This is a genomic window from Bacillus kwashiorkori (assembly GCF_001375515.1).
Classification (GTDB): domain Bacteria; phylum Bacillota; class Bacilli; order Bacillales; family Caldibacillaceae; genus Bacillus_BK; species Bacillus_BK kwashiorkori.
The window spans coordinates 1-57,671 of the sequence record NZ_CTDX01000009.1 but is presented as its reverse complement, the minus strand read 5'-3'; the positions used below and the strand labels follow the sequence as shown (position 1 = coordinate 57,671).

38 protein-coding genes (1 of these 38 running past the window's edge) are annotated in these 57,671 nt (G+C 36.0%); 11 read left to right on the top strand and 27 right to left on the bottom strand.

Annotated elements, in window-relative coordinates; translation table 11 throughout:
- From BN1242_RS02195 to BN1242_RS02160, 8 genes are all read right to left on the bottom strand, one after another.
- Positions 1-865, bottom strand: the 5' portion of a protein-coding gene (locus BN1242_RS02195) for an extracellular solute-binding protein (RefSeq protein WP_062350686.1). It extends 176 nt beyond the left edge of the window; only the first 865 of its 1,041 coding nucleotides appear in the window; it begins with the start codon at positions 863-865; the stop codon falls past the left edge of the window.
- Positions 866-1,712: 847 nt separating this feature from the next.
- Positions 1,713-3,368, bottom strand: coding sequence for a glycerol-3-phosphate dehydrogenase/oxidase (locus tag BN1242_RS02190; protein WP_062350900.1), 1,656 nt, complete (start codon positions 3,366-3,368; stop codon positions 1,713-1,715).
- A 402-nt stretch (positions 3,369-3,770) separates the two neighbouring features.
- Positions 3,771-4,868 carry a hypothetical protein gene (locus BN1242_RS02185; protein WP_062350683.1) on the bottom strand — a complete coding sequence of 366 codons (1,098 nt, stop codon included), beginning with the start codon at positions 4,866-4,868 and terminating at the stop codon, positions 3,771-3,773.
- Between the two features lie 418 nt (positions 4,869-5,286).
- Positions 5,287-5,628 (bottom strand): zinc ribbon domain-containing protein YjdM, encoded by a 342-nt coding sequence (locus tag BN1242_RS02180; RefSeq protein WP_062350680.1) that lies wholly within the window; start codon positions 5,626-5,628, stop codon positions 5,287-5,289.
- Positions 5,629-5,973: 345 nt separating this feature from the next.
- Positions 5,974-10,902, bottom strand: coding sequence for a S8 family serine peptidase (locus BN1242_RS02175; RefSeq protein ID WP_062350677.1), 4,929 nt, complete (start codon positions 10,900-10,902; stop codon positions 5,974-5,976).
- Between the two features lie 363 nt (positions 10,903-11,265).
- Positions 11,266-12,252, bottom strand: coding sequence for a hypothetical protein (locus BN1242_RS02170; RefSeq protein WP_062350675.1), 987 nt, complete (start codon positions 12,250-12,252; stop codon positions 11,266-11,268).
- 829 nt (positions 12,253-13,081) lie between these two features.
- Positions 13,082-15,070, bottom strand: coding sequence for an FAD-dependent oxidoreductase (locus BN1242_RS13745; RefSeq protein ID WP_062350672.1), 1,989 nt, complete (start codon positions 15,068-15,070; stop codon positions 13,082-13,084).
- Between the two features lie 64 nt (positions 15,071-15,134).
- Positions 15,135-15,575 (bottom strand): OsmC family protein, encoded by a 441-nt coding sequence (locus tag BN1242_RS02160; protein ID WP_062350669.1) that lies wholly within the window; start codon positions 15,573-15,575, stop codon positions 15,135-15,137.
- Positions 15,576-15,721: 146 nt separating this feature from the next.
- Between BN1242_RS02160 and BN1242_RS02155 the strand changes: the two genes are divergently transcribed.
- Entirely contained in the window at positions 15,722-15,964 is a 243-nt protein-coding gene (locus tag BN1242_RS02155; RefSeq protein ID WP_062350666.1) for a hypothetical protein, read from the top strand.
- A gap of 356 nt (positions 15,965-16,320) precedes the next feature.
- Here BN1242_RS02155 and BN1242_RS02150 read toward each other — a convergent pair whose 3' ends face one another.
- The 12 genes from BN1242_RS02150 to BN1242_RS02085 form a co-directional block, all read right to left on the bottom strand.
- Positions 16,321-17,043: an EAL domain-containing protein gene (locus BN1242_RS02150; RefSeq protein WP_062350663.1), complete on the bottom strand. Its 723-nt coding sequence runs from the start codon at positions 17,041-17,043 to the stop codon at positions 16,321-16,323.
- A 932-nt stretch (positions 17,044-17,975) separates the two neighbouring features.
- Positions 17,976-19,484, bottom strand: a complete 1,509-nt coding sequence (locus BN1242_RS02140) for a zinc ribbon domain-containing protein (protein WP_062350658.1) — start codon at positions 19,482-19,484, stop codon at positions 17,976-17,978.
- Positions 19,485-20,314: 830 nt separating this feature from the next.
- Positions 20,315-21,109, bottom strand: coding sequence for a zinc ribbon domain-containing protein (locus BN1242_RS02135; protein WP_062350655.1), 795 nt, complete (start codon positions 21,107-21,109; stop codon positions 20,315-20,317).
- Positions 21,110-21,487: 378 nt separating this feature from the next.
- Positions 21,488-21,934: a DinB family protein gene (locus BN1242_RS02130; protein WP_062350652.1), complete on the bottom strand. Its 447-nt coding sequence runs from the start codon at positions 21,932-21,934 to the stop codon at positions 21,488-21,490.
- Between the two features lie 570 nt (positions 21,935-22,504).
- Positions 22,505-25,291, bottom strand: a complete 2,787-nt coding sequence (locus tag BN1242_RS02120; RefSeq protein ID WP_062350646.1) for a glycoside hydrolase family 3 protein — start codon at positions 25,289-25,291, stop codon at positions 22,505-22,507.
- A gap of 77 nt (positions 25,292-25,368) precedes the next feature.
- Complete coding sequence (locus BN1242_RS02115) at positions 25,369-28,374, bottom strand: chitobiase/beta-hexosaminidase C-terminal domain-containing protein (RefSeq protein WP_062350643.1); 3,006 nt, start codon at positions 28,372-28,374, stop codon at positions 25,369-25,371.
- A gap of 202 nt (positions 28,375-28,576) precedes the next feature.
- A complete protein-coding gene (locus BN1242_RS02110) occupies positions 28,577-30,913 on the bottom strand; it encodes a glycoside hydrolase family 2 protein (protein WP_071435403.1) in 2,337 nt (778 codons plus the stop codon).
- A 240-nt stretch (positions 30,914-31,153) separates the two neighbouring features.
- On the bottom strand, positions 31,154-32,791 hold the full coding sequence (locus BN1242_RS02105) for a type 2 periplasmic-binding domain-containing protein (RefSeq protein WP_062350640.1): 1,638 nt from the start codon (positions 32,789-32,791) through the stop codon (positions 31,154-31,156).
- 145 nt (positions 32,792-32,936) lie between these two features.
- Complete coding sequence (locus tag BN1242_RS02100; RefSeq protein ID WP_087941715.1) at positions 32,937-33,800, bottom strand: carbohydrate ABC transporter permease; 864 nt, start codon at positions 33,798-33,800, stop codon at positions 32,937-32,939.
- Positions 33,801-33,873: 73 nt separating this feature from the next.
- Positions 33,874-34,815, bottom strand: a complete 942-nt coding sequence (locus tag BN1242_RS02095) for an ABC transporter permease (protein WP_062350636.1) — start codon at positions 34,813-34,815, stop codon at positions 33,874-33,876.
- 136 nt (positions 34,816-34,951) lie between these two features.
- Positions 34,952-35,944 (bottom strand): LacI family DNA-binding transcriptional regulator, encoded by a 993-nt coding sequence (locus tag BN1242_RS02090; protein WP_275259438.1) that lies wholly within the window; start codon positions 35,942-35,944, stop codon positions 34,952-34,954.
- 211 nt (positions 35,945-36,155) lie between these two features.
- On the bottom strand, positions 36,156-37,496 hold the full coding sequence (locus BN1242_RS02085; RefSeq protein WP_062350630.1) for a glycoside hydrolase family 30 protein: 1,341 nt from the start codon (positions 37,494-37,496) through the stop codon (positions 36,156-36,158).
- Positions 37,497-37,858: 362 nt separating this feature from the next.
- On the opposite strand from BN1242_RS02085, the gene BN1242_RS02080 reads away from it, so the two are divergent.
- Positions 37,859-38,557, top strand: a complete 699-nt coding sequence (locus BN1242_RS02080) for a YesL family protein (protein ID WP_062350628.1) — start codon at positions 37,859-37,861, stop codon at positions 38,555-38,557.
- A 94-nt stretch (positions 38,558-38,651) separates the two neighbouring features.
- Here BN1242_RS02080 and BN1242_RS02075 read toward each other — a convergent pair whose 3' ends face one another.
- Together BN1242_RS02075 and BN1242_RS02070 are read right to left on the bottom strand one after the other, a co-directional pair.
- Positions 38,652-40,406: a methyl-accepting chemotaxis protein gene (locus tag BN1242_RS02075; RefSeq protein WP_062350625.1), complete on the bottom strand. Its 1,755-nt coding sequence runs from the start codon at positions 40,404-40,406 to the stop codon at positions 38,652-38,654.
- Between the two features lie 206 nt (positions 40,407-40,612).
- On the bottom strand, positions 40,613-41,212 hold the full coding sequence (locus tag BN1242_RS02070; RefSeq protein ID WP_062350622.1) for a TetR/AcrR family transcriptional regulator: 600 nt from the start codon (positions 41,210-41,212) through the stop codon (positions 40,613-40,615).
- A gap of 101 nt (positions 41,213-41,313) precedes the next feature.
- Between BN1242_RS02070 and BN1242_RS02065 the strand changes: the two genes are divergently transcribed.
- Positions 41,314-41,862, top strand: coding sequence for a hypothetical protein (locus tag BN1242_RS02065; RefSeq protein WP_062350617.1), 549 nt, complete (start codon positions 41,314-41,316; stop codon positions 41,860-41,862).
- Positions 41,863-42,222: 360 nt separating this feature from the next.
- On the top strand, positions 42,223-43,200 hold the full coding sequence (locus tag BN1242_RS02060; RefSeq protein ID WP_158661037.1) for a DUF4003 family protein: 978 nt from the start codon (positions 42,223-42,225) through the stop codon (positions 43,198-43,200).
- A gap of 148 nt (positions 43,201-43,348) precedes the next feature.
- On the opposite strand, the gene BN1242_RS02055 is transcribed toward BN1242_RS02060, so the two are convergent.
- A complete protein-coding gene (locus BN1242_RS02055) occupies positions 43,349-43,993 on the bottom strand; it encodes a DUF6518 family protein (protein WP_062350614.1) in 645 nt (214 codons plus the stop codon).
- A gap of 775 nt (positions 43,994-44,768) precedes the next feature.
- Between BN1242_RS02055 and BN1242_RS02050 the strand changes: the two genes are divergently transcribed.
- The gene (locus tag BN1242_RS02050; protein WP_062350611.1) at positions 44,769-45,005 is read left to right on the top strand and encodes a hypothetical protein; all 237 of its coding nucleotides are present in this window, start codon (positions 44,769-44,771) and stop codon (positions 45,003-45,005) included.
- Positions 45,006-45,111: 106 nt separating this feature from the next.
- On the opposite strand, the gene BN1242_RS02045 is transcribed toward BN1242_RS02050, so the two are convergent.
- Both BN1242_RS02045 and BN1242_RS02040 read right to left on the bottom strand, forming a co-directional pair.
- Positions 45,112-45,705 carry a hypothetical protein gene (locus tag BN1242_RS02045; protein WP_062350607.1) on the bottom strand — a complete coding sequence of 198 codons (594 nt, stop codon included), beginning with the start codon at positions 45,703-45,705 and terminating at the stop codon, positions 45,112-45,114.
- On the bottom strand, positions 45,692-46,510 hold the full coding sequence (locus BN1242_RS02040) for a hypothetical protein (RefSeq protein WP_062350604.1): 819 nt from the start codon (positions 46,508-46,510) through the stop codon (positions 45,692-45,694). Before BN1242_RS02040 ends, BN1242_RS02045 begins: the two co-directional genes overlap by 14 nt.
- 369 nt (positions 46,511-46,879) lie before the next feature.
- Between BN1242_RS02040 and BN1242_RS02035 the strand changes: the two genes are divergently transcribed.
- On the top strand, positions 46,880-48,013 hold the full coding sequence (locus BN1242_RS02035; RefSeq protein ID WP_238985069.1) for a Fic family protein: 1,134 nt from the start codon (positions 46,880-46,882) through the stop codon (positions 48,011-48,013).
- A gap of 1,124 nt (positions 48,014-49,137) precedes the next feature.
- Here the strand turns inward: BN1242_RS02035 and BN1242_RS02030 are convergent.
- A complete protein-coding gene (locus BN1242_RS02030) occupies positions 49,138-49,791 on the bottom strand; it encodes an HAD family hydrolase (protein WP_062350597.1) in 654 nt (217 codons plus the stop codon).
- Between the two features lie 799 nt (positions 49,792-50,590).
- Here BN1242_RS02030 and BN1242_RS02025 point away from each other — a divergent pair.
- The 5 genes from BN1242_RS02025 (at position 50,591) to BN1242_RS02005 (ending at position 57,219) form a co-directional block, all read left to right on the top strand.
- Complete coding sequence (locus BN1242_RS02025; RefSeq protein WP_062350594.1) at positions 50,591-51,034, top strand: PTS sugar transporter subunit IIA; 444 nt, start codon at positions 50,591-50,593, stop codon at positions 51,032-51,034.
- Between the two features lie 13 nt (positions 51,035-51,047).
- Complete coding sequence (locus BN1242_RS02020) at positions 51,048-51,377, top strand: PTS fructose transporter subunit IIB (RefSeq protein ID WP_062350592.1); 330 nt, start codon at positions 51,048-51,050, stop codon at positions 51,375-51,377.
- A gap of 23 nt (positions 51,378-51,400) precedes the next feature.
- The gene (locus BN1242_RS02015; RefSeq protein ID WP_062350588.1) at positions 51,401-52,513 is read left to right on the top strand and encodes a PTS fructose transporter subunit IIC; all 1,113 of its coding nucleotides are present in this window, start codon (positions 51,401-51,403) and stop codon (positions 52,511-52,513) included.
- 26 nt (positions 52,514-52,539) lie between these two features.
- Positions 52,540-55,176 carry a mannosylglycerate hydrolase gene (mngB, locus tag BN1242_RS02010; RefSeq protein ID WP_062350585.1) on the top strand — a complete coding sequence of 879 codons (2,637 nt, stop codon included), beginning with the start codon at positions 52,540-52,542 and terminating at the stop codon, positions 55,174-55,176.
- 117 nt (positions 55,177-55,293) lie between these two features.
- The gene (locus BN1242_RS02005) at positions 55,294-57,219 is read left to right on the top strand and encodes a BglG family transcription antiterminator (protein ID WP_062350583.1); all 1,926 of its coding nucleotides are present in this window, start codon (positions 55,294-55,296) and stop codon (positions 57,217-57,219) included.
- 208 nt (positions 57,220-57,427) lie between these two features.
- Here BN1242_RS02005 and BN1242_RS02000 read toward each other — a convergent pair.
- On the bottom strand, positions 57,428-57,671 hold a 244-nt coding region (locus tag BN1242_RS02000), incomplete at its 5' end, for a transposase domain-containing protein (RefSeq protein ID WP_162491219.1).

The following is a 57,671-nucleotide window of genomic DNA, read 5'->3' as shown; positions in this document are numbered from 1 at the left end:
TCGATAGTAAAAAATCAATTAATTTTTTACCACCTTCAGGATTTGGACCGTCTTTTACAAGTGCAACTGGATTTACTAGAATTGGTGTTTTATCTGGTACTACGAAGTCAACTGTTTCACCTTTTGCCTTCGCTTCATAAGCCATAAAGTCAAAACCTACGCCAATATGGGCTTCACCCATTGCAACTGCTTTTGTTGGTGCACTGCCAGAATCTGGTAGGGCATTTACTTGGTCCATTAACTTTTCGAAGTATTCCCAACCACCGTCTTCCCCACGCATCATCATTTGACTCAAAACGAGAAGAGTGGATGTCCCTGATGCTGCTGGGTTGGAAAATTGTATCTTCCCTTTCCATTTTGGATCTAACAAGTCATCCCACGTTTTTGGCGCTTCTTCTGGAGATACGAGTTCTGTGTTATAGACAAAACCTAATACAAACAGTTCTACACCAGTGTACATACCGTCTTGGTGTTTCACTTTAATCCCGTTTTCCACTACATCCCAATCTTTGGCAAAATCAGGTACATATGCAGCAATTATTCCTTGTTCTACGGCGTTTTCAAAAGGTAGTATTCCACCACCGCCGTACCATACATCTCCTTGTGGGTTATCAATTTCTGCTAACATTCGGTTAACCAGTACGTTTGTTCCAGCATATTGTACGTTCACTTTTCCGCCAATTTTTTCTTCAAACGCTTGGGCAAGCTCTTTCGTGAAGTCAGGTGTTTCTGGAGAATAGAAGCTTATTGTTCCAATATCTCCGCCTCCCCCTGTTTTGCTTTTATCTCCCCCAGCACAAGCTGCTAACGCAATAAAACTAATAAAAATTAAAACTGTTAAAATCAATTTACTAACCCGTTTCATTTCTCTTTCCCCCTCAGTTCGAATGAATAATAATTATGGAAGTGGATGAATTGGAGAGGTATGATGTGAGCAACATTTCCTCTTGTAATGGTCATTTGTTTTATGTACGTTTTGAATATTAATGATGTTATTTTTATACTTAATTGATAATAAAGGTAAGGTTTTTTCATTCCTTTAATGTGAATAATGTTTAGGATTTTTCGTCCCTTGAATGTGAATCTTGTTTCAGATTTTTCGTACTTGATTAGTAATAAAGGTAAGGATTTTTCATTCCTTTAATGTGAATAATGTTTAGGATTTTTCGTCCCTTGAATGTGAATCTTGTTTCAGATTTTTCGTACTTGATTAGTAATAAAGGTAAGGTTTTTTCATTCCTTTAATGTAAATAATGTTTAGGATTTTTCGTCCCTTGAATGTGAATCTTGTTTCAGATTTTTCGTACTTGATTGTGAGTGATGTTAAGACCTTTCCATCCTTGGCTGAGAATGACGGTAAGGCTTTTCATACTCTTTTCATACTTGATTACAAATGACGTTAAGAGTTTGTTATAGTTATAGTCATAGTCATACAAAAAGAAGCCGCGCTAAATAAACCTATCAAAATAGGATTATTTAGCTGGGCTTCTTCTCCAATTCTCTTCCCCAAATTATTATTTGTGTTTCATTATAAATGAAAACGAATACATTTTCAATACTTTGTTAACAAAAAAATCATAAAAAATTCACATTATAACAATAACTTTGTACATCTCGTCACAATCACAGGCCTGGTGTTTGAATATTTTGAATTGTCGGGGACAGTCCCCCGCCGCTTTAAAGCGCTAAAGCGGCGGCGGGGGGTGTTGTTTTTATTTGTTTTTCAGTGTTGCTTGCTCGATTGCTTTATGAAGTTCTTGTTCGTGTCGATGTTTTGTTTCTTCGTCCCAGCCAAACACGGTGCTCATGTATTCGGTCACAGCTTTTCCAAAACACTCAACTATAGAGATGTTAAATAATAGCGCACCTGTTCGACGATTTAAAAAGTCCAACGGGGTTGCAATCATTTCATACTCAATTGCATATTTTAATTTCCCATATAACACAAGCGGGAGCCCAAATTGTTCAGCTTCCAAAAGTCCATTTTTTACCAATTTTAAAACGATCGGGCTATTTGAACCGTATTTTTTTACAATATCATCCGCATCTTCCTTCCGCAGTCCAATCTCTAATCCAATTTTACCTACTCGATCAACAAAAGCAGAAAATGATTTACTTTCTCCAATGTCCCCACCGGAAATTTTCAGCTCCTTAGTGACACAATCATTGAAGTGCAACTGTTTTTCAACGGACAGTTTTTTTACCACTAAGTCCACAACCATTTCTGCCATTTTTCGATATCCTGTCAATTTCCCACCTGCGATAGTTATTAATCCCGACGGAGACTCCCAAATCTCATCTTTTCGCGAAATTTCGGATGGATCTTTACCCTCTTCATAAATGAGTGGTCTTAAACCTGACCAACTTGACTCAATATCATTTTGAGAAAGTTTTATATTAGGAAACATGTAGTGGATGGCTTGAAGAATATATTCCCTGTCCTCTAATGTAATGGTTGGATGAACCATATCTCCATCGTAAAACGTATCAGTAGTTCCTACATATGTTTTACCATCACGTGGAATGGCAAAAACCATTCTTCCATCTGGTGTGTCGAAATAGATTGCTTGTTTTAAAGGAAATTTTTTTTGGTCAATTACGATGTGAACACCTTTGGATAGTCGAAGTTTTTTACCGTGAAAGGATTGATCAAGTTTTCGAATATTGTCTACCCAAGGACCGGTTGCATTAATTACCTTTGTTGCCTGTATTGTGAACTTTTCTCCTGTTAATAAATCGGTAATCTTACCACCACTGACTATTTCCTCTCGATACAAAAGTTCATCCAATTTAGCATAGTTAAGTACCACTGCACCATATTCGACAGCTTTTTTCATGACCTCTATCGTTAGTCGTGCATCATCGGTTTTATATTCCACATAATATCCGCTCCCCTTCAATCCCTCTTGTTTTAAAAGTGGTTCCCTCTTGAGCGTTTCTTCTGTATTCAACATTTTTCTCCGTTCCGATTTTTTCACACCAGCTAAAAAATCATATACCAAAAGTCCAATAGAGGTAGTAAATTTACCGAACGTCCCGCCTTTATGAATTGGCAGCATCATCCATTCAGGTGTTGTGACATGTGGCCCGTTTTCATATACGATTGCACGCTCTTTTCCCACTTCAGCGACTAGACCAACTTCGAATTGTTTTAAATAGCGGAGACCACCGTGAATTAACTTTGTTGAACGACTGGATGTACCTGCTGCAAAATCTTGCATTTCCACTAGCGCCACCCTCATACCCCGTGTCACCGCATCCAACGCAATCCCTGCTCCGGTAATGCCTCCACCGATAATTAACAAATCGTAATGTCCAGTTTTTAACTTTTCTATATAATTATCCCTGACCAAATTTGAAAACATAATCTTTCTCCTCCTCGCATGCATGGAATGTGAAAAATAGAACAAAAAAACCACAAAAGCACTACTAACCAATTTTAGTAATGTTTTTGTGGTTTCTCTTATTCTCCAACCAAAATTCATATTCACTTATATTAACACTATACAACTAGTATAAACGAAACTTACAAAAAATCAAAACAAAATGCAATAGGGTGTGTGGTTTTTTGAATTTTCCTAATCGTTGGGGACAGTCCCCCGCTGTAGTAAAGTGCTAAAGTGTTAAAGTGCAGGTGGTGGGGTGGGGCGGATGGGGCGGATGGGATATTTTTATATAAATAAAGTGCTCCTGAATTGCGTTTTACGGTTGTTTTTCGCTAATTTTTTTCAGGAACACTTTATTTATCTGCTATATGTAAAAAGTACTGATTAAATACCCCGTCTCACCCATAATATTACTCCGCCAATACCTCCTGTTACTAAAATAATAATTAATGTTTTTATACCTTTTTTTCTAAAATCATCTGTAGGCGAATTAACATTGCTGATTTCTGTTTTATATGTACCTGCTTTTGACATTTCTTCGCCGTTTTCTCCTCTTTCTGATTCCCCCAACTCATCAAGATCGCCGAGAGACTGAGTATCTTCACCATCTATAGTGGAAGACAAATTATCCTCATGCATCTCTTCAACTACAAACCCCATATCTTCACTGTCACTTGTCGTGTTAGTATCTCCTTGTCCTTCTGTGCTGCCAGAACTTTGATTTCCCGTTCCATCTGGACTCCCTTGACCAAATGTTCCTTCATTATTCGATCCCTGGTTACCGGATTTTGGATTTTCTGGTTTTGGGTTCGTTGGGTTTGGTTGAGGATTTTTAGGATCTTCCGGTTTTGGTGACGGTTTCGGATTACTCGGATTTTCTGGAGAAGGCTTTGTTTCACCAGGTTTCGGTGTTGTTGGTTTATCCTCACCACTACCAGATCCCCCTTCCCCCGAACCAGAACCTGGCTCTTCAATTGGTGGATTTGGATCATCCGGTTCTGATGGTTCTTCCGGATTGGTTGGTTTTTCTGGGTTACTTGGATTCTCCGGATTAGGGTCGCTCGGTTGACCTGGGTTACTAGGGTTAGACGGATCACCCGGTTCAGAAGGTTTTGGTTTTCCTGGTTCTTCTTTCGGTGGATTTGACGGTTCTTCCTCGTTATTTTTTTTCACGGCAGATTTGGATTTTTCGGATTTAACTATTGGCGTATCTGCTCTTTTTCCACTCGAATCATTTTTTTCTGTATAAAAACCGTGTAAACTTGGAATTTGCGATGGTTGATATAAAGGGCTTGATTTTCCGCTTTTCATCACCAACACACTTGTATCGTCGTACTGTTGTGAAGGAGGAAATAACGACTGATTCACTTCCACGTGATAAATCCGACTATCCGCTTTCGCCAAAACTAATTTCCCGTAAGGAACAAAAAAGAAACAACCGATTAAAATAATACTCAAAGTAAAACACTGTAACTTTTTCATAAAAATTCCCCTTTCTCCATTTTTATTATCTGAGGGGTATGTATAATCTACTGTTGTAAAAATTGTTCGACGGTGGTTTAAACAACACACCTAACTAAAACACTTAAAATTCAAAACTATACCACTTATCCTTATTATACAAACTACTAACATAAAATTCTAGAAAACACAAAAAAAGAATAAAACTGATTATTATTGAATTGAAATTGTTGGGGACAGTCCCCCGCCAGACTAATGTGCTAAAGTGCACGATTTTAGTTTTAGGAATATTTCGAATTATCGGGGACAGTCCCCCGTTGTGATAAAGTGATAAAGCATTAAAGTGAGTTGAGTTGAGTTGAGTTGAGTGAGTCATGTCAAGTCGAGTATATTGCTATAGAAAGATGGAAAAAAAGAACCCTATTTGGGCTCTTGTATGTTATCCAATTTTCTTTACAAATTCTGATTTTAATTTTAAGATACCGAAACCATCTACTTTGCATTCAATGTTATGATCCCCATCAACAAGTCGTATATTTTTTATATTTGTCCCTTGTTTCAACGCAGAGGAACTTCCTTTTACCTTTAAATCTTTGATTATAGTTATTGAATCACCATCACTTAGCGTTGTTCCATTAGAATCCTTTACAGAAACATCCTCCATAATATGCTCCGCTTCTGTTTGACTCCACTCATGTGCACATTCTGGACAAACTAATAATAAACCCATCTCATACGTATATTCAGAATTACATTTCGGACAATTTGGCAAGTTCGTCATCCCGCTCCCACCTCCACATTAATAATAAAATTTCTTACAAAAATATTAATATATGTAAACAGATACCAATCCATTATAACAATAACCATACTCTTAAACAAACACCAACCTAGTAGTGTAACAGCAGATTGCTTATTACTGTTTTAATCTTTTGATATTTTTTAATTGTCGGGGACAGTCCCCCGCCACATTAATGTGCTAAAGTGCACGATCTTTGTTGTGGGAATATTCCTAATTGTCGGGGACAGTCCCCCGCTGCTTTAAAGTGGTAAAGTGAAAACGGCAGTCCTTTGTGAAATTGACCTCACAAGGACAGCCGTTATTTATTATTATGTTTGTATTTTATTAGATTTGTAGTGTGCTTCTTCTTCTTTTCAATAGAAGGATTAAGATACCAACCAATAATAATGTAATTCCTACAGTTAGGATATTATAGGCATTCGCAGATGTGTTTGGAAGTTTACTTCCATCCGCAATACTACCTTCAGGGCCTTCGCCTTCTCCTAGATTTTCCCCGTCGCCTGGGTCTTCGCCATCACCCGGATCTTCACCGTCCCCTGGATCTTCACCGTCCCCTGGGTCTTCGCCATCACCTGGATTTTCACCGTCGCCTGGGTCTCCGCCATCACCCGGATCTTCACCATCGCCTGGGTCTCCGCCATCACCCGGATCTTCACCATCGCCTGGGTCTCCGCCATCACCCGGATCTTCACCATCGCCTGGGTCTCCGCCATCACCCGGCTCTTCACCGTCGCCTGGGTCTTCGCCATCACCCGGATTTTCACCGTCGCCTGGGTCTTCGCCATCACCCGGATCTTCACCGTCGCCTGGGTCTTCGCCATCACCCGGATTTTCACCGTCGCCTGGGTCTTCGCCATCACCTGGATCTTCCCCGTCGCCTGGATCTTCGCCATCACCTGGATCTTCCCCGTCGCCTGGGTCTTCTCCATCACCTGGATCTTCCCCGTCGCCTGGATCTTCGCCATCACCTGGATCTTCCCCGTCGCCTGGATCTTCGCCATCACCTGGATCTTCCCCGTCGCCTGGGTCTTCTCCGCTACCGCTTATATATAGTAGGCCTTCAGCAACCGATGTTGTTTCATTTCCAAAAATGTCGATTGCTTTTACTATAATACTAGCTCCTTCAGCCGTTACTCCATCCTCTACAGTATATTCACCAACATAGTGACCTGAATCCACTTCCTCCAATACTATTGGACCTATAGTCTCTTGTTCCGAGAGTTGAATTTCAAACGTGGCTGCCAAACCTGATTCACTCGTAAATTCAACAGTTAATGTTTCACCTGTTTGAATTTGAACATCTTCATTTGGTAGTAAGTTTTCAATAACTGGTGCAATTGTATCCACTTCTACGTTTACTTCTGCAAAACTTTCATTTCCTGCCACATCTTTTGCATAAAGTTTGATAGTGTTTTTTCCCTCATCTAACTCTAGATTTGTTTCAAAATAACCATCCTCAACTAAAACTGGAGCATCATTTACTGTGAAAACTGTTAAATTTTCTTCAGCAACGGACCCTTTAACAGCCACTACCTTTGTGTTAAACTTTTGCCCTTCAACAGGTGTTGCAACTTGAATATCAGGTTTTGTTGTATCACGAGTAATTATGACCTCATTGGAAAAACCTGTATAACCACGTTCCGTAACTACCCTAGCACTGAGAAGGTTTTTCCCTTCAATTAATCGTATTTCACTTGTGAAACCACCGTCTTCCGTAGTGGTAACAGTGTCAACCTCTTCACCATTATTATAGATTTTTACTTCTGCTAGAGGTTCGCCAACTCCTTCTAAAACTATAGAATCATCACTAGTTACTATGTCTTCAGCCGGAGTTGTAATTGTTGGAACTCCAAATTCATAATTAACTTCCGCACGAATCATGTAATTCCCACTAGCAGGAGCTGTTGGTCGCCAATTACCATCTGTAAAAATCCATGAATGTCCAGATGGTGTTCCATTTGTATCTTTTGCAATGGCAGGTGTATAAGGGAATGGATGTTTTTGAATATATGCAACGAAAAAGTCACCGTCCACCCAAATTTCTTCACCTTTTAAGTCCACTATTGTCCAAACAGAATCATCCCGAATGGCATTTGCCTCGATTGGGCCAGCAATTTTTTTCCCTGGGGAGCCATCTACTCCAGTTGCGTCATAAATCTCTAATAAAAACTCTGTACCCCCTGGATTTGGACGATTACCGCCACTAAATTGAATATGTGCTCCTGTCAAAAGCGCGATCTCTTCGCCTTCTGCTAGTGACATTTTTACAGCCCAGCCGTTCCCAGCCGTATGCATATAATCAATTGACTCATGGGTACCATCATCATACTTTATGACTTCGGAATAGCCAATTAATGGATCCAAGTCAACATTTTGTACAATATTTTCTTTTCCATTTACTGTAATGGTTATATTTTTTGTAAAATGTAACGGTGCAGTCACACGCAATGTATAGGTTCCTTCATATGCAGCAATTTCAAAATGGCCATCTTCATTCGTATGGACTGGCGTTATATTAGCATCTTCAACTAAAAATACTTTAGCATCAGTAATAACTTCGCCAGTATGGGCATTTGTGACAATACCTGAGATGTTCCCTCTTAATTTTTCTTCTAAAGTAAAATCAAGTTCAACATCTTTATCCCTTTCAACATTTACTAACTGAGACTCGGAATGATAACCATATGATTCAACAAGCAGTGTGTAATTACCTGTTGGATGAACTAGTTCATAATTACCATTTTGTGGATTGCTGTGCGTTGCCCGTCCTGTTTCTATAACAGATAATTGTGCATGTAACGGTAATCGTGATATTGTGTTTTTTAATTCAAAGTTTAATAATTCCCCAACTTTTTCATCGTTTGATAGTGAGAGTTTGAAAGAGTCTACACTATTATTTGATCGGTTCACTGTTGCTGTTGAAGGAACAGTGTCTACTAATGCAATATCATCAATATACCATCCTGGCCTTGTCCCACTAAAATCAGAGTATGTGTAAAAACCAATATAAATACCTTGGCCTCTATAATCAGAAAGGTCAATGATGACATCTTCCCAACCATTAGAATCGCCTGCAACCCAAAGGAGTTGTTCCCAGTCTGACCCATTTTTAGAAACAACGATACGTCCCCAATCATATGCGGTGCCTGAATATATTGACGCTTCGAAACTAAACCAATGTTTCAACTGAAGGTAAGTGTTTCCTTCCCCTACTTCAATTGGCGGCATTACTAAAAGCTCATTCATTTGATTTTTGTAATCTCCGCTAAGATTTGTAGCATATACCTTGTCACCCGAATAAGCATTTCCTGGACCAGATGTTGGAACTCCCCATTCCCAGTTTGAACTATCTCCAACATGCGCCCAAAGTTCTGGCTCTGTTTCAAAGTTTTCAAAATATCCAACAGTAATTCCTGAGTGAACTGTAACGATGTATTCATCACTAGCCGTAGTATTATTGGCAAAGTCTGTTATAATCCATTTATATGTTAATGTACCACCTTTTGTAACTCCGGCTGGAATAGTCGCTAAATATTCACCGTTTAAGTAGTCGCCTGCGGTACGATTAGCAGTTACAGTTTTCCATTCACCTTCATTAACTCTATATTGCAGTTCTACTTTTTCAACACTAATGTTATCTTTTGCTTGAATTGTTAGATCAATTTGAATCCCTGCAGAAATATCGGTAACAGGTGTATGTTCAAAAATTGGTGATTCTGCATCATCACCCTCGATAGTAACTTGTCCTTTAATTTTTCCCATACCAATAGACGCTTTCAACACCGCATCATAAACATTTAAGAGCCCATAACCGTAACCGTTATTAGGTGATTTTGTAAAAGTTTCATCAGTTAATGGTGTCGCTGTGTCTAGAAGAATTTGTTCTAGCTCATCAACAGTTAAGTTTTCGTTAATTTGACGAAGTAGCGCTACTGTCGCGGCAACATGCGGGGTAGCCATAGATGTACCATCCATCTGTTTATACTCGTCACCTGGATAACTTGAACGGATCTTCACTCCTGGTGCAGTTAGTTCTGGCTTGATTTCATTGTATGGGGATGGCCCTTGAAAAGAGAAATCAGCCAACTTTTTATCCTTGTTTGTTGCTCCAACAGCAAATGAGTCAGGATAATTTGCTGGGTGTGCAACAGAACCTGGACCACCAGGATTTAGCCAATCAGCATTTCCTGAAGCAAAGGCAGGGAAAATTTGATAATCACGCCAAGTTTGTACTACTTCTAAAAACCACTCATTTAAACCAGAACCACCACTCCAGGAATTGTTAATCACATCTGGGGCTAAATCTACCCTACCACCTGGTGCAAGTAACCATTCCGCTGCAGCTATGATAGTTGCATCTGTACCACTACCATTCTCGTTAAAAGCTTTCGCTGCAATCCATTTTGCACCTGGAGCAACACCAATTTGATTAGAACCATCTGGCTCGCTACCAACCATTGTGCCTGCGACATGGGTACCATGCCCGTTATCGTCATAACTATCTGGTTGTTCATTTACCGCATCAAAAAAACTGAATTCATGATTTACCTCACCAGTCGATGGATTATACCCTCGATACTTATCCTTCAATGCTGGATGATCCCATTGTACTCCTGAGTCAAGAATTGCAACAACAGAGCCTGTCCCATCAAATCCTAGCTCCCAAGCCTTTGTTGCACCAACTTGATCAACATTCCACTCTACACTATTGTTTTGCACCTGATTATATTCGCTTGTCAATACCGGATTTAAGGTGCGAGTTTCATTTGGTAAAATTTTTTCTACTTCTGGAAGTTTAGATATTTTTTCCATAATATCTACTGTGCTTGTTACTTCAACAACATTAATGATATAAAAGGATCGGAATGCTTTAACCGACTTCTGTTTTATACCATTTACTAAAATGTCTTTTAGCTGAAATTGTGATCGTTCTGCTGTCGTTTTTAATTCGGTTAATATTGTTGATCTTACCTCGTGTTTCTTTGCAAGTGGGCTTAATTTTTTCTCACTTGCCTTCAGCTGCGCTTGATTAGCTACTAAACTAGTATTTGTTTGTTCTTTCATTTTCACTAAGAAAGTTACAAACTCATTGTTGTGAAACTCTTCATATACCTTTGTATTAATCTTGTTCGTGGGCTGTTTCTTTACATCGAATGTTGCTGCAAAGACACCCGAAATCGGTGTTAGAAAGGTACTAACAACGAATACAAAGGCAACAAGCAAATAAAAAATATTACCTTTCCCTCTCTTCAAAAAATTCCCCTCCTATTTAAATTCTACTAAACTAGCAATTCTCGTTGTAAAGACAATAATAATATAATTAATATAAAAATGTTGTCAATTAATGTCGAAAAAAATAAAAAAATGTGATTTATATAAAAATATACAGAGAAGTGGGGATTTCATATTATTCGGAATTGTCGGGGACAGTCCCCCGCCACATTAATGTGCTAAAGTGCACGATCTTTGTTGCGGGAATATTTCGAATTGTAGGGGACAGTCCCCCGCTGCTTTAAAGTGCTAAAGTGGTTGTGTCATATGCGATGTGGGGTGAGTGTGCAGCGAGGGACTATAATGTTTTTGCCAAGCTTGATTTTTCCAATTTATGTATCGTCCTTATGCGTCGGTTCTATTTTGATGTTCATTTTCCATATATTCCCTACGGATATCGGCGAGTGACTTACCAGATAGTTTATGAATCGCAAATACATATGTTTGAACACTGGACCAGCCAAATAAATCTTTTAACCACTTTTGCAAGGAGACTTCTTCTCCATTTACTTCCACATTTCCGCTCGGCAAGAGGGTTGCTTCATCTTCACGACCTTTCGCTACAATTGTGTCACCTACTTTTACAACACCCCACTCCAACATATCGGTAATTTTCGGGAGTGATCTCCGTGTTATACTTTGTTTTTTCACACTATTTACTCCAGGCCTTTCCAAAAAATCAACATAATAATCTTTATACGTATTTAAAGGTAACACTTTTTCAATATGGATATAAACTTCCTCATTTATTTTATACGGAATCATTTTAAAACAAGTAATATCAACGTTATTACTATTCAACCAGGAAACTGCCGACAAAGTCTGTTCATCGAAATCAGAAGCTATCAATATTATTTTTTGGCTTTTATTAAAACTATCTTCCGCCCCATTCTCCTGTAAAAATTCCATTAACTTCCTCATACCAAGTTCAACACTGGTCAATGAATTATTTTCAAATTCATTGCGGTATTTTTCAATATAAGGAGCATAAATTTTGCTTACTAAATCTCCTGGATCTTCAATTGTTGCATAGCTGGCTGCATATCGAATTGCCTGAAATTCAAATGCTTCTTTTCTACCTTCAATATCTTTGCGATCTCTTTTGATTTCTATTAGAACAATATTTCCTTTATTATCCACTGCGGTTAAATCGCTAATTCCGTTTTGGGAATTTCGCACTTGCTTACCGACAATGAGCATTGATTCTTCTTCATCACATATCATGTCAATATTTTTTCGTAATAACTCTTCCATATCACTTTCCTTATATTGAATTTCTGAAAAAGTTGTGGAACTTATTTTAACCGCCTTATCCCCAAATACTTTAAACATATCCATCCCCTCCAACATTTTCGGGCAAGTTTATTAAAAGTATGCCCAAGGAAGTTGAAATGCATAAGTTTGTTAATTTTCAAAATGGAGAGGAAAATTTTTGTCTTTTATGAAGAGTTTTGCTGTAAATTTTTGTTGAACTTTTTTATTATTGGTGTTGGTGAAAATCTGTTTAAGGGGATGACAGGCGCCACATTTCCTCACTACCAAAAATCACTTTAGCGCTTTAAATCGGTGGGGGACTGTCCCCGACAATTCTGACAATTATAGATTCTCTTTTTCATCTATGCCAAGCTATTGGGAGTGTCCCCACAATTCGACACCACGTCTGCCCACCACCAAACATTCACTTTAACGCTTTAAAGCGGTGGGGGACTGTCCCCGACAACTCCGAAAGCGGTGGGGGACTGTCCCCGACAATTCCGACAATTCTAGATTCTCTTTTTCATCTATGCCAGGCTATTGGGAGTGTCCCCACAATTCGACACCACGTCTGCTCACCACCAAACATTCACTTTAGCGCTTTAAAGCGGTGGGGGACTGTCCCCGACAATTCCGACAGTTCTAGATTCTCTTTTTCATCTATGCCAGGCTATTGGGAGTGTCCCCATAATTCGACACCACGTCTGCTCACCACCAAACAACCACTTTAACGCTTTAAAGCGGTGGGGGACTGTCCCCGACAATTCTGACAGTTCTAGATTCTCTTTTTCATCTATGCCAGGCTATTGGGAGTGTCCCCATAATTCGACACCACGTCTGCTCACCACCAAACAATCACTTTAGCGCTTTAAAGCGGTGGGGGACTGTCCCCAACAATTTGTGGGTTCTAGTTTTCTTGGTGGATTGGGCCGATTCCTAGTCCAAGGGCTGCTTCGTGGATTATTTCAGCTGTTGTTGGGTGCGCGAAGATGGTTTCGACCAGCTCTGTGTCGGTCAATCCACCTGTAATCGCTACGGTAATCGTGCTTATTAACGATGAAGCGTCTGCTCCAATAATTGTGCCTCCGATGATTTTTTGTGTAGTGTTATCTTTTAACAACTTTATAAATCCTTCTGGTTCGCTTAATGTTAAAGCTTTTCCATTACTGACATAGTCGAACTTAGAAACGCGATAATCAAGTCCTTTTTCCTTACACTCATCTTCTGTTAACCCTACCGTTGCAATTTCTGGTGTCGTAAAAATCACATTTGGCACAGCATGATAGTCCATTTTCCTTTTCCTACCTAAAATGTTATCGACTGCGACCATTCCTTGATGGGATGCAACATGAGCTAATTGCAAAATATTGGTAACGTCACCTATCGCAAAAATATGTTCAACATTTGTTCTCATTTCCTCATTAACAGCTATGCCCTTACCGTTTTCAACTAGCTGAATTGTTGTTCTATCTATACCCAAGTCATCAAGATTCGGTTCACGTCCAACCGCCACTAACACTTTTTGACTAATGATAAGCCCCTCCTCACTAGCCTGTTTTTCGCCTTTACCTTTACCTTGACAAGCACACTCCTCATGATGATGCTCTACTCGCTTTTTAAAACTGCCTTGGCAACGATCATTATCGCTCGGATGGTTACTTGACTGACCTCCATTACAACATTTACTCTTGTTGTCACTATTGAAACTTTGATTGTTTTCTCCATTACTTCCATTTAAATCTCTACTATGAAATTCTGTTTGCTTCTCCACGCCCGTACAAGCACACTTTTCGATTTTTTCAAATCCTTTATCCGCACCATGAACCTTTCCCTCAGTACGATCGTTACTTTGAAAAGTCACAATTGCTTGCCCATTAGTCGCTTGCTGAATTTTTGTTACTTTTGCATTCGTATGGATTTGAATACCAGCAGTCTCAGCTAATCTTTGAATCTCGCTGGACGTTTCCGGATCAACCATTGTGAGCACCCTGTCCATATACTCAATCACATGTACGTCAACACCAAGGTTTCGATAAATGAACGCGAATTCCATGCCAATTACTCCACCACCAATAATCGCAATCGATTTCGGAAGCTCGATGGAAGAAAGTGCCTCGGTACTATTCATCACTACTGGCAAATCGACTCCTGGAATTTGGACCGATGAAATTTTTGAACCCGTTGCAATAATAACATCTCGAAAACGAATTTTATATGGTTTTTCTCCTTTTACTAACACTTCCTCATTAGATAAAAACGATGCACAGCCTTTTATAACTTGAATGTTGTTTTTTTCCATTAAAAAATCTATCCCAGATAACAATTTGTCTTTCACATCGTCTTTTCTACGTATCACTTGTTTCATATCAACTTCACAATCATCCACCATACGCACCCCAAATTCGGCGGATTTTTTTATCGTATGATACACTTCCGATGATTTCACTAAAGCTTTCGTTGGAATACAACCAACATTTAAACAAGTGCCACCAAGGTTTTCTTTTTCAACAAGGGTAACACGTAAACCATTTTTCGCCGCATAAATTGCCGCTACATAACCTCCTGGACCCCCACCAATGATAAGAAGGTCGGTGTTCACTTTTTTTATGTCTGTAGAATACTCCTTTTCAAGTGGTTGATTAGATTTGAGTGATGAAACTGTTTCATCGTTTCCAATAATTTCAAACAAGGTTTGATTGGAGCTAACTTCATCGCCTGTTTCACAAAAAATTTTAGTAATCGTACCTTCTGCTGTCGCTTTTATTGTACGGTTGCCTTTCGCTGTTTCTACCTGCACTAACGTATCACCAGGATTGATTTTATCCCCTACGTTGACACTGATTTCACCAACTTTTCCTTTTTTTCCACCAGGGATAATTGACATTTTAATTTCCATAATTCTCCTCCTTGAAAAATAAAAAGGGGCACCACAAGAGTACCCCTTATACTCATTTATTAATTTAGTATCTAACTACTGCACCTTTGACCAATTTCACACCGTTCGTAAGACAGTCACCTACTGGGCATGTTTTTTCAATAAAATCAGCAAATTGTTCTGCTTTTTCTTGACTTTCATTCGTTTTAAAGTGCATTGAAAAACGGATTTCCTGAAAACCTTTTCTTACATCAGATAAACCAAGGAAACCATCAGGATCAAGATCTCCTTCTAACTCCACATGGAATTCTTCAAAACTAAAATCATTCGCTTCAGCAAAAGCACTTGCAACAATTGTTTGACAAGCGCCAAGGGCACATAATAGCGCTTCCACTGGGTTCATAGCAGCATTCGTTCCACCCAGATCCTCAGGTTCGTCCATATAAATTTTAAATCCTCTTGATTCTGTTTCTACTTGAAGACCTTCTGGTAATTTTTTTGCAGTTGCTTTGAACGTTGTTAACATAAACTACATCTCCTAACATTATTTTATATCTAAAATTATTTCCTTACTTCCTTACATATATCCATAAAAGGAATGATTGGTAGTTATGAATGTGAAAAACTACACAAATCATGGATAACTCCAATATTTGTTACGAGCATAATTCAGTGAAAGATTGGTTCATGAATGGTGATGCTAAAGATTGGTTCATCATGAACGGTGAAGCTAGAGATTGGTTCATGAACGGTGATGCAAAAGATTGGTTCATGAACGGTGATGGAAGAGATTGGTTCATCATGAACGGTGAAGCTAAAGATTGGTTCATGAATGGTGATGGAAGAGATTGGTTCATGAACGGTGAAGCTAAAGATTGGTTCATGAATGGTGACGCAAAAGGAACAAATTGGTAACAATAAGAAACAATGGATTTGCCTTATCAATGATATCCAACTGAAAGTAACGAACCTTCATGCGCTTGTGTTTTAGGAAAGGGTTTCCATTCGAACGCAATTGATTTCAGTTGGTTTGCTTGTATGTGGCTGACCGTGTGTTACTACTTGTTTGTATTTGTGAAAATCTTAACATACTTTACAAAAAAACTCAATGTAAGAAAAAAATATAGGAGAAAAAGAATAAAAACTAGCTAACCACCTGGAAAAAGCATGGGAAATGATGGGGAAAATGGCACAACATACTTTAGCGCTTTAAAGCGGTGGGGGACTGTCCCCGACAATTCGCAATATTAAAACAGCGGAAGTCCCCGTTTTTATAAATAGTGGTTGATATTTTTCGGTTTGCCGAGGTGGTAGCCTTGCGCATAGGTGATTCCGAGTTTTTTTGCTGTTTGCAGGTCTTTTTCCGTTTCAAGGCCCTCCAGAATCACTAAGCTGTCTTTCTTAAGGAGTTTTACAAGATGTTTTACAGTTTCTTGTTTTTTTTGATGGGTGGATAGGTTTTGTGAAAAATATGAATCAATTTTTGAAATATCTGGTTCTATTTCAATTATATTTTTCAGTGTCGATTCTCCTTTGCCAATGTCATCCAGGGAAATACGAATTTCTTTTTTCCTTAACCACTGAACAGTTTCCTTCAAAGCTAATGTATCTGTTTTCGTTTCCGATTCATTAATTTCTAGAACGATTTGTTTTGGGTTAACTGCTAATTTATTCATCCCCTTTTCGATAAACAAGTGAAAGTCATCACTTAATAAAGTCGAAGGAAAAACATTTACAAAGACTGTTAACCCTTTCAACAATGTAGAATTTTGCTCTATAACTTGAAAAACCTTTTCAACAGATTTTAAATCCAAATCTAGTAGGATACCCTTTTCCGCTGCATATTTAAAAAGCGACTCAGGTTGTTCCATAACATTCGAACGAAGCAAAAATTCAAATCCAAGAACTTGCTTATTAATTAAGTTGACTACTGGTTGTATTAAATGATATATCTCGAAGTTTTCTATCGAGGAAATTTTCGCTTGTTTCTCCATCTTTACACCTCATAAAATTTGCCAATGCCAATGATTCTTAAACTTCTCATAAAAAAATAATACAAATTATTCATCGAAACTGAGAAACTAATTAAATGCATTTGAAAGGATTTGCCAAATAAAAACGTTTTCATTAAATTCTTGTCATGATTTTGCGTATTTGACGCGTGTTTGACGCAGAAAGTGCTGTTTATCACATGATTAGGAAGGTTATTCTTGAAAAAGGGATTCGCTACTACCATAATAGGCTGCAATGCTTTTAAAAAGGGATTCACTACCACCATAATAGGGCTGTAATTCTTTTAAAAAAGGGATTCGGTACCACCATAATAGGGCTGTAATTCTTTTAAAAAAGGATTCGCTACTACCATAATAGGGCTGTAATTCTTTTAAAAAGGGATTCACTACTACCATAATAGGGCTGCAATTCCTTTGAAAAAGGATTCGCTACCACCATAATAGGGCTGCAATTCTTCTAAAAGGTATTTGCTATTCCACCTCGTACATATCAATCTAAAAATGAGACACACTAAAGGTCACCATTTCCAGTGAATTCTGCCCCACATTTTTGTAGAAGACGGTGAATTCTGCCCCACCAGCTGAGTGGGAAAACGTTTTCTCTCTGCGTTAAAAAAAATAACCACAAAATTTATTAATAGATTAATACATTTTTAACATTACCAAAAAATCAACACGTTTTCACAAATAATTTAATACAGTTCTATGAATTTTTTCTCACCTTATTCCGCTGAACAAACAATGCCCATCAACCCCATACTTTAGCGCTTTAAAGTGGTGGGGGACTGTCCCTAACAATTGCGAACATTATGAATTAACAACCAACAACCATCATTTGTTCACCACCACACATTCACTTTAACACTTTAAAGCAGTGGGGGACTGTCCCCATTGTGGAGACAGTCCCCGGTTGGTTATTTTGCCCAGGCGGATGTGTATGTTTTTGGATCTTTTACTGTGTATTCTTTGGCTTCTTCGTCTGAGAAGGAGTAGAACCATGGGCGACTTGTGCCTTCGATGATCCATTTTTTTGCACTTGTATCGTAGCGCAAGGAATATCTTTTAATTTCCGTTTCTTCTCTTAGTTCGATATTATCGCTACCTACGTAATAAGTATCCCTTTTCCATTTGTCCTCCGCAATAATCGATGCTCTCCAAGTTCCCTCTTCAAAATACAAATCAAAAGACTCCAAATCAAACTTTGAAGAGAGATACTGAGCTTTCATTGCTCGTTCTAACCTTTTATCATCGGAAATATTATTTCCAATTGCTTCTTTATAGTCAGCAGTGGTTGAAGTCATTTTTTCCACATCACCACTCGTATAAGCGTCAATCCACTCGGACAGATGGCTATGGACAGTCTCCATAACAGTATTCTTCACTTCTGCACTATCATATCGCACAGAAACATGTCTATTTTCAATTGGTTGCTCTGCTGTTGTAACTGTGCCCCATGGGAGTACAGCCTCGACATGGAAAGTCATCGAACCATCTGTTAATACTGGACCAAATGTTGGGTTTTCAATCACATTTACGCCAACATCTTTTCCATTGACAAATAACTTAGTAACCGCATTCTCTTCGTCACTATTTGGCACACTAATCGTCAATTCCTGTGCTTCTAAATGAAGATACACCGTTTCTTTAGAGGACATTCCTCTTAAAGTAACCTCTTCTTCACTGTTCAATTCCAAATAATCATTTTTCAAGACAGCCTTTACTGAATGATATCCTGGTAAGACAGGGCCAAATACACCTTCAAAATTTGGCTCATCCGCTTTACCTACTTCTTTTCCATCAATATATAAAACCGTATCCTTATAATTCGTTTGTAAAGAAAGATAGATTGGTTCTACTTTTAAACTAAATTTATCGTAAAACAAAAATTTTCCATCTTTACTAAGCGATACCATTGAACTTCCGAACATATCGACAATTCCATCTAATATCGACTTGTTTTTGTTGTCCTTTTCCTTATCTAACGCACTTGCTTGTCTCTCCAACATCTTTACAGTTTCATTAACTTGATCAGGGTTTTCTTTATAGTATTTCATTAATCCAGAAACTGTTTTTTCATTTATATCTAGTTTTTTATCATTAGATGTGAGCATACTAGCTACTTTTTTTGCGTCTTGCTCATGAAGTGCTTCCGAAAAATTTTCAATCAACCGATCTTCTGACATGATTGATTCGATCATTTTATGTCCAGCAAACAATAAAACAACAGCAGCAATCCCTGCAATCAACATTATTTTAGTCTTTTTACTCATTGGCTGTTTTGGATTGGGTGTTTGCGAAACCGATTGCTTGCTAGTTTCATGATTAGTAGTATTTTGAGAACTATTTACCGGTTTACCACACTCTGAACAAAATTCTGCATCCGAATCCATTTGACTACCACAATTTCCACAATACTTATTCATCATTTCCTCCTATGTACGAATGTATGACACTTATTCTAGTTGAAAAATACACACCGAAAAGTGTAATTACCGATTTTCTACTTCACTATCCAAAAACTAGAATAGGTACTTTTGAAAAAAGGCAATTTTCACTTCCACTATCCAAAGAACTAGAATAGGTGATTTTGAAAAAAGTCAATTTTCAATTCCACTATCCAAAAACTAGAATAGGTACTTGAAAAAAGGCAATTTTCTACTTCCACTATCCAAAGAACTAGAATAGGTACTTGAAAAAAGTCAATTTTCACTTCCACTATCCAAAGAACTAGAATAAGTGCTTTTGAAAAAAGGCAATTTTCACTTCCACTATCCAAAAACTAGAATAGGTGCTTTTGAAAAAAGGCAATTTTCACTTCCACTATCCAAAAACTAGAATAGGTACTTTTGAAAAAAGGCAATTTTCACTTCCACTATCCAAAGAACTAGAATAGGTGCTTTTGAAAAAAGGCAATTTTCACTTCCACTATCCAAAGAACTAGAATAGGTGATTTTGAAAAGTCCATTTTTTCCACTGTTGAAAAAGATAAGTGGCTACGTGAAAAATTTCCATGGGCGAATTTTTATCGCGTTTGAAAAAAATGTTAAAACAATAAAAAATTTACAAACAAACTAGTTAACAATAAAAGCCACTAACTTTTTCTTCAAGCAACAATTAACAAACATTGCCTCTCAACCTTAATCATTCCAAAGGTGTGCACTGGAATATGGGATTTTTTAAAAAAGGTAAATTTGACTAGCGCACCATCTTTTGAAAAAAGTTTCAGCCCTTAGGAATAAAGGCAGCAATACGATTAAAATAGGTCAAAAAGTGACGAGCTGATGATACCTTCAATCATATCTAAAAATATGGAGAACATAAATTCACCGATAAGACCAATCGTTAAAAAGGCAAGTAAATAAATAATTAACGTGCTGTAAAAAATATCCAACCCACTATTATTCTCTTTTTTAAAGGAGATGAGAACGAATGGTGGCACGGCAAAAATAGCGATAAGAAAACCAAATACTAGTAAAGCTGCAAATAGGCTAGCATCTAATAAGGACATTATGAATGCTAGTAAAAATAACACGACAACAGGTACAAGTAATGTTCCGAAACGACTTAATACTACTTTAAAATCCACATCTAATTTCGATAATTTTAACGCTCCGAATGTATAAGCGCTCATTAAAACGATAAAAATAGCAAAACCGATAAACGGCTTAATAATTCCATTTAAAAACGGACTTTCAATCCATTCCCGAAGATCTCCAAGGCTAACATAAAGAGTAAGTGGAAATAACAAGGAAAACAATGCAATCGTGATTAAACTATTCACCCATTGATTTTGCCCAACTTTATTCGTTTGAGAGAGGGGTTGTTTTAATACATCAATAAAATATGTGTAATAATTTTTTGAAATTCGCTTTGCTTGCTCCAGTTGTGGATTAGATTGACTTTGTCCTTGTCCACCACCTTGTAATACTGTTTGTTGCGTAGTCTCAACTGTTGCGGCTACCTCGTTTTCATTAGCGTTAAGAGGGGAACCACATTTCGTACAAAACTTTCCACTAGCATTTTCATGACCACATTTCATACATTTCATTCTAATACTCCCTTCCTTTTGTAAAATTTTTCGTTACGTATGTATCCCTAATTTTCTATGAAAGTTGATCCCCGCCATGTATTCCGCCCTAGATTTCTAATATTACAAATAATAAAGATAGAATAATAACTAAGTAATAGTAACATCGAAACAGGACTTAATTCCTAATGCTAGGCAATAAAAAATAAATGGGAAAATCAACAAATCAAAAAATATAGGGAAAATTACGCACACACACCAATTATACACTATTAAACTAGTAAAAAGTACCCAATTTAGAAAAAAATACGAAAAGGGGGACTGTCCCCAACGATTCAGAAATTTTTGAATCGTTGGGGACAGTCCCCCACCGCTTTAAAGCAGTAAAGTGTGGAAGGGCTATTTTTTGTTTACGAGTCTTGCCATAAGGTGAATTTGTCCGGCGTGGTTCAGTTCGTGATATGCTGTAAAATACACTAATTCCCCGTACGTATTGTTTCCTAAAACGGGTTGCTCTAATTTTTCTTCAAACCGATCTACTGGGATTCCTTTTATTCGTTCCAGCTGTTCTTTCAATTGATGAATAATGACATCTGCACTCGGGACATCGCTTTTCCATTCCGATGGCCGCGAACCGTAACCAAACCAATCATTGTACTCTACAGGCAACTGGCCATTTCCACCAAACAGGAAACTTTCTGCAGCTACTAACAAATGTCCAAGCTGCCAACGAATCGTGTTCGACCATCCCTCTAGCTGTACATCTAAAAGTACTGGATCCAATTCTTCCACATCTTTAAAAATCGCCTGACGACCCAATTCGAATTGTCTTTTCACTAACGCCATAATTAAATACCTCCTACCCTTTTTCTTCGTATGATTTTCCTTGAAAAAAAGCGAAAAGTGCTACTACTACACATATTCGCTTATCATCATTTTCATATACCACAATTAAATTTGCAAATGATACAATTTTCACATCATCCATACTAGTATGGGTTAAAATGGGGAACCAACAACCAACTATTTGGTACTTCCTCTTCCAATCACATATGGAGCTCAATAGTAAAATTCGCAAACCATCTCCATTTTACAAAAAATTCCATACTAAGATTTTCCAACATTATCTGGATTGCAACATCGTGACATCGCAACAAGGGCTTACTTCAATATAAAAGTAATCAAGATTCACATTTAATTCATTGGACATAATTATTGGCAAAAAAATTCCCGTCTTACTATCCAATACGGAAAAGCCTCTCTCCTGTCCCACTTACAAGTAAAAAAACAGGACTGCCTACACAACAACAGTCCTGCTATCCTATGAATCATCCACGAATGTTCCAAATTGGAAGGATGCACGTGAATTAGTCTAATAAAAACCGTCTTCAATCTAAAATTCCATTCACACTTAGTTTAAACTCGTTTAAATTCAATCCATTTCATTGTAATGCCTGGTTTTAGATGTTCTAGTTTTATCTCATATAATCCTTCTTTTAACTCTATTTTTATTAATCTATGCGTAACCCATTTACCATTCGTTCCGTTTGTTTGAACTGTAGTCAAGAGTTGATCATTCAAAATGATATTACAAGCTGTTTGTGCTAAATCCGCTACCTCTGACATAAGCTCGACAAATACACGATATTCACCGGTTTCATTTACCTTTATCACCGTTTCCTTCGTGGAGCTAATTGGGATTTGTTGTTGCTGATCCAAACAATGTTCTTCCTTATCCATTAGAGATTGATTTGGTTCTATTTTCAACACTTTTTCACTAGATAATTCTCCCCTTGAGAAAACGGGCGCGCTCATTAAAAATTCACAAATATTCATTGCGGACCTTTGCAGTTCGCCTTTTGTTAAGCTACCATTGCGCAATGATTCCAATGTATTATCATTATTGACATTAACTTCAGCTCCAAAATTATTAACAACCATATACAAATCGTTTTGAGAAATTATCATTGACTTCGTATCGGTACGACTTGGTGAACCACCTTTTACACAATCATTCATTTGCGCCCACCAGTCAGTCATGACAATACCAGTGAAGCCCCATTCTTTTCGCAAAATTGTTGTATTCAAGTCATAATTGGAAGCCGCCCAATGACCATTAATTGGATTATATGCAGTCATAATTCCTTTAGCATTTCCTTCTTTTACTGCAATTTCAAAACCCTTTAAATATATCTCTCTCAAAGCCCGTTCAGAAACGATAGCATCCACATGATGCCGTGAATATTCTTGATTATTACAAGCAAAATGTTTCAATGTTGCATTGGAACCACCTTTTTCAATCCCACGAACATTTGCCGTTGCTATCACACCTGTTAACAGTGGATCTTCTGAAAAATACTCAAAGTTACGTCCATTCAATGGATTTCTATGAATATTCATTCCAGGTCCCAATAACATATCAATATTGTTGCTCTTTAATTCTTTCCCTTCCATGACATACAATTCTTCCACTAAGTCTGGATCCCATGTACATGCAAGTAATGTTCCAATTGGTATTTGAGTTGCCTTATGTCCACTATCCATTCGAATCCCAGAAGGACCATCCGACGTACACGCAACAGGAATACCTAATTTAGCTAAGCTATCACTTACTCCACCAAAAGCAGAAGCAGTTCCTGGAGTGACTAAAGGACTACTCATTCCTTCGCCCCTTACTATCGTTGCCAATTCATCGTCTGTTAACTGAGCTATAAAAGTCTCTATGTTAACCTTTCCCTCCTTGACTTCTCGTAAGGTATATCCCATATTATCTGTTTGCTTAATCTCTTCTGGGAGATTTTTTTTCACTCTTTCTTCCATTGAAACTTTTTGAGTTGGAACCTTTTCAAAAACTAATTCATATGAACCGTCCTCTTTCAGTTTTCCAGGTTTCATTCTAGTAAATTCTTTCGTCGGTGCTAGTGCCTCCTCCAACTGTTGAACAACTTGGATGTTTTCAACGACATAGCCATCTTTTCCTCCGACAGACACCTTTTTTACATTTTTTACACTATTACCAGCATAAAATCTATATGTTCCGCTTTCCAAAACATATGCTGAAGCATATCCTGTCTTCCCTCCATCATCATAAGAAGCCATCTGATCTATAGGGAAGCAAATGGTTAATTCCTCTGTTTCTCCTGGCTCAAGAAGGGCTGTTTTTTTAAATCCACCAAGCACTTTTGCTGGTTTCCCTAACTTTCCTTGTGGAGCTTCATAATATACTTGAACAACTTCTCTACCAGAATAAATCTTTCCTGTATTTCTAACTTCAACAGCAATTTCAAAATATTTTCTATTATCCTTTGTTAAAACATGTGCTTCTCTCGGCTGTATTTCAAACGTTGTATAGGATAGACCATATCCAAAGGGGAACTGAACTTTATTTGGAAAAAACGTTTCAAAATAACGGTAGCCGACATAAACATCTTCTTGATAAAAGTTATAATCTTTATTTCCATAGTTTTGAGATGAAGGGTAATCATTTGGGGAATAAGCAATAGTACCAGCAAGTTTACCACTCGGATTGACATCACCAACTAAAATATCTACTGCAGCATTTCCACCTTCCATTCCTCCTTGCCAAACGTAAATGACACTTTGAATTCGGTTTAAATAAGTCTCATCATTGAGCCAGGACATATCGATAATATTGGAGACATTTAAAACAACTACAACCTGATCAAAATATTTAGTAACTAATTGCAGCATAGACCTTTCTTCGGAAGTAAGTAGGTAACTTCCTTCTTTGACTGCATTATCTTGATCTTCTCCTGCAGTTCGACCTATTACTACGATTGCTTTAGTTGACATCGCTTTAGCATCGCTAACAATTTTATCAGTTAAGGGCATTTCCCGTTGATTCCAAGGTTCTGCTGCCCATCCTCCACCTCCATTATCAAATGGGTTTTCTTCAATCCACTTTTCATAAATAGTGGCCAACTCTTCATTAAGAATAATTTGTTTTTTACTACGAAAACCATCTAATAGGTCGGTTGTATATGCTACATTGACACTACCTCCAGAACCGGTTCCGCTTCGATAATAATTTATTTGAGTTCGACCAAATATTGAAATACTCTCTCCCTGTTTTATAGGAAGTACATTATTCTCATTTTTTAATAATACAGCGCCTTCTGCTGCAACTTTTCTACTAAACTCAGCAAACCCTTTTAAAGGAATACCTATTTTTTGCTCATTCATTTTACTTTCCTCCACCACTCTAGTTGAAAAAATTACCGAAATTGGGTGGTGACAGGCACCACCCATCCATACATTTTTTATCTTAAATATTTTCTCCTGCCAATATATAGGATTCCTCCTATTATCAATAATAGAGTACCTACTAAAGAATAGTTATAATAACTTGTTGCCGTATTAGGGAGTTTATTTTCTTGTGCATTCTCCTTAATATTACTATCTGCTCCATTCAGCTCTCCAGAATTGTTGTCTTTATCAATTTCCTCTGTTCCTGTATCCCCTGTATTTGGTTTTTCAATTCCAGGGTTAGTTGAGTTTGGTTCTTCTGTTTCAGGTTCTACGGATTCCGAATTATCTTCTGCTTGTTCTTCTTTCGTTGGTTCCTCGCTCAATGCTGAAAGGTTATTAGCAAAGGATTGACCGATAAAGATGTTATCTAAGTAATAGATTCCTATATCTTTAAAGGCAATTCGAATTTCCACAATTTCTGATTTGTTTATGTCACTAAAGATAGAATCCAACAGGACATGAACCTTTGAAAGTGATTTTGGTAAAGCAGTTGTAAATTCATGGGTTTGCCCCGATGATTGGTTACCATCTTTATCTACTAACGTAATTTTTGCGGTCTGCTCTTTGCTAGTCCCATTATAAATATCAAAGATTAAATAAAAAGGATAGCTACTATTTTCATTAATTAAACTAAAAGGTTGTCCATCATTTGGTTTCAAACTAATATAGTTACTGTCAATATTTTCATCATCAACAACAACAAGCCTTGCAGAAACCGATTCGGTTACTTTTTTTGTAAAATCTAATGTAGCGACTGCATTTTCACCTGTTTCTAGGATAGTGTTCCTTTCAAGTCCCTCAAAGTCATTAATAAGAATCATCTTATCAGTATTTCTCATCGTTGGATCAAAGTAATTTCGCAGAACATCAGCAAAATAGTCATTCCGTTCATAGGATTGGTCAGTTTTAACTTTACTCCACTTTTCCTTTATCTGCTCAAAACTATCAAGATATATATCTACTATTGGTGGCTCTCCAGTATAAATTCCCCAGCTAGTTTTATTACCAGTAGCTTTATATGTCCAAGTAGTATAACTCCAACCTTGTTCTTCAAAAACCTTTAGCGCATAATCCCAACTTTGGATATTATTAAATAAAGTAAATTCACCGACGTAAACAGGTACATTATGTTCAGCTTCCTCTACCAGGGTCACTTTCGAATCAATAAAATTCTTTTGGGAAGTAAAACTATGAATATTATCCCAGTTATAAAAGTGGTATGAATAAGCTACATTTTCCCATTCATATACATTTGGATTTGGAAGATCTTTAGGATCCCAAATAGCCTCAATAAATATAACGTGATTTGGATCCTGTGCACGAACCGCTTTATATAGTATGTCATAAAAATGATACTGTTCAGTACCGTTTGCACCACCTGGCTCATTTAATAAATCATAACCAGCTACCCATTGTTCATCTTTATATCTCTTTGCAACCTCTTCCCATAGGAAAACGGTCCGTTCCATGTTTATTGGATTTCCATATAAATTGCCTTTATCTCTAATTGTAGTATCACCTGAATGATCTTTACCATTTTGCGAGCCTGGTGCACCATGTAAGTCGATAATTACATATATTTCTCTTTTAGATGCTTGCTCAATAAACCAATCAAGACGATCAAATGCAGAATCTTTTAAAGTACCATCCTCATTTAACATTTCAAAATAAGTAAATGGTAAACGAATCGTATTAATTCCTTCGTTTTTTAGAATGTCAAAATCGGATTCAGTAAAGTATGAATCTTGATAGATATTAAGCAGTTCCCACGCTTTTTCTTTGCCAAAGCGTTCTGTTAATATATTTATTGTTGTAATTTGGTCAGGTGATTTTACAGGATTCATCCATTCTTCCATGACTAACCAACCACCTGCATTTGTACCTCTTAAAATCACTTCATCCCCAGAACCATAATTATTGAAAAGATTTTTCCCGTTGGCTTTAATAAATGGTGAAGGAGTTCTATTCATTGTATATTTAAAAACCGAAACATCCGTTTTTATTTTTCCATTTGTAGCTATTGCTTTGATTGTAGTTGTTGAAGCTACAGTAATTGGTTCCGTATATTTGCTAGAGGAAGTAGTAGGAGTACTTCCATCTAATGTAAAATAAATATCTCCATCTAATAATACTGTCCTTAGTTCCACTTTTTGACTTTCTGAATAGATACCAGCACTAGGAAATGCCTTAGGTTTTAAAGAGCCGTCATCATTATTTACCTTGTATTCAAAAGTGCTAACCTGACTGTACATATCTTGATCTGGGTTATATACAACAGCCTTCAAAGTAACACTATCATCAAACCTCAATAATCCCTTGTATAGTAAAGAATCCTTACTAGGAGTGTTTCCATCTGTTGAATAATAAATTGGCAAATTGCTAGTTTCTGATTTCAATTCAACAACTGCATAATTTTGAAAATCACCAGAAGGTGTTCCAGTTGGTGGTTCTAGTTCAACGGGTGGGTTTTTATCTGAAAAGTATAAATTATCCAAGTAATATGTACCACTATTCCATTGACCAACTCTAACTTTTGTAATTTTTGTTAAATCTACCCCGGTAAAATTACTAACAGGAATTTGATAGTAAACCCAAGAATCTTTCTTCGTACTTTGAGATTGCCAACTAAAACTTGTTTCCTTTTCATTTTCATCAATCAATGATACTTTAAGTGTGTTCGAGCCTTGAGTATCTTTAATACTAAAAATAAAATATCTTAAACTAGAAACATCTACAGGACCATTTTGTGATGAAATTACAATGCTTCCCTCATTTTCCCTTGGATCTCCGCTTGATAAAACTTCATATTTTAGAGATTTAGTTCCTTCAAAAACATCTTCACTCGTTACATCCACCTTTGCATTATGTTCAGCAGTGGCAACTTGTTTATTTCCTTCAAAATCTTGAAACATAATAGAATCTTTCATTTCTGCTGATTTCTTTACAGGAACCATTGAAATGATTAATTGCACAGCTAATAATAAAATAATGACTCTTCGGATTTTATTCTTTTTCACTCAAACTCCACCTTTTCATACTATTTTTTATTAGAAACAGCATTACTGGAATTACAAAACTAGCAAAACATAAAAAAATCCAATTATATATAACATCTACCCTCTACCTGCACTACGTACATGTATATTTTGCCAGGAATTTATTCCCATCCCGGAATCACTTCCTGGCATTTTTTTATAAAAATCTATTAGTGACAAGTGCTTACTCTCTGCAAGTAATGGCACCTATTTCCAAATCACGACCAAGATCATATTGAATAACGACCGATATCGTTTCGCTGATGATAGATTGCTCAAGTTTCCACAATGGTACATATACATCAAAAGCTTTACCAGCTTCAATTTTATAAGTGTCGTAGCAAACACTATTCCCATTGGTACTGATTATTTTTACGTTCACACCATCAGAAGTTGTTGAGTCAAATAAGCTTATTATTAAATAATTATAAATAGAAAGATCTGCAGATTGTTTCAGATTGAGACTTACATATCCTTCAGAAACGCTACTAGAATCAAACGCTAAATTTCTCTGAGTAGGTAATTGGTCCGTTACCCCGATACCATTTGTTTTATGCATTAGTCGCTGATGGTCTTTAACGAACTCATAATATAATAGTTTTTCCGTTGTTCTATCCATCCGGAGCATTCCCATCGTTTGGTAAAATTTATTATGATTTACAAACCAATCAAAAGCCGTCCAGTAGTTCATGCCGGCAAGATAACCATTCGGGTTAACGATGCCTTGAGGTAAAACAGTGGCCTTTTCAAGTAAAGCAAGCTGAACATCACGGTAAATTTCTACCTGTTTATTTAAAAAGCTATCATCTGCATTACTCCATATTCCATACTCTGTATTAATAATTGGTTTGTCCGGCCATTTTTCATGAGCCTTTTCAATAAAGTTACGAGTTCCTTCATAAGGAGTACTACCGTGGAAAATTCCGAAATACATCGTCCAGCCCATTACATCCAACGGTTCCATTGATTCATCCCAATATCCAGGCTGATCTGCTGCTGAACTTTGAGTGATCAAGCGACCATCATTATAAGAGGAACGCAACTCATTTACTAATTGTTCATTGTATTTCTTTCGAAGGATCACATCTGTTGATTCATTTTGCGTACTCCACAAAATAATAGATGGACTATTAAATCGAGAAAACACCATTTCACGCCACATTTGATAAGAGATTTTCCTTTTTTCTTGTGCCTCGTAATGTACGGTGTCGAATTGCCAAAGTGGAATTTCACTCATGGACGTAAGCCCTAACCGATCGAGCATGATAAATGTATAGACATGATTTGGGTAGTGGGCAGTTCGCACCATATTCACAGATAAACTAGATATCTTCAAAAAGTCACTCTTAATCCGATCCCAAGTAGCTGATCTACCAAAATCGCGCCACTCTTCATGACGGGCAACACCTGCTAAAAAGATTGGTTTCCCATTTAAATAAATTTTAGCTTCATCTGTTTTTAAGTTACGAATTCCAAACTGTGTATGAAAAGTATCAATGGTAGCTTCTTGCGTAACGAGATCTAGACCTAGTACATATAAATTTGGTTCCCTAATACTCCATATTTTTGGGTTGTTAATTTTTACATGATAGGAAACTACACGAGTTTCTCTAGGTAACAGATTAATAGTTTGATCGTCAAGTCCACAAACTTCCACTTTCTGTTTCTTAATACTAAAGGCAGAAGGTTCTGTTAACCAGTTATCTGTTTGATAATCCGTATCATAGATGGTCGCTTTTAATTGAACTGTTTTTTCTATTGAGGACCGGTTATCAAGAACCGCTGTAATCTCTATATCACCATTCATATTTTTTGAAACAATATCCGCTCGAGCTACATAAACACCTTCAGTTGCCTCTAAATACAAATCATGAATGATTCCTGTATAGTTGAAGAAGTCGTTATCTTGAGCCGGAACAATATCCACTCGGGAAGTCCATGGGGGATTATCCACACGAACGACAATTACATTCTCCCCGCTACGGAGGAAATTTGTTACATCAAATGAAAATGGTGTGTAGCCGCCCTCGTGGTAGCCAACATATTCTCCATTAATCCAAAAGTCGCCTATATAGGATACTGCCAATGCCTTTAGGAAAACTATCTTTCCTTCCCAATCTAATGGGACCTCAAATTTCCGTCTATACCATACTCCATTTTCATAAGTTTCGGCACCATTAACTTCTTCTTTTCCAGTAAGATGATTTTCAGGTAAAGGAATAGAGTGTGTATCCCAGTTCCTATCATCATAGCTTAATAATGGGATACCGTTAGATTCACGTTCGGTTTCCTTTACCCAAGAATTATCACGAGCACTCATCGTCCAATCGTGATCAGCATTGAACCGTTTCTTCCTCCATGTCCCCGCTAATGAAAGTACTGGGCGCATTTGTGGTTCAAAGCTTGGATAAGGTAAATTATTTTGGAACGGAATGGCTTTTCCATCCATTATTTTTAGTGAAAATGTCGGTTGCAAGTTACCAATTTTCAGGCATTCTGCTTGTATATTTTTTTCAGACATAGCTTTACCCCCTGCCTATGTTACTCATCTGAACGATTGAAAAAACTTAGTATATACAAAAGGGGCTGCCCGAAACAAAAGGCCAGGCGCTTTAAGAACAAAACATAGTCTACCGAACTGCTTAATCTATATTTGCACTTATAAAGGGAGCCAGGCACTTTTGGGACATCCCCTAACTCTTTTTATTTCCTATTTAATAATAGTAGGATTCAAAAACCCATTCGAAAAACTAGGCAACACCTATTTTAATCCAAGTTTTTCCATATTATCCTGAACTTTTTGGTCTCTAATTTTTATAATAGAGTCGAAGTTGTTTTCGTCTAAGAATTTTTTATAACTATTTAAAGTTTTCTCAAACGCATTGTCATCTTTCGCTCTAATTAATTGTGCCAATGTTGTAGCCCATTGAGAATTAATATTCGTCAATGTACGCGATTCTGCTGTACCTTGGTCTGGATCAATATTTTCAATGGCAAAATGTGGTGTTAAATATGGAGTTCCCCATGCCATAATTTGGTCAACAGATTCTCTTGGCTGTACTACTCCGTGTTCAACTGCGAAAGTATCATGTCCGAAGAACCAGAATTCCCCTAAGCGATATTTAGATTTATATTCATCAATATTTTCCTCTTTAATCTTAGCTACTTCAGGAAGTAATTCCGCTTTACCTTCTTCATTGAATTTGAATGTTTCGCCTTCAACTCCATAAGTTGTTAAATATTGTCCTTCTTCACTTAATAAATAAGTAAATAATTGAATTGCCTTTTGTGGGTCTTTAACTTTGTTTGAAATGTAAGTTACGGACCAGCCAGATATACCAGATTGATTTAATGTTGGTTCTCTACCCACAGTTGACTTAGGACCATCGATAGCAATGTATTTTTGACTTGGATTAGAAGAAAAGTTCTTTTGTAAATGGGTATAAAGTTGTGCAATACCACCTGTCAATGCCGTTGCATACTTACCTTGGGAAATTTTTTCTTCAAAGAGTGTACCATCATCTGAGAATGTGTCATCACTAATATAACCTTTGCGATATGCTTCATTAATGACTTTAATCCAAGCTTGATAGTCTTCATCTTGGTTTCTGTTATACCATTTTCCATCTTCTGTGACCATTGGCACTCCTAGATAATCCTGTAATGTTACATGTAATGAACCTGCATCCCCTTCAGCAGTAAAACCTTTAAAACCAAATGGAAGTACTTTAGGGAATTGTGCTTTAATTTTACCTAAAGCATCTAGAAATCCTTCTGGAGTTGTCATATCCGGTGAACCAATTGCTTTATAAATGTCTTCACGAATGATAAAAGCATCATTTCCTGGAATTGCTCCGCTATCATAATGTTCTTTCGTATTGGAATAGCTAGGATAACCATAAGTTTTACCATCTTTTAATTGGAACCAATTTAATGTTTGATCTTGAGCTACTTTGTAGAAATATGGATCATATTTATCTGCAAGGTCATTTAATGGAAGTGCCCATTTCGCTGCGTCTTTTGCTGTTTTTGATTCCATACCGAAAATGGTTATAATATCTGGTAGGTCAGAACCTGCAAAATACGTATTTAATTTTGTATCATCACCGTTTAAAAACTTGATATTTATATTCAAATCTTCGCTTAACTTTTTCGTGACTGTATCGTTACCGAAGTCCGTGTTCCACCATTCTGCATTTACATACCAAGTAAGTTCTGTTTTTTCTTCTTTTTTATCCAATTTCCAAGCAGGAGTATTTTCATCTAACTCATATCTTGCCTTTTCATCTAAATTGGCTGTTTCATTTTTCTTAGAACCACTATTACAACCAGTTAAAATAAGTGAAACAGAGAATATTAGGATAATCGTTTTAATAATGATAGATTTATTTATTCTCATTTTAAGTTTCCCCCTCAAATTTATGTTTTTAGTTCTTCCTTACTTATCAATCTCTTGCTTTTTTAACTTAATAATCAAACTGCTAAGGTCAAATGCTAGCACCCACCTCCTTCAAAGTACTATATTATGGCTCACTTTCAGATTTTTACTCTTTCACAGCCCCTATCATCATTCCAGAAATAAAGTATTTTTGTAAAAATGGATATACTAGAACGATTGGCACTGTCGCAATAACAATCGTTGCAAGTTGAATTGATTCTGCCGTCGTTGGAATAACAACGGATGTAATATTGGACATATTGGCTGCTGCTTGAGTTTGTACAATAATTTCATAAAGTTTCATCTGAATAGGATATAGAGCCTCATTAGAAATATAAAGTTTGGCAGTCATATAATCGTTCCACTGGAACACACCATTGAATAATGCAATTGTTGCTAATACCGGAGTAGAAAGTGGGAGGATAATTCTAGTGAAAATTTTCCAAACTCCTGCTCCATCAATTTTTGCTGATTCCTCTAATGAACTTGGAATTTCCCGAAAGAAGTTCATTAATATAAGCATGTCATAGTAACTAAATAGGGAAGGAATAATATAAACCCAAAAACTATCTAAAAGTCCTAATGATCGCATTAACAAATAAGTTGGGATCATACCACCGCTAAAAAACATGGAACCTACGCCTAAAGCCGTATAAAAATTTCGACCTAGTAAATTTTGTTTACTCATTCCATAGGCAACCATTGCAGTAAGCAATACGTGCGTAATGACCCCGATAACAGTTTTTAATACAGAGATGATAAATGCATTCCAAATTGTTGGGTCATTAAAAACTATTTGATAGTTAGCTAATGAAAATTCTTTAGGCCATATTCTTAGGCCAACACTAGATATCGTTTCAGGACTACTAAATGATTTAACAACAATGTTCCAAATTGGAAATATGATGATAATTGTAAACAGCGTTAAAAAGATGATGTTTATTATATTAAAAACTCTGTTTTCCTTCATTTTATTTTTCTTTGATGTAGCAACATTTGTTGATACATGGTTATCTTTCGCAGTTATATTCATGTCAACCCTCCTAGAAAACAGATCTATTGTCATTCATTTTCTTAGTAACTGTATTGGTAATAATTACAAGAATTAACGACACAATGGAGATTGCTAATCCAACAGCTGTCGCATATGAGAAATCACCTTGTGCTAAACCAATTTTATAAACATAAGAATTGATAACCTCTGCGTGAGATTGGTTTAATGAGTTCATTAATACTAATGTTTGGTCTAAGTTCGATCCAAGCAAACCACCGACTGCTAGGATGAACATTAAAGATATAATAAACTTCATTAAAGGTAGTGTAATGTGCCATATTTGTTGAAGTTTTGTCGCCCCGTCAATTTTGGCAGCTTCATAATAGGTAGGATCAATACCAGACATAGTCGCCAAGTAAATAATCGTCCCCCACCCAGCTTCTTTCCATACATCAGATAAAACCGCGATTAGCCAGTAACTTTTAGGCTCAATCATGAAGTTACGAGGCTCGTCTAGAATGCCTAGAAGAACTAATAGTTCATTAAAAATTCCTGATGTGGACAACCAACTAATCAACATTCCACCAACAACAATCCAAGATAGAAAGTGTGGTAAATAGGAAATGGTTTGTACCGTCTTTTTAAACACTCCATCTTTCACTTCAAATATCAAAATAGATAATATTATCGGAAAGGTAAAACCGATTAATAGTTTTAATAAGCTAATTGCTAACGTATTAACAACTGACTTCCAAAAGAACTTGTCCGAAAATGCAATACGGAAATTTTCTAAACCTACCCAATCAGCTGAACTGATTGTATCGGTTACCGAGTAACTTTTGAAAGCAATCACAAGTCCATATATTGGAACATAACTAAAAATAATTAAAAATAGAACTCCAGGTATTACCATTAATTGAAGTGGAAGTTGTGACCTGAATTTCTTTGTAAAATTCCCTACTTTCACTCGTATAACCTCCCTTAGGATCATTTATTTAGGAAACCGCTTTCTTTTGCAACAGAAAACCGTAACACAACTTTTGATTAAAACGTTTTTATTTTTCCGTAAAAACGTTTTTATTAATTTTTATTTTTTCCTAACAAAGTAACAAGGGACTCTGTTACCCCTAAATAAAAATCTCTTTATTAATAGCACATGAGTCCCTTACAATTAATTTACCTTCTAATTTTACCAAACTACCAGGTTCTTCTTTCAGAATCGTTCCAAGCAAACATTGCATTGCCGCTTTACCTAAATGGATAATAGGGTTTGCAACGGTTGTTATCGACGGTAAAAAGTATTCGCTCAAATCGATATTATCAAACCCTGTAATACTAATATCTTCGGGGACAGAAAACCCTTCCGAATTTAAAGCCTTGATACAACCTATTGCACTTAAATCATTCGCACAGGCAAATGCATCAGGGAGCGGTTTACCACTTTTTATGAATGTTTTAACAGCATTATAAGTAGCTTCTTCTTCAAAATACCCAACAAGAATATTTTCATCCTTTAATTGTAATCCAGCGGAATCTACTATATTCTTAAATCCTTTGAATCTCTCTATATCATCATATAAATTAGCATACCCTCTTATATAACCGATATTTCGATGACCTTGATTGATGAGATAACGAGCAATATCTTGACCACCTTTATAGGAATCAAATACGACGGAAGAACTCGTTTTGCTTACCCGCTCTCTATCGATGAAAACAATTGGAACACCAGCTTTTTCTAACAATTGAACGTCGTTTTCATCAATGAATTCATTCATTATAACGGCACCATCAACCCTCTTTCCAAGTAAATTAGCTAGAGCCGTTTGATCATTTTTTGTAATAAAAATCTGCAGTTCATAACCAGACTTTTCGCAAACTTGGTAAATTGAGTCTACTAAGATGTCATAGTACGGGCCTTTCATACTCGTTAGGAACATTCCAATAACTTTAGTTTCTCTCGATTTTAAATTTCTTCCGTTTAAGTTCGGAACATAATTCATTTTTTTCGCTATATTTAATACATGATCTCTTGTTTCTGGGAGGAGAACATCTACTCCATTCAAGGCATTAGAAACAGTTGAAATAGAAACACCCGCTGCCTTTGCAACATCTTTAATCGTGACCTTTTTTGAAATTTTGTTCCCCTCCTTTTATAAAAACGTTTTTATAAATAATAATTAAATTATAATGTAAATGTTTTCATATAGCAATAACTTTTTTACATAATTTATTAATCTATCAACTTTTAATTGAATACATAAAAATTAATTCCTACTTTTCTTAAATAAAATACATCTAAAATGATCACTAACTATATGGTTAATAAGACTATTGACTTAACAGCCCTGTCGAAATTGAATTTCCTGGTACAGTAACTTCAGTAACTTGCCCATTTATTCGTAAATTCACTTGCTGCATTTCATCTAATCTATTTAACAGGATAAATACTACGGTTCCATCTGGATTTTTCAATGCCGTCAATTCTAACTTATCTGTGTACTTTGTCGAAGCAATCCTTTTGGCACCCGGAACAATATAGCGACTAAAATGTCCAATATACGTATAAGAAAGATTTTTAATTACTTTATCATTTTGCGCATCATACACAATCGGAGAATGGCAGAAATTTCCTACATGGTTAGGTCCGCCAACCGTATCAAGGACTATATTCCAGTCAATAAAGGAGTTCATTCCAGAATTAATATTTCCAATAATATCATGTGCATACATTTGAGCAAACAATAGCTGTGCATTTTCATCAAAGCGGCTGAATTCCACACAACCTTCAGAAAGGATAATTTTTTTATCCTTGAATTTTTCTCTAACAAGACTAATTGCATCAAAATGATCCCCGGTATACCAGTGAAATGCAATACCACTGATCATATGCTCCGTCGTTTCATCAATAATTTCACAAGCTCGTTCAAACATTCTTTCCTTATTATGATCCCAAATAAAAATCTCAATATCTTCTAAACCATTTTTGCGTAGTGCTGGATATAAGTAGTCTCGTAAAAATATTTTTTCCTCTTCTCCTGTATAAAGACAGGAATCCCACGTTTGTTTTGCATTTGGTTCATTTTGAATCGAAAGCTTTTTAATAAGAAATCCTTTAGCTCGGTATGATTTAATATAATGACAAATATATTCGGCCCAAAACTCTCTATATTCCTCCTTCAACTTTCCACCTTGTATTCGAATACCATTCGTTTTCATAAAACTTGGAGGAGACCAAGGAGAAAGCATCATTTCAATTGGCTTGCCATTTGCCGCTTCAGCATCTAATAGAAGTGGAAGAATATATCGATTATTTCTATCAAGATTAAAAGATTCGAATTCCATATCTGTTGGGTCACTCAACGCTTCATACTGATTAACGGAAAAATCACAACTATCTATATGGCTACGAATAGTTTGATAGCAGTTTCCATTTGGACCAAAGTAAGCTTGAATTAACTCTTTTTTTGATTGGTCACTCATTAAGGAATAAATATATCCTGCCGAATCAGTAATTGAACCACCGAAACCGTCAAAAGTTTGATACTCTACTTGGGGGTAAATATTTACAACGTTAAATTCCACACCAGGATCATGCGTAAATTCTTTTTTTGTCTCTATCGTTTTGGTCTGATTTTTCTCGTAAGTAGTTGTAATTAGTTGTAATTTCATAGCTGTTCGCCTCCTATAGTACATGTTGATATGAAGTCTTTTTTTTGGAAAATTTTTGTGTAATATCCTTATAACCAAAATCTATTTTTGTAGCGATTGTAATAAAAACGTTTTTATGAAACTCTAAAAAAATTTACAAAACTTATTCTTACTGTTTTTAGACGTGGTGTTTTTAATGAAAGCACTTTATATTTCATAGAATAGCATCTGCATCAGAAAAAAACAATATAAAATTTTCTGCTCTACTTCTTCCAACTTTATTACCAAAAACTTTTATTTACGAAGTTAGCATATCGTGTAATAATATAATTAAAACGTTTTTATTTTTTGTATGCGTTTTCTATACAGTAGGAGGTAGCTAAATGAATAAGCAAGTTTTATTTAATAGGTTAATCGTCACAACAGAATGGATTACGAGAATTTGTTTTTCAAATATTATATGGTTACTATTTAACCTTCCTATTATTTACTTTGCCTTTAATTTACTTGTTAGTACTAACCCTAATCAATTAATTACTAACATGTTATTTATTATCATCCTTTCCCCTTTCTTGTTTTTTCCATCCACTACAGCTTTATTTGGGATTACCCGAAAATGGGTGATGGGCGAACTAGATATTAAGCTTATTAAAAGTTTTTTCAAATATTATAAAGAAAACTATATCCGGAGTGTAATAGGCGGGTTATTACTAACTGTACTGTGGGTATTTTTATTCATCGATTATTTTTATTTTTCAACAATTAATTCACCAATCTTTTACTTATTTCTAGCAGTTGGTATTTTTATGTTAGCTTTTACGATTAACTTCTTTTCTATTACTGTCCATTACGAGGTTAAGCTGTTTCCTACGTTGAAAAATTGTTTTCAACTTGCTTTAGGTCGTCCCGTTCATACAATTGGCATAGCGGCTATAACGATTATTACTGTATATATAAGCTTTAATCTACCATTTCTTTTATTGCTTGGTACTGGATCGATAATAGCTTATAGCTGCTTTAAAATCTTCAACCTTGGATTAAACTCAAATGGTGAAAATGACCAGAAAGATGACAACGATTAATGAAAAGGGGGACTGTCCCCAACAATTCTAAATGTTGCGAATTGTTGGGGACAGTCCCCCACTGCTTTAAAGCGATAAAGTGTGTCTATATCTATTAAAACTTAAACCCTTTCACACTATCATTCAACGTTTCGGCTAATTTGGCTAATTCGACTGCGTTTTGGGATAGTTCCTCCATGGAGGCGCTTGTTTCTTCGGTTGCGGCAGATGTTTGCTCGATTCCTGCTGCAGACTCTTCTGCGATTGCTGCCATTTCTTGGATAGAGCCATTCATGGATTGCGTTCCTTCCGTAATGGTCGTCAAGTTTTTGCCAATCAATCGAATGTCGTTAATCATATTTAAAATAGATTCGTTAATTTTTCCGAATGTTTCACTTGTGGAATTGATTTGTACCGTTCCTGCTTTTACCTCTTCATACCCATCTTTCAAGGAGCTAGTGACGATGTCGATTTCAGATTGAACATTTTTCACAATACCAGTTATATCAGAAACGGAAACAGTGACTTGTTCTGCTAGTTTTCGAACTTCGTCAGCAACAACAGCGAAGCCTTTGCCGTGTTCTCCCGCTCTTGCTGCCTCAATTGCTGCATTCAATGCCAATAAGTTTGTTTGATCGGCAATATCTTTAATAACAGAAACAAGTTCCGATATGCTTAAGGAGTGCTCATTTAAATTTTGGACCTTCGCATTAGTATCTTTAATAACCTCGTCAATTTTTTTCATTTGTTTTCCAGAAGAATCCATTAAGCTATTGCCATTTTCCGCAAGTTGTAGCACATTACTACTTGTTTGTTGCAGAACTTTACCGTGCTCATCCGCTTCTATTACTTGCGATGTTAATGCTCCAATCGCAGAGGATAACTCACTGGAATTATTCGCTTGCGTTTCACTTCCAGATGCTAATTCCTGCATCGTTGCTGATACTTGTTCACTACTATGTTTTACCTCATTAGAAGACTGGGATAATTCTTCACTCGCAGCTAAAATAAATTCAGAGGAATCCACAACTTGTTGAATAATCTCTTTTAGACGATTTTGCAATTGGTTCGTGCTATCTGCTAGTAACTTAGATTCATCTTTTGAATTTATCACAATCGGTTCCCCAGATAAATCATCCCCCGCTAATTGGGTCATTCTTTCTGTAACTTTACGAATTGGATTTATAAGACTATTTGAAAATAGAACAATTACAACCGCTCCCAACACTAATGCAATACCAGTAACGATTAAAATAATGTAGAACAATTCCTGTGCTGGTTTGGTAAAATCAGACATATACGTTCCCGCTGAAATCGTCCAGCCCCAGTACGGGTCAGTTTCTGAGTAACTAATTTTCTTTTCTATCACATTTTCATTATTAGGGAGTGGCCAGTCGTACTCGGTAAATCCACCGCCATTATTCCCCACCTTAATAGCCTCTTGAGCAAATTTCGTTCCATTGGAGTCCACAACGTCCCATACATTTTGCCCTTCCAAGTTGGGATGGGCAACTTGATTCCCTTGTTGATCATAGGCTAAAAGGTAGCCATTTTCTCCAAGGTCAATATGCGGATTAATTGGTCGCGTACCATCTGCATTTTTTTCTCCTAAAATTGCAACTTTAACCATTTCTTGTGCCTGTTCGATTGATAAGTCACCAGTTTTCACATCATTATCTAAAATCTTTATCATTTCAATCGTCATTTTCACGCTATTTTTTAAGTTGGTAGAACCTAAATTGTCCAAACTGGTAGAACTTGTAATATAGCTTATAACACCTAACGTTAATAACGGAATGAATAAAATTAAACTAGATATGAAGATTAACTTCGACTTAATGGAACGTAAACTACTAAATTTGCCTTTCAAAAAAAACACCTCCAAAGTGTGAAAAATTTTTATTTAAAAAGGTTTCCCAAACTTTTATTTTATTACTAAACTAGAGTCCGTGACAACTGTAAGCTCACTAGTTCACAAATCCGAAAACATATAATGTGAAAATTCTGGGCGGGAGTTGACAATTACCGTGAATCGTGGCCAAATACTTTAGCGTTTGGGGGACTGTCCCCAACAATTCAGAATTGTTGGGGACAGTCCCCCTTACAAATTTCATCTAAGTGTAATGCTAATACATGTTCTATTCGCTCTTTTGTCATTCGTTCTGGCTGGAGGATGGCATGGATGGCGAGTCCATCGACTAATGCGTAGAGGCGTTCTGTTTCGAGATCAATATTGACCTCTTTTTTCAAGAAGTTCCCTTGTTTCAGTATGTCCATTAGTTTTTTGAAGCCTTGAAATACGCCATCGTCAATTTTCACTCCTTGCTTATTTTGGAAATATAATACGAACTCAAGCCATACCTCCATTTCAGCCTTCGTTGTCTCATTTGTTGGCACTATTTCTAATAGCATTTTGCTAATCATTTCTTTTGGTGGCAAGTTTTTTAAAGCAATATTTTGGATTCGCTCCGTCGCTCGCTCCTTAACTAGCTCCATGGAAAAAAGTAGTAATTCTTCTTGGGATTTAAAGTAATGTCTTAAGGATCCGAGGGATAGTCCAGCCTCTTTTGCGATATTTCGTACAGTCGCTCCTTTCATTCCGTCCTTTAAAATAACCCGCCACACTGCTTCTCCAATTAGTTTTCTTCTGTTATCATGATTTACTATTTTTGGCATATATTTAGTTTACCATATTTTTTAATTTAATACACTTGTGCTAAATAAAATCGTGTGATATCTTTTTAATACAATCGTATTAAATATAGGGATGTGAGTTTATGAATTGGATCGTTTGGATCATTATTGGTTGTGAAATTGGATTTTGGGTATTCGTTATACTTGGTTTGTTCACAAGGTATGTTTTCAATAAAAAGAATTTAGGACTCTTTTTCCTCGCGATGACGCCAATCATTGATCTCGTGCTCTTAACTGCTACCGCCTTAGACCTTTACAATGGTGCAACTGCAACTATCGCCCATGCATTAGCTGCAATTTATATTGGTATTTCCGTCGGCTTTGGAAAAATTATGATTAACTGGGCTGATGAGCGCTTCCAATATTATGTAACAAAAACTGGCGCAAAACCGGTAAAACTATATGGTTTAGCATATGCGAAAAATTATTTTAAAGGATGGACACGGCATCTCATTTCATATGTCATAGGCGCTAGTTTGATTGGTCTTGTGTATTTAATCATTAAAGATTCTGATCGGACAGCGGCATTCATGCAAGTATTAAGCGGATGGACACTAGTCCTTGCCATCGATTTCATCATTTCAATATCGTATTTTATCTTTCCACGCAAACAGAAAAGCGAATTATTTTGACATGCGGTGTGGCGAATCGAAGGGCGGGGGACTGTCCCCAACAATTCCCAACATTTTGAATTGTTGGGGACAGTCCCCCGCTTCTACGTATATTATTTATCAATTATTTTAGGGTGTGATGGTTGTGAGGAGTGGCAATTTGGATGAGAGAGTTGATCAGTTTTTTTCATTCAATCTCGTTTTTTATCCACCCACAAAAAAAAAAAAGGTAATTTTTTTGACGGGGGGGGTGGAGAATGGGGGGGGGGGGGCCTGCCCCAAAAAATTCCCATCTTTTTGATTTGTGGGGGACGGTCCCCCGCTTCTACGTATATTATTTATCAATTATTTGAGGATGTGATGGTTGTGAGGAGTGGCAATTTGGATGAGAGAGTTGATCAGTTTTTATCCGTTTATTCTGAGCTAAAAAAGGCTTTAAGATGGAAGGTTTCGGATAATAAAACATTGATGTTGATTGCTTCGATGTTTGTGGTGAATAAGCGGGAGTTTGATATACAACGTTTTTTGCAAGTAAGTGAGTACATTAAAGGGAATGTGGATGCTTTTAATACACTCCGATCCCAAGAGCGGTTTTCTATTGGGGCTATGCTTCATATTCATTTTAATCGCGTAGAAGACGTATTTCATTCGTACCTCCATTTATATGAAACACTCATTAACAGTGGTTTTAAGCGAGGAATGTTTACGTATATTGCAGCTGGCGTTCTTTTTACAAGTAAAACAGATTCGCAAGACTATCGTTTAATAGCGGAAAAAGCTTATCGTATTTACAAAGCGATGCAGAAAGAGCATTTATTTTTGACATCTGAAAATGATTATCCACTTGCCCTTCTTTTAGCAACACGAAATGAGGAGGTTCCTTCCTTAATCGAACGGATGGAGGATTTTTACCATCAGCTACAAACATTAGGATTTAAAAAAGGGAATGATTTGCAATTTTTATCTCATGTGCTATCCCTTGACCCATCGGCTGATAAAAAAATCTTAAGTGAGCGTTGTATTACGTTATTTGATAAAATTCATCAATTACACAAGAAACCGAAATCTGTCCACTATCCAACAATTGGTATGCTAGCATTATGTGATCAAAGCCAACTTGACTTACAGAAACTCATTAACGTCACCGAACGGCTAAATACGGAAAAAGATTTTAAATGGCAAAAAGATATTAACTTCATGCTCGCAGCTCAGTTGTTTATCAGTGAACTTACAGAAGATACAACTGTTCCGACGGCAGGATTAATGACGACACTGGAAATTATTATGCAAGCACAACAAGTGGCGATGATTGCATCAATGGCTGCCGTAACCGCTGCAACGGCATCTAACAATAATTAAAATACAAATAGGGGCGCTGCAAAGCAAGACGTTCCCTTTTGAATCACAAACTGTAAAAAAACATCTTAAATGACAAGAAAAAGTATAATAAATCATATTAGGAATGGTTCATGCTTTTTCTTTGTTTTTCTACTGTGTATATAAAAACCTACAACATTCCCCAAAATATATTGGTTTGAGCGGTAAGCAAGAAAAGAAGAAATCCTATTGCAACCACGTTTATTATTTGTTTCGGAGACTGATATAAAATAAAAGTCGTGGCTATCCAGAGTAGTAACTCTAAATTATTTCTAATATCAAAATACCAAAAGCCAAATGCGAAAGACTGCCTTGAAATAGACATGAAAATAATAGATGAAATAGAAACAGCAATTATTCCTTTTCCTTTTGCATACCAACAAACAATAGCTAAAAATGGCGAAATAACAGTCATGACAATCCAAATCATCATATAAGATTTAGGAAAAAAACCTGCTATCAAAATTGTATATAGATAATAGCTACCAACCATTCCTACAAAAAATAAAAAAACATTTATGGCAGACCTAATAGGTGAGTTACTATACAGAGATATAACTACCGCAAGGAAAATCCAAACTCCCATGCGAGAAAAAAAGTTCCTTAAATCAAGTAATTCGAGAAAATAGGGTAAATAATTACTCGGTATTGTATCAAGCACCTTGGAAACAACGCCTAAAATAACCCCTGCGATAAATATTAGCGTCGAATATAAAAACTTTCTTGTTAGCGATATTCTCGTTGGTCTGCGAATTTTATTTAAAAGGTCTAGCATTTATTTCCTCCCAGAAATAATCTCGTATTGTCAAAACTTTTATATTAAACAAGCTATTGAATGCCTTGATAGAGGGCTTTATACGCAAAAAAATTGCCACCACCTGAAATTTAGGCGATAGTGAGGTTACCACACCGACACTAAATCCCTAAATAAAGGTAGTGACAATCTTGTACCCTCAAATTATAACCTATGTATTAACTTATTTAAACTATTTAGAACAAATCAACCATCTTTAATAGTCTTCCTACTGATCCTATTAATCTTATAACTTTAGTTTTATTTTCTGGTTCTAATACATTATACAACAAATGAACACTCCTATTAATATAAGTAAATTATTAGGAAGGGTTTTGTTGAATTGATAAAATTTGATGAAAAAGGAGACTAAATAATGAAATGGTTACCATTTATTTTCTTTCAATATTATCGTTAATGATATTATTGAGTGCTTGTAATCAAAGTACTGAATCGAAAAAAACTTGTTTCAATATAAGGAGTCCCGCAGTTGTTACTAACATAGACACCCATGAAACCGATTTTCACCATGGTGAAGGAAAATAGTATTTCCAGGGTAGAGAAATTGAAAGAGAAACTGTTTTAAAATCATTGAATGAATGGGTCAAATTTAAGTCCGACGATACGTGTTTTTCATGGTGACAAATGTTTCCTGCCAATTCAAAAAATAATTTAGGTGGGGAGTAAACTCTACACTGGCATGGGTTGTATCTTCCAGCTATTTTGGACGGGGGCCCTCATCAAATGATTAAAGCGGGTGAAACATGACCCCCTTATTGAACAATCAATCAACCAGCCGCAACGACTTGGTACCATCCCCATCCATGGACAAACGGCAGTACATGGATATCGTGGACTAGCTGATATGTTTATTATTGATGATGAAGAATCAAGTAAATTACCATCAGAATATGGTGTTAATAATATCCCTCTTATTATTCAAGAAAAACTTTATATTACGGGTGGTGGTGCTGTTCTGTTTAATTCAGAATAATTTGAATTGTTGGGGTCAGGCACCGCTGACTTGCGCTTTATTTAGAATAATTTGAATTGTTGGGGTCAGGCACCGCTGACTGACCCCCACTCGCGCAATACGCCAGTTACAGTCGATCGAAGGTTTGGAATATTTTTTGTATGGCGTTGTCGGCTGTGATTTCTGTTAGTGGGATTTGCCGGCTTGTGATCGTTTGCACTCCCCAGTAGTAACGATTGCTGGCTTCTTTGTCAGCGACTTCTAGTTCCATATAGTCTGCTTCTTTTACTTTAATACTCATTATGTCATGTCGCCGCAGTGGGTAGAAAAAGCGCCAATGATTCGTTGGTGAGCAACCGGGAGCCCAGTTTTGCAGTGATTCGTAGGTGAATTTCGACAGGCGCATTTGCGGTAATTGTGATGAGCCTTCTAATCCCCCCTCTGGATTATATAGTTCGATTTCCATCACATAGATGGGACCTTCACGCCATTCGTTTTCCAGTTCCATATCATTTTTATTTTGGAATAACATGATGAAATTAGGAATAAACCAACCTGTTAAATTACTATCCGATTTATATCGTAAAAACTTATCCACAGCAGGCACGTAATTGCTTTCGTCTGGGGCAACAGTTTTGCAGTAGTCAATTAATTTTTCGATATTTTGATAGGTTTTATGGACAACGTAAAAAGCATTGCGAATATTTTCAGCTGAACTCATAGTATCGCTCCTTATTAATCGGTAAATGAATGTTGAAGTGAATTTCAACCTCTGAATTCACATCTATTTTCTTTTCCTCTACAGTATAGCTAGTATCCTTCCAGTCAAACGTAAAAAACTCCTCACTATGAATCTGTCGAGGAACGGTGACGGACATATCAGTAAAATCCTCAAAACCTTTCCGAATCAAAAGCGTGACCAAGTCATTTACAACCACTTGATGATAAGGGTCAGTTGCTTCGATATTTCTTAACTGAAGTAAAAAATCTTGCCACGACAAATAACATAGCTCCACATCACTAGCTAAAATATTACGCTCTACCGTATTAAAATACACTTCCTTACATGATTTACGGTCGGCAATAAATAAGAGAATTTTATGTTTCCTTCCCCCACCTTTACGAGACAAAATGCGCGACTCCCGTGCCAATTGCTGAAGACTCCACTCGGTCTCCTTACTATCATGAAGCTCACGATTGCTAACATCATCATCCGAAGACAAACCACTGCGGTATTTTACTTCAATCCCAATTATTGTATTATCTAACTCTATTAACGCATCTAGCTCCCCTTCTCGATCATACGGCCAAAAGGCAATTTTATCTGCCCAAAAACCATCATGTAGCTGACGAAACTTATCCCCTACCGACGAAGGATATACTCCTGCTGCTATAATTTTGCCAAGAGCTAAAGAAAATGGCAAGTATCGCAGTGTTCCAAAAACATTACCCGTCAATTGGTCTTCCAACCGCTCAGACAAATTCGTTCCAGTACTACTAATCTTTCCTTTAATTTCCGCTAACATTGGACAACTCCTTACACTTTTCATGAAAAAATACTATCAAAAAATGATTGGATAAATAAATTATAGTGCAAAACTCCACATAGGAAAAATGTTATGAACGAGAAAATAAGCCTATAATGCACAAATTAATCCCGACTAGATAGATTCACTTTAGCGCTTTAAAGCAGCGGGGGACTGTCCCCGACGATTAACAATATTTAAAATATTCATTTATTAACTTTTCCTGATACATTAATGAGAGTGAAATTTTAATTGCATTTTAGTGTGTTTTTTGCGTTATTTTGTATATAATGTATTAATAAGCTCAATTATTAAAAAAAATTTCGTTATTATGTTCAGAGTGCTTACTATACGTTTAGGGAGTTGTTTATGATGGCAATTAAAGGAGTAGCAAAGCTGCCTATTTCAGTAGATACAAAGGATGCATTGGAGATATTTGCTTTATTACCAACAGTTAGCAATAAGCTGGGGAGATTAGAAGAAAAATTTAATCATTCGATTGTAAGTGAATCACTTATCCAAATTCTTACGTTAAGTGAGTCTGTCGAATCAACAAGAATTGAAGGCACGCAGGTTACTTTCTCTGATCTGATGGAAGAAATTAATGATAAAAATCCACGTTGGGAGATTATGGAAGTATCTAATTATCAACAAGCACTTCAACATGGATATGAAAGAATTATCAATGGATATCCAATTAGCACAAGATTAATAAAAGAACTTCACCGAATTTTAATGCAAGACGTCAGAGGTTCTACACAGTCATCTGGCGAGTTTCGGAAAATACAGAATTTTATTGGTCCCACTAATAGAATAGAAGATGCATCCTATATCCCAATTTCAGCAGATAAAATAGATGAATATATGGAAAACCTTGAATACTATATTAATGGGCACCCTTATGATAAAAAAGTTGCGGGTAACTCTATTCGAAATAATACATTTATATTTGATGAGGAAAGTGATTCACTTATTAAAACTGCAATCATTCATGCGCAATTTGAATCTATCCACCCCTTTTTAGACGGAAATGGAAGACTGGGAAGGATTTTAATTATTTTATCATTGCTTCAGTCAAAACTGGTAACAAAGCCCATATTTTTTGTTAGTGAAGAACTGGAAAAAGAAAGGGCGAGATATTATAGTTTGCTAAATGGAGTGAGAGGAAACAACCCTGACTGGGGGAGTTGGATTTTATTCTTCCTCAAGGCATGTGACCGAATGGCAACAAAAATAAATTCAAAATTAAATAGAGCAGATGAACTAGCAAGAAATGGGTTATTACATTGTAAAACTCCATCAGAACGGACTGTTTGGCTATATACTTTCTCTAATCCATTCACTACGGTACCTGTTGTTTCAAAGTTCACCAAACTCTCAGAGAATACCGTTCGCAATGCTTTAAACTCTTTGGTGGAAAAAGATTTGTTATTTGCAGATCAGGATGTGAAAAGAAATAAGAAGTATCGCAATTACGATTTAATGAGGATATTGCGGGATTAAAACCATAAATAATCATCATCCGTGGTTAAATAGGAATTATTTTGCTGATTTTCCTTTATCAGCTACTCTGAATTTTAGAGACCAACAGCAAAAAGCGGTGATGGAGGTTTGCTTATGGGGATGGATGGGAATAATCTCTATGAATAACACATACTCCAGCTTGGGAAATCAAAAAACTATCAGAAATAAATAGGCAAGCACAAAATTACCATCCGTATCAGTTACTCTTTTCCATCTTCTAATACTTAAAAGAGATCTTTCAAAGTGTGTTTTTTTGCAGCATTAAATCTAAATCACACTTATGAAAAATCTCTTTTTTTTCATATTAGCAGTGCCAGTTTTGAGCAGCAATCTCATACCATTAAAGCGGTGGGGGACTGTCCCCCACAATTGTCAATTTTCCGATTATTTTAGCAACAGGATGAAACGGTCCTTTATTTTTATTTCTCTCCCCTTTCACCCCTCTCCTCACTAGTATTTTTTCTCATGTTCTTGAAAAAAATGAATTCTCTTTATATTATAGTAGGTAAGTAGGAAAATTGTCCTATTTTGTCGCTTGTATAATGTAAAAAATTGGAAACGTAAGGGGGTTGTTTAATGCTAGCGAGTTTTAAGGACTACTTCATAAGTTTTAATTTAGCTTTTTATTTCTATAAACAAAGACTAATAATAATCCAGCAATTAGGAGTAAGGGACACTCCATTCCTTTTAGATCATAATTTGTTTTTGCATGTGCAAACACATTTCGTGTATGACTAATAGCAGTGGCCACTTCTTCTATTACTTTTGCTTATCATCTTGTTTACTGTCTAAGGTAAGTCGTCTTGTTGCTTTCAAAAATTTTGGAGAATACGGTACAATTTCTTGAATATCACAGCAAGTTTCAATTGTCTTTGAGAGCTTGCCTAACAATCAAAAAAAACCCATCTCTTAACATCCATTGTTTTCAAAAAACCGGCACTACCTTGAACCCAACAATTAACAATCCATCCAAAAAAAAGCACACCCACAAAAGCAAATAATAACAAACGATGTTTCAAAAAATTACCAATCCTTACGCGGCATCATTATTTTCCACATATGTAGTAGTTGCACGCGTTAGATCTCTTTTTAAGTATTCCAACCTATTTCAACAGCTCAGCCACTTCCCCCAAATCGTTACAAATACGGTAAGCCATTTGTTTCATTTCCTCGTTTGGCTCAATTAGGTCAGGTACAACGATACAAGGAATTTCCGCCGCCACTGCAGCTCGCAACCCATTCAGTGAATCCTCGAGTACGATTGCTTCTTCCGGCTTCACACCAGCTAATCTACATGCTTGTAAAAAAATATCTGGAAAAGGCTTGCCCCGCTCCACATCGGTTCCACTAATGCAAAAATCAAACCGCCCCTCTAAATCGGACATTTGTAAAAACTTTAATATGGCCTCACGATCATTAGAGGAGGCAATACATTTTTTCATTCCCTTCTGGTCAAGTACATCTAACAATTCTATTGCACCCGGTTTAATACGAAGACCTTCCTCATCCAAAATTTGATAATATTCATCTAAAAAGCCATCTAATACTTTCGCAAAACCCTCCCCATAGGCATCGGTTAGCATTTTCACTGTATCTTCCGTCGTAATTCCTATCGTTTGAATGTAATCAGCCAATGTATAATCCACATCGACCTTCCTTGCCAACCTGCGCATCGTCTCATAATAAGAACGTTCCGTATCAAAAAGCAAACCGTCCATATCGAAAATAACTAACCGCGTATCGTTTATATTTGTCATCGTTATCTCCTTTATTGTTTAATCTGGTTCTATTATATACAAATTAGGATGTGGATAGGCACATTTTCTCGGTAAGATATACCTTTATTATAACTAATTTTCTCTAGACATGAATGATTCATACTGAGTTCAGATTCGCTTTTCAGCGCCTTAGTATGATACATCGCACCTAGATACCAAACACGATGCTTCCTTTACAACGAATATCCTCCAAAAAAATAAGAATAAATGTTTGTATATAAAAATTTTCACAACAACTTGCCAAATGGAAAATTAAAGAAATTAGGTTATATTTTTTGCTGTAAATTGAAAAATGTAGTATTAGGTCGATGTTGAGGCTTGTGCACAATTAAAAATAAACTTATAAACTATTATATATTGTGTGTTTTTGCTCCCTAACTACTGAGGGCTAACCTCAATTATCGAAAAAACATTGTACCTACTGCAGTCTATTATCAGGACTATCCGTTGTTATAATAAGCATTTAGATTACATTTCCCTGTACATCTAATACCCAAGCAAATTTAGTTCCATCTGCATTCATTCCCCTAGTTAACATATTACTTCAACCCAATCTTGATTATAGATAAGGAAATTAGGCAATCTGCATTCATTCCACTAGTTAATATATTACTTCAACTCCTCACTATCATACACTATTAAAATATCATAATTAAATGGGAGTATAATACTAGTGCAATTTCTGCCAACTCATATGGAATTATGTTGTATTAATGAAAGCTATTGAATTAGCTATAGTAGTAAGTGTAAGCGATGTCAATACATAGGTGGTGATAATGTGCTAATTAGCGAAGACCAGATATACTTAAATGCTTCCTATAAGTATAGGGATGAAGTTTTAAAGTTTATTTCATCGGAAGCAGAAAAAATAGATGCTGCACAAGATAAGGAAATAGTATTTCAAGACTTTGTGCAACGTGAGAATGAATATTCCACAGCTTTTCAAGAAGGTATTGCTATTCCACATGCCAAAAGTAAAGCAGTTAAGGAAGCTAAATTATTCTTTGTTCGCTTGCAAAATAGTATTGATTGGAATTCACCTAATAATTTCAAAGTAAAGGTTGTATTTGCAATCTTAGTTCCAGAAGCTGAATCCGGTACGAAACATATTCAAATCTTATCTAATTTAGCAGGCAATCTACTTGAAGAGGAATTTCAAGAACAAGTTTTTAATGCAAAAGATAAGCAATCTATATTAGAACTACTAAAAACAATGGAGTAGGAGTTGAAAGGAAATGAAAGTAGTTGGAGTTACATCTTGTATTGCAGGTTTAGCTCATACGCCTATGGCAGCTAAGGCATTAGAGAAGGCAGGTAAAAAGTTAGGGCACGATGTAAAAATTGAGCAACAAGGTGCAATGGGAATAGTAAATGAAATTACTGAGTCCGACGTAAAAGATGCAGACGTAGTAATCATTGCAGCTGATCGTACCATTGATAAAGAAGAAAGATTTAAAGGTAAACCAATTGTTCGAGTTAAACTTGGACAAGTTGTTTCAAATGGTGAAGCAGTGTTAAATAAGGTAGTTAAAACTATTGAAGCACGTAAGTCAACAAATAAATAATATGATTATAGGAGGTTAATAGCATGAAAGGTAAATTAAATGAAGTAAAAGACCATCTAATGACAGGGATATCCTATGTACTACCAGTAATTATTGCTGGTTCACTCGTCGTAGCAATAGCAAAAATTATTGGATTTGCATTCGGATATACAGATTTAAATGAATTTGCGGAAACTAGTGGAGTTCTACATTATGTATATTTATTCGAACAAGTTGGTTGGACTGCAATTGGTATGTTAAACCTCGTTTTAGGAGCATTCATTGCTTATTCCATCGCGGGTAAGCCAGCTCTAGCAGCAGGTTTTGTTGGTGGTATGTTAGCATCCAGTACAAATGCAGGATTCTTAGGAGCAGTAATCGCTGGATTCTTTGCTGGTTGGATTACAAACTGGGTTAAGAATAATATTAAAATCAAAGGATCACTTTCAGGTGCATTACCATTAATAATTCTTCCACTAATAACGGTTGGAGCAACTGGTATTTTAATGGCTATTATTTTAGGCGGACCACTTGGGTGGGTGAACACTGCATTATTAGATTGGATTACAGAAATGACTCAAAGTAATACGAACGTAGTTGTTTTAGCTCTTGTTTTAGGTGCAATGATTGCTTTTGATATGGGTGGTCCAGTAAACAAAGCAGCATGGATGGCAGGTAACGCATTATTAATGAGTGGAATTTATTTACCAGCAATTATTGTAAACGCTGCAATTTGCATTCCTCCACTAGGTTATGGTTTAGCAACATTAATTAAGAAGAAAAATTACTCAAGTGAATTCCGTGAAACTGGGAAAGGTTCATTAGTTATGGGTATTATTGGTATTACAGAAGGGGCAATTCCTTTCACATTGAGACATCCCTTAAAACTAATTCCATTGAATGTTGTAGCTGGTGCAGTCGGTGCTGCTACTACTGTAGCATTAGGTGCACATGATATTATGCCTCCAGTTGGTGGTGTTTATGGTTTCTTCTCAGTTGGTAATAGTTTGGCTTATCTAGCAGGTATTTTAGTTGGGGCATTAATTATTGGTTTTGGCGCAAATCTCTTAGTAGACTTTACAGATAAAGAAGATAGCTCTGAAACTAAAGGAGACAATGATCTAGCTGAAGATGAAATAGAACTAAGCTTTGATTAATATGTGAAAAGGGAGTTTTGTAATCTATGACTAAAACAAAAGTACACGTAATTCCACATACACATTGGGATAGAGAATGGTACTTTACTTCATCAAGATCAACAGTGTATTTAGTTAAGCATTTGAAAGAAGTTCTAGATACACTTGAAAATAACGAAGAATTTCATTTTTATTTAATGGATGCTCAAACATCATTAATTGAAGATTATTTAAAATATTGTCCAGAAGATAAAGAAAGAATTAAGAAACTTGTTTCAAAGAAACGTCTTTTAACAGGACCATGGTACACCCAGACTGACCAACTCGTTATTTCTCAAGAATCTATTACACGAAACCTTCTTTATGGAACTCGATATGCGAATGAATTAGGTCATTCGATGGAAATTGGTTATGTTCCTGATTCTTTTGGACAAGGTGGTAATATGCCACAGATTTATAAAAATTTCGGTATTGATCGCTTTTTATTTTGGCGTGGTGTTGCAGATAATCGTTTAAAACAAACGGAATTTATCTGGGAAGGTGACGATGGTACACAAATGCTATCGAACCAAATCCCATTCGGATATTACTTTGGTGGAAACATTCCAGAAGATGAAGAAGATCTACAAAAGTATCTTGAAAGGGCTATTGGGGCATTAGAGGAAAAAGCGTCTACAAGGCATGTCTATTTTCCAAATGGCTTTGACCAAGCTCCTGTTCGTAAAAATTTACCAGAACTAGTTGAACGTTTTAATCGGCTTGATCCAGCGAGAGAATATGTTATTGATTCACCAGAAAGATTCTTTGATGATTTGGAAAAGGATACTAGCAATCTACCAATTATTAAAGGTGAGTTAACAGAAGGTAAGCATAGTCGCTTGCATAAAACAATCTTCTCCACACGAGCAGATTTAAAACAAGCGAATAATGAAATAGAAAACTTTCTTGCTAATGTGCTAGAGCCAATATTGTCAATTAGTCATTCATTAGGAAATCCATATCCACACCGTCAACTAGAAGAAATTTGGAAATTGATGTTTGAAAATGCTGCTCACGATAGTATTGGCGGGTGTAATAGTGATACAACAAACAAAGATGTAAAATTCAGATATAAATTAGCAAGAGAAAAAGCAGAGAATCTCTTAGATATCCATATGCGTCTCATTACTGAACGTATTCCATACAAAAATGACTTGAATTTTACTCTATTCAATCCACTTCCATATAATCGTTCTGGGGTCGTAAAAATAACATTGTATGTCCCTGATAAGAATTTTACTATTAAAGATAATCAGGGAAAAACCGTTCCATATACCATTCTAAATAAAGTAGAATTAACAGACTATGTTCTTAACCAAACAATCCGCTTAAATCCAAGCAAAGAAATATATATGCCAGAAAAAGTATTCCTCGCTGAAATGTTAGTCTATGTAACGAATACTTCTGGCTTAGGCTATGATAGTTTTTATCTTGACCTAGATGACGACTCAAGTGTTCAAGTAATTGCTAAATCAGACAAAAATACGATGGAAAATGAATTCTATTCCGTAAAGCTTGCTGAAAATAATACGCTAACTGTTACGGAAAAGAAAACTGGAAAAGTTCATGAAAACCAGATGATTTTTGTTGAAAATGGGGATGATGGTGATTCTTATAACTATTCTCCACCTAGACAAGATTTAGTTTCCTATTCAACTGATGCGGAATGTTTAGAAGCGGAATTCTTTACTTCAGATGTAGAAGAACATTTAGAACTAAAACTGAGGATGAAAGTTCCTTATGATCTTAAAACAAGAGCACAAGGAATAGCGGATCAAGACTTGGATATAACAGCTAGAATTGTTCTGCGTAAGGGTGAAGAAATCATTCGCTTTGAAGTAAATGTGGATAATAAAGTTTTAAGCCATCGACTTTGTGTACAATTCGACACGGAAATTGCAAGTAAATTTTCAACTGCAGATCAATTATATGGTACAATCCAAAGACCTGTTTACTTACCAGAAATGGAAATTTGGGAAGAAGAAGAATGGCAAGAAGCTCCAATATCCATTGAGCCAATGCAAAGTTATGTAGCATTACATGACGACAATCAAGTTGTAAGTGTCCTTACCGAGGGAATCCGTGAATATGAAATTGTTGGTAATGATTACGACACCATCCAATTAACCCTTTTTAGAACTTTTGGTTTTATGGGTAAAACAAATTTATTATATAGACCTGGACGTGCATCGGGAGAGTCCATCGTAGAAACACCTGATGCGCAACTATTAGGAAATATTAAAGCTACCTTTGCTTTAGTATATAAGAATGGACATACATTTGACGAAGCAAAAATCACGAATCTTGCAAAAGAATACCTATCTCCTGTCCAATTTTATCAATTCTCAGATTTTCTAAATGGACGTATGATTTATGCATATCGTGATGAGGAAAAAACAAATGAATTATCATACAGTCTAGCTAACTTTGAAAATATGACATCTACTATTAGTGCCATAAAAAAGGCAGAAGATAGTGATGAGTATATTGTTCGCTTTTATAACCCTTACCTAGAAAAGGCTTCATCTATTGCACCTGAATTATTAGAAAAAGGGCATTTCGTTTTACTAGATGAAAAAACTGAAGATGCAAAAGTAGAAGAATTAAAAACATGCGAATTCAAAACAATAGCTATTCAGTTATAATGAAAAGGGATTTGGCTATTCGCCGAATCTCTTTTTTACCATTATACTATAAGTTGTGGGGTATATTTTTTTAATGACAAAACTAGGGAAAATAAGCTGAATATGGAGAGAATAACCATGTTTGATGATGTTAGAAAAACTAAACTATATGAATTAGTTGAAAATCGCCCCTATCATTATTCGTTTGATGATTTAGGTGAAATATTATCCATTTCTCCCCGAACCGTTCGCAAAGAAATAAAAGATATCAATGATCTTGAAGATATGACTGGACTAATTGTTCTAAACAAACGAGGAAAAGGTTATTATATCAGCATTACAAACCAGGAAAAATATCAATTATTTAAAAAAAATATGGGAAATACTAATATATATTTTGATGTCAATAATCAAGAAGAGAGAGCAAAACAGTTTATTTTGCTATTACTGAACTATAAGGATTATGTCTCGATTGAAGAAATCGCAGATCAAATGTATGTAAGTCGAACGACAATAATGAATGAGTTAGGGGATATCCGTAATTTATTAAAAAAATATCACTTAATGTTGACAACAAAAATTGGGAAAGGTGTTAAAATTGCGGGGAAAGAGAGAGATAAACGATTTGTTTTTTTGACATTGATTGATGAAGAGTTAAATGAAGAAAAAGTGAATCACTTTTTTGAATGGAAAAATTCTAGTACAGATTTATATGGATTAAAAGAAGAGTTACCGATAATATTTAGTAGGAATCATATTTATTTAACAGATAATGATCTAAGTAATTTAATTTACCATATATTAATTATGGTGGATCGAATTAGTAGTGGGTTTGTTATCGATAATATAAGAAATGTATCCAAAACAAGAGAACACTTGCAATTCATGAAAGATATAAAAGAATTGCTTACTAATATATTTCATGTAGAGATCCCTCAAAGTGAACTAGAATACTTATATGTTCAAATTAAAAGTAAAGTAATTTACAGAGAGAATCTTAATTTCCAATTATCAACTGATGTAAATGAATATATCCATGCTTTATTAACTGTAATTAAAGAAAACTATTATTATAATCTTCTTGATGATGAACAGTTAAAGTATGATTTGACAAGTCATGTGAGCTCCATGCTCTATCGAGTTGAAAACGAAATAAGGGTTAGAAATCCTTTGCTAGAGCATATCAAGAAATATTATCCACTGGCTTACGAAATTACCATGTTTGCAGTAAATACCATTACAAATGATTATAACTATGAAGTAAATAATGGTGAGATAGCATACCTGGCCCTTCATATAGGTGCATCATTAGAGAGGAATTATCAAGTGAAATATAAGAGACATAATTCCTGTCTTATCGTATGTGGCTCAGGATTTGGAACAGCAAGAATGATCGAAACATCGATCAAGAGGGACATTCCTGGGCTGTTTATTACAAAAACAATCTCCGCGCAAAAATATACTCAATTGGAATATATAGAAGAAGATGTTGTGATTACAACAATTAGTATAAAGAAAAAGAATAAACCAGTATTCAAAATCGAAACACTTCCTTCAAAAAGAGAGTTACTAGAACTAGATCGAAAAATTACAAATGAAGTAAGTAAATCTGTCGATATATTCTGTAAGTACTTTTCCAGTAATTTATTTATTAAGAAATCTTATAATGATAAGATTGAGGTTATTCGGGACCTTGTTAAAGTGCTGTATGATGAACAAGTCATAAATGATTCCGATCTGTTTATGGAATCTATCCTAAAAAGAGAGGAATTAGGGTCAACTGTTATGGGCGAAGGTGTCGCGATTCCCCATCCTATAGGACTACTAGATAACAATAGGACAAAGATTGCTACTGCCATTTTGGACAAGCCTATCGAGTGGGGGAAGAACCGAAACGTACAACTCGTCTTTCTTCTTGCAATTAGTAAGCAGGATTATGAAGATGCTTTAGGAATTTATGACTTTTTTGTTGATGTCGTGCGGGAAAACCACCATCATGTCTTGTCTAACTCAAAAAACTTTAACGACTTTATATTAAAAAGTCGATTATTAAATAACGATTGAGTTTATAATAATCCTTAAATAAAAAATAACTCTGCCTACACTGTACTTATTACAAATAACCGAAAACCATGATTTTCAGATCATATTTACGGTTATTTAAATTTTTGCAATGTAAGCCCGAAATAAGAAAATGCGCACCTTCAAGGGTACGCATGCCAAATAACCGTAAAATCCTGATTTTTCAATTCGGATTCACGGTTATTTCATTTTATATGCTACATTCTTTTCGGATCATCTTCGACCAAGGCAAGTACAAATTTATAACATCTGGATTTCTATGAATATCTAAATTTGGTAAATCCTTCAGTAATTTTACAAGATACCGATAAAAATCCACACCATTTGCTTTAGCTGTCTCTGCGATACTTAAACAAATTGCATTTGCTTTTGCTCCAGCTTCGCTAACAGAAAACAGCCAATTTTTGCGTCCAATAACATTAGGACGGATGGCG

Bases quoted from the DNA above. Each gene is read 5' to 3' on its own strand.
- BN1242_RS02185 (WP_062350683.1), bottom strand. From the start codon at position 4,868: ATGAAAAAGTTACAGTGTTTTACTTTGAGTATTATTTTAATCGGTTGT.
- BN1242_RS02180 (WP_062350680.1), bottom strand. From the start codon at position 5,628: ATGACGAACTTGCCAAATTGTCCGAAATGTAATTCTGAATATACGTAT.
- BN1242_RS02170 (WP_062350675.1), bottom strand. From the start codon at position 12,252: ATGTTTAAAGTATTTGGGGATAAGGCGGTTAAAATAAGTTCCACAACT.
- BN1242_RS13745 (WP_062350672.1), bottom strand. From the start codon at position 15,070: ATGGAAATTAAAATGTCAATTATCCCTGGTGGAAAAAAAGGAAAAGTT.
- BN1242_RS02160 (WP_062350669.1), bottom strand. From the start codon at position 15,575: ATGTTAACAACGTTCAAAGCAACTGCAAAAAAATTACCAGAAGGTCTT.
- BN1242_RS02150 (WP_062350663.1), bottom strand. From the start codon at position 17,043: ATGGAGAAACAAGCGAAAATTTCCTCGATAGAAAACTTCGAGATATAT.
- BN1242_RS02140 (WP_062350658.1), bottom strand. From the start codon at position 19,484: ATGAATAAGTATTGTGGAAATTGTGGTAGTCAAATGGATTCGGATGCA.
- BN1242_RS02135 (WP_062350655.1), bottom strand. From the start codon at position 21,109: ATGAAATGTATGAAATGTGGTCATGAAAATGCTAGTGGAAAGTTTTGT.
- BN1242_RS02130 (WP_062350652.1), bottom strand. From the start codon at position 21,934: ATGGCGTTAGTGAAAAGACAATTCGAATTGGGTCGTCAGGCGATTTTT.
- BN1242_RS02120 (WP_062350646.1), bottom strand. From the start codon at position 25,291: ATGAATGAGCAAAAAATAGGTATTCCTTTAAAAGGGTTTGCTGAGTTT.
- BN1242_RS02110 (WP_071435403.1), bottom strand. From the start codon at position 30,913: ATGTCTGAAAAAAATATACAAGCAGAATGCCTGAAAATTGGTAACTTG.
- BN1242_RS02105 (WP_062350640.1), bottom strand. From the start codon at position 32,791: ATGAGAATAAATAAATCTATCATTATTAAAACGATTATCCTAATATTC.
- BN1242_RS02100 (WP_087941715.1), bottom strand. From the start codon at position 33,800: ATGAAGGAAAACAGAGTTTTTAATATAATAAACATCATCTTTTTAACG.
- BN1242_RS02095 (WP_062350636.1), bottom strand. From the start codon at position 34,815: ATGATCCTAAGGGAGGTTATACGAGTGAAAGTAGGGAATTTTACAAAG.
- BN1242_RS02085 (WP_062350630.1), bottom strand. From the start codon at position 37,496: ATGAAATTACAACTAATTACAACTACTTACGAGAAAAATCAGACCAAA.
- BN1242_RS02080 (WP_062350628.1), top strand. From the start codon at position 37,859: ATGAATAAGCAAGTTTTATTTAATAGGTTAATCGTCACAACAGAATGG.
- BN1242_RS02070 (WP_062350622.1), bottom strand. From the start codon at position 41,212: ATGCCAAAAATAGTAAATCATGATAACAGAAGAAAACTAATTGGAGAA.
- BN1242_RS02065 (WP_062350617.1), top strand. From the start codon at position 41,314: ATGAATTGGATCGTTTGGATCATTATTGGTTGTGAAATTGGATTTTGG.
- BN1242_RS02055 (WP_062350614.1), bottom strand. From the start codon at position 43,993: ATGCTAGACCTTTTAAATAAAATTCGCAGACCAACGAGAATATCGCTA.
- BN1242_RS02045 (WP_062350607.1), bottom strand. From the start codon at position 45,705: ATGAGTTCAGCTGAAAATATTCGCAATGCTTTTTACGTTGTCCATAAA.
- BN1242_RS02040 (WP_062350604.1), bottom strand. From the start codon at position 46,510: ATGTTAGCGGAAATTAAAGGAAAGATTAGTAGTACTGGAACGAATTTG.
- BN1242_RS02035 (WP_238985069.1), top strand. From the start codon at position 46,880: ATGATGGCAATTAAAGGAGTAGCAAAGCTGCCTATTTCAGTAGATACA.
- BN1242_RS02030 (WP_062350597.1), bottom strand. From the start codon at position 49,791: ATGACAAATATAAACGATACGCGGTTAGTTATTTTCGATATGGACGGT.
- BN1242_RS02020 (WP_062350592.1), top strand. From the start codon at position 51,048: ATGAAAGTAGTTGGAGTTACATCTTGTATTGCAGGTTTAGCTCATACG.
- BN1242_RS02015 (WP_062350588.1), top strand. From the start codon at position 51,401: ATGAAAGGTAAATTAAATGAAGTAAAAGACCATCTAATGACAGGGATA.
- mngB (WP_062350585.1), top strand. From the start codon at position 52,540: ATGACTAAAACAAAAGTACACGTAATTCCACATACACATTGGGATAGA.
- BN1242_RS02005 (WP_062350583.1), top strand. From the start codon at position 55,294: ATGTTTGATGATGTTAGAAAAACTAAACTATATGAATTAGTTGAAAAT.